Origin of the sequence: Marisediminitalea alba (genome assembly GCF_002993365.1) — a bacterium.
GTDB classification, from domain to species: domain Bacteria; phylum Pseudomonadota; class Gammaproteobacteria; order Enterobacterales; family Alteromonadaceae; genus Alteromonas; species Alteromonas alba.
In genome coordinates, this window is the sequence record NZ_PVNP01000186.1 from 1 (window position 1) to 42278 (window position 42278).

At 49.0% G+C, this 42278-nt stretch carries 45 protein-coding genes, 5 tRNA genes and 1 pseudogene; 31 read left to right on the forward strand and 20 right to left on the reverse strand.

From position 1 onward, the window contains the following. Nucleotides 1-287: 287 nt before the first annotated feature. The 10 genes from C6Y40_RS16320 to C6Y40_RS16365 form a co-directional block, all read right to left on the reverse strand. Nucleotides 288-1322, reverse strand: coding sequence for an IS110 family RNA-guided transposase (locus C6Y40_RS16320; protein ID WP_105933601.1), 1035 nt, complete (start codon nt 1320-1322; stop codon nt 288-290). A gap of 418 nt (nt 1323-1740) precedes the next feature. Continuing rightward, nucleotides 1741-2553, reverse strand: coding sequence for a CE1 family esterase (locus C6Y40_RS16325; protein ID WP_170308519.1), 813 nt, complete (start codon nt 2551-2553; stop codon nt 1741-1743). 197 nt (nt 2554-2750) lie between these two features. Next, a tRNA-Gln gene (locus C6Y40_RS16330) sits at nt 2751-2826 on the reverse strand. A gap of 44 nt (nt 2827-2870) precedes the next feature. Next, nucleotides 2871-2946: transfer RNA gene (locus C6Y40_RS16335), tRNA-Gln, on the reverse strand. 2 nt (nt 2947-2948) lie between these two features. Further along, nucleotides 2949-3033: transfer RNA gene (locus C6Y40_RS16340), tRNA-Leu, on the reverse strand. Nucleotides 3034-3079: 46 nt separating this feature from the next. Beyond that, nucleotides 3080-3156, reverse strand: a tRNA-Met gene (locus C6Y40_RS16345). Between the two features lie 262 nt (nt 3157-3418). After that, the gene (ychF, locus tag C6Y40_RS16350; RefSeq protein ID WP_105935485.1) at nt 3419-4510 is read right to left on the reverse strand and encodes a redox-regulated ATPase YchF; all 1092 of its coding nucleotides are present in this window, start codon (nt 4508-4510) and stop codon (nt 3419-3421) included. 24 nt (nt 4511-4534) lie between these two features. Then, on the reverse strand, nt 4535-5122 hold the full coding sequence (pth, locus tag C6Y40_RS16355) for an aminoacyl-tRNA hydrolase (RefSeq protein WP_105935486.1): 588 nt from the start codon (nt 5120-5122) through the stop codon (nt 4535-4537). Nucleotides 5123-5127: 5 nt separating this feature from the next. Then, the gene (locus tag C6Y40_RS16360; protein ID WP_105935487.1) at nt 5128-5766 is read right to left on the reverse strand and encodes a 50S ribosomal protein L25/general stress protein Ctc; all 639 of its coding nucleotides are present in this window, start codon (nt 5764-5766) and stop codon (nt 5128-5130) included. 155 nt (nt 5767-5921) lie between these two features. Beyond that, a complete protein-coding gene (locus C6Y40_RS16365; protein WP_105935488.1) occupies nt 5922-6329 on the reverse strand; it encodes a hypothetical protein in 408 nt (135 codons plus the stop codon). Between the two features lie 291 nt (nt 6330-6620). Between C6Y40_RS16365 and C6Y40_RS16370 the strand changes: the two genes are divergently transcribed. Both C6Y40_RS16370 and C6Y40_RS25045 read left to right on the forward strand, forming a co-directional pair. Then, a complete protein-coding gene (locus C6Y40_RS16370) occupies nt 6621-7352 on the forward strand; it encodes an alpha/beta fold hydrolase (protein WP_205664792.1) in 732 nt (243 codons plus the stop codon). A 3-nt stretch (nt 7353-7355) separates the two neighbouring features. After that, nucleotides 7356-7598: an alpha/beta fold hydrolase gene (locus C6Y40_RS25045; protein ID WP_205664793.1), complete on the forward strand. Its 243-nt coding sequence runs from the start codon at nt 7356-7358 to the stop codon at nt 7596-7598. On the opposite strand, the gene C6Y40_RS16375 is transcribed toward C6Y40_RS25045, so the two are convergent. The 6 genes and pseudogenes from C6Y40_RS16375 to lolB all read right to left on the reverse strand — a co-directional run bounded on the left by C6Y40_RS16375 (nt 7584) and on the right by lolB (nt 11811). Next, entirely contained in the window at nt 7584-8654 is a 1071-nt protein-coding gene (locus C6Y40_RS16375; RefSeq protein WP_240621988.1) for a mechanosensitive ion channel family protein, read from the reverse strand. The two genes, C6Y40_RS25045 and C6Y40_RS16375, sit on opposite strands and share 15 nt — an antisense overlap. Before the next feature lie 63 nt (nt 8655-8717). Then, nucleotides 8718-9125: pseudogene (locus C6Y40_RS25275) on the reverse strand (GGDEF domain-containing protein). 165 nt (nt 9126-9290) lie between these two features. Continuing rightward, nucleotides 9291-10238, reverse strand: a complete 948-nt coding sequence (locus C6Y40_RS16390) for a ribose-phosphate pyrophosphokinase (protein WP_105935492.1) — start codon at nt 10236-10238, stop codon at nt 9291-9293. Between the two features lie 32 nt (nt 10239-10270). Next, nucleotides 10271-10346: transfer RNA gene (locus C6Y40_RS16395), tRNA-Gln, on the reverse strand. A 20-nt stretch (nt 10347-10366) separates the two neighbouring features. Further along, entirely contained in the window at nt 10367-11224 is an 858-nt protein-coding gene (gene ispE, locus C6Y40_RS16400; protein ID WP_105935493.1) for a 4-(cytidine 5'-diphospho)-2-C-methyl-D-erythritol kinase, read from the reverse strand. Continuing rightward, entirely contained in the window at nt 11209-11811 is a 603-nt protein-coding gene (gene lolB / locus C6Y40_RS16405) for a lipoprotein insertase outer membrane protein LolB (RefSeq protein ID WP_105935494.1), read from the reverse strand. Before lolB ends, ispE begins: the two co-directional genes overlap by 16 nt. Before the next feature lie 113 nt (nt 11812-11924). Between lolB and hemA the strand changes: the two genes are divergently transcribed. Genes hemA through kdsA form a run of 6 tightly spaced genes read left to right on the forward strand, consistent with a single transcriptional unit; the run spans nt 11925 to nt 18050 of the window. Further along, entirely contained in the window at nt 11925-13190 is a 1266-nt protein-coding gene (gene hemA, locus C6Y40_RS16410) for a glutamyl-tRNA reductase (RefSeq protein WP_105935495.1), read from the forward strand. A 24-nt stretch (nt 13191-13214) separates the two neighbouring features. Next, nucleotides 13215-14300 carry a peptide chain release factor 1 gene (gene prfA / locus C6Y40_RS16415; RefSeq protein WP_105935496.1) on the forward strand — a complete coding sequence of 362 codons (1086 nt, stop codon included), beginning with the start codon at nt 13215-13217 and terminating at the stop codon, nt 14298-14300. 3 nt (nt 14301-14303) lie between these two features. Continuing rightward, nucleotides 14304-15167, forward strand: a complete 864-nt coding sequence (prmC, locus tag C6Y40_RS16420) for a peptide chain release factor N(5)-glutamine methyltransferase (protein WP_105935497.1) — start codon at nt 14304-14306, stop codon at nt 15165-15167. A 53-nt stretch (nt 15168-15220) separates the two neighbouring features. After that, nucleotides 15221-16762: a DUF3369 domain-containing protein gene (locus tag C6Y40_RS16425; protein ID WP_105935498.1), complete on the forward strand. Its 1542-nt coding sequence runs from the start codon at nt 15221-15223 to the stop codon at nt 16760-16762. A 48-nt stretch (nt 16763-16810) separates the two neighbouring features. After that, entirely contained in the window at nt 16811-17185 is a 375-nt protein-coding gene (locus C6Y40_RS16430) for a SirB2 family protein (protein WP_105935499.1), read from the forward strand. A 13-nt stretch (nt 17186-17198) separates the two neighbouring features. After that, nucleotides 17199-18050 (forward strand): 3-deoxy-8-phosphooctulonate synthase, encoded by an 852-nt coding sequence (gene kdsA, locus C6Y40_RS16435; RefSeq protein ID WP_105935500.1) that lies wholly within the window; start codon nt 17199-17201, stop codon nt 18048-18050. A 72-nt stretch (nt 18051-18122) separates the two neighbouring features. Here the strand turns inward: kdsA and C6Y40_RS16440 are convergent, their stop codons facing one another. Continuing rightward, complete coding sequence (locus C6Y40_RS16440) at nt 18123-18401, reverse strand: hypothetical protein (protein ID WP_105935501.1); 279 nt, start codon at nt 18399-18401, stop codon at nt 18123-18125. Between the two features lie 219 nt (nt 18402-18620). Here C6Y40_RS16440 and C6Y40_RS16445 point away from each other — a divergent pair, with 219 nt between their 5' ends. The 5 genes from C6Y40_RS16445 to fusA all read left to right on the forward strand — a co-directional run bounded on the left by C6Y40_RS16445 (nt 18621) and on the right by fusA (nt 23869). Further along, on the forward strand, nt 18621-19520 hold the full coding sequence (locus C6Y40_RS16445) for a transcriptional regulator GcvA (RefSeq protein ID WP_105935502.1): 900 nt from the start codon (nt 18621-18623) through the stop codon (nt 19518-19520). After that, nucleotides 19513-20142 carry an alpha/beta family hydrolase gene (locus C6Y40_RS16450; RefSeq protein ID WP_105935503.1) on the forward strand — a complete coding sequence of 210 codons (630 nt, stop codon included), beginning with the start codon at nt 19513-19515 and terminating at the stop codon, nt 20140-20142. Before C6Y40_RS16445 ends, C6Y40_RS16450 begins: the two co-directional genes overlap by 8 nt. Next, nucleotides 20139-20543: a DUF423 domain-containing protein gene (locus C6Y40_RS16455; protein ID WP_105935504.1), complete on the forward strand. Its 405-nt coding sequence runs from the start codon at nt 20139-20141 to the stop codon at nt 20541-20543. The genes C6Y40_RS16450 and C6Y40_RS16455 overlap by 4 nt, the downstream gene beginning before the upstream one ends. Continuing rightward, nucleotides 20543-21628 carry a 23S rRNA (cytidine(2498)-2'-O)-methyltransferase RlmM gene (gene rlmM / locus C6Y40_RS16460; protein WP_105935505.1) on the forward strand — a complete coding sequence of 362 codons (1086 nt, stop codon included), beginning with the start codon at nt 20543-20545 and terminating at the stop codon, nt 21626-21628. The genes C6Y40_RS16455 and rlmM overlap by 1 nt, the downstream gene beginning before the upstream one ends. Nucleotides 21629-21781: 153 nt before the next feature. After that, nucleotides 21782-23869: an elongation factor G gene (fusA, locus tag C6Y40_RS16465; protein ID WP_105935506.1), complete on the forward strand. Its 2088-nt coding sequence runs from the start codon at nt 21782-21784 to the stop codon at nt 23867-23869. Nucleotides 23870-23973: 104 nt separating this feature from the next. Here fusA and C6Y40_RS16470 read toward each other — a convergent pair whose 3' ends face one another. Beyond that, nucleotides 23974-24780 (reverse strand): EAL domain-containing protein, encoded by an 807-nt coding sequence (locus C6Y40_RS16470; RefSeq protein ID WP_105935507.1) that lies wholly within the window; start codon nt 24778-24780, stop codon nt 23974-23976. A gap of 130 nt (nt 24781-24910) precedes the next feature. Between C6Y40_RS16470 and C6Y40_RS16475 the strand changes: the two genes are divergently transcribed. From C6Y40_RS16475 to C6Y40_RS16485, 3 genes are all read left to right on the forward strand, one after another. Beyond that, nucleotides 24911-25147, forward strand: coding sequence for a hypothetical protein (locus C6Y40_RS16475; protein WP_105935508.1), 237 nt, complete (start codon nt 24911-24913; stop codon nt 25145-25147). Between the two features lie 237 nt (nt 25148-25384). After that, complete coding sequence (locus C6Y40_RS16480) at nt 25385-25912, forward strand: methanogen output domain 1-containing protein (RefSeq protein WP_105935509.1); 528 nt, start codon at nt 25385-25387, stop codon at nt 25910-25912. Beyond that, complete coding sequence (locus C6Y40_RS16485; protein ID WP_170308520.1) at nt 25905-26849, forward strand: GGDEF domain-containing protein; 945 nt, start codon at nt 25905-25907, stop codon at nt 26847-26849. The genes C6Y40_RS16480 and C6Y40_RS16485 overlap by 8 nt, the downstream gene beginning before the upstream one ends. Before the next feature lie 9 nt (nt 26850-26858). Here C6Y40_RS16485 and C6Y40_RS16490 read toward each other — a convergent pair whose 3' ends face one another. Together C6Y40_RS16490 and C6Y40_RS16495 are read right to left on the reverse strand one after the other, a co-directional pair. Further along, nucleotides 26859-27710, reverse strand: coding sequence for a TraB/GumN family protein (locus C6Y40_RS16490; protein WP_105935511.1), 852 nt, complete (start codon nt 27708-27710; stop codon nt 26859-26861). A gap of 104 nt (nt 27711-27814) precedes the next feature. Further along, complete coding sequence (locus C6Y40_RS16495; protein WP_105935512.1) at nt 27815-28309, reverse strand: DUF2244 domain-containing protein; 495 nt, start codon at nt 28307-28309, stop codon at nt 27815-27817. A 139-nt stretch (nt 28310-28448) separates the two neighbouring features. Between C6Y40_RS16495 and C6Y40_RS16500 the strand changes: the two genes are divergently transcribed. The 15 genes from C6Y40_RS16500 to C6Y40_RS16570 all read left to right on the forward strand — a co-directional run. Further along, nucleotides 28449-29348 carry a sulfite exporter TauE/SafE family protein gene (locus C6Y40_RS16500; protein WP_240621989.1) on the forward strand — a complete coding sequence of 300 codons (900 nt, stop codon included), beginning with the start codon at nt 28449-28451 and terminating at the stop codon, nt 29346-29348. Between the two features lie 134 nt (nt 29349-29482). Continuing rightward, nucleotides 29483-30799 carry an alpha-amylase family glycosyl hydrolase gene (locus C6Y40_RS16505; protein ID WP_105935513.1) on the forward strand — a complete coding sequence of 439 codons (1317 nt, stop codon included), beginning with the start codon at nt 29483-29485 and terminating at the stop codon, nt 30797-30799. Between the two features lie 65 nt (nt 30800-30864). Next, nucleotides 30865-32802, forward strand: a complete 1938-nt coding sequence (locus C6Y40_RS16510; RefSeq protein WP_105935514.1) for a DNA repair helicase YoaA — start codon at nt 30865-30867, stop codon at nt 32800-32802. A 3-nt stretch (nt 32803-32805) separates the two neighbouring features. Further along, nucleotides 32806-33483: a tRNA (adenosine(37)-N6)-threonylcarbamoyltransferase complex dimerization subunit type 1 TsaB gene (tsaB, locus tag C6Y40_RS16515; protein WP_105935515.1), complete on the forward strand. Its 678-nt coding sequence runs from the start codon at nt 32806-32808 to the stop codon at nt 33481-33483. A 102-nt stretch (nt 33484-33585) separates the two neighbouring features. Further along, on the forward strand, nt 33586-33888 hold the full coding sequence (locus tag C6Y40_RS16520) for a hypothetical protein (protein WP_105935516.1): 303 nt from the start codon (nt 33586-33588) through the stop codon (nt 33886-33888). Between the two features lie 279 nt (nt 33889-34167). After that, nucleotides 34168-34863 (forward strand): Slp family lipoprotein, encoded by a 696-nt coding sequence (locus C6Y40_RS16525; RefSeq protein ID WP_105935517.1) that lies wholly within the window; start codon nt 34168-34170, stop codon nt 34861-34863. Between the two features lie 162 nt (nt 34864-35025). Continuing rightward, complete coding sequence (locus C6Y40_RS16530; protein WP_105935518.1) at nt 35026-35871, forward strand: alpha/beta fold hydrolase; 846 nt, start codon at nt 35026-35028, stop codon at nt 35869-35871. Between the two features lie 121 nt (nt 35872-35992). After that, nucleotides 35993-37645, forward strand: a complete 1653-nt coding sequence (gene fadD, locus C6Y40_RS16535; RefSeq protein ID WP_105935519.1) for a long-chain-fatty-acid--CoA ligase FadD — start codon at nt 35993-35995, stop codon at nt 37643-37645. 60 nt (nt 37646-37705) lie between these two features. Continuing rightward, on the forward strand, nt 37706-38860 hold the full coding sequence (rnd, locus tag C6Y40_RS16540; protein WP_105935520.1) for a ribonuclease D: 1155 nt from the start codon (nt 37706-37708) through the stop codon (nt 38858-38860). A gap of 8 nt (nt 38861-38868) precedes the next feature. Continuing rightward, the gene (locus tag C6Y40_RS16545; RefSeq protein WP_105935521.1) at nt 38869-39159 is read left to right on the forward strand and encodes a YcgL domain-containing protein; all 291 of its coding nucleotides are present in this window, start codon (nt 38869-38871) and stop codon (nt 39157-39159) included. A 10-nt stretch (nt 39160-39169) separates the two neighbouring features. Beyond that, complete coding sequence (locus C6Y40_RS16550) at nt 39170-40156, forward strand: lytic murein transglycosylase (protein WP_105935522.1); 987 nt, start codon at nt 39170-39172, stop codon at nt 40154-40156. Nucleotide 40157: 1 nt separating this feature from the next. After that, nucleotides 40158-40823, forward strand: coding sequence for a fumarylacetoacetate hydrolase family protein (locus tag C6Y40_RS16555; protein ID WP_105935523.1), 666 nt, complete (start codon nt 40158-40160; stop codon nt 40821-40823). A 1-nt stretch (nt 40824) separates the two neighbouring features. After that, the gene (locus C6Y40_RS16560) at nt 40825-41319 is read left to right on the forward strand and encodes a YcgN family cysteine cluster protein (RefSeq protein ID WP_105935524.1); all 495 of its coding nucleotides are present in this window, start codon (nt 40825-40827) and stop codon (nt 41317-41319) included. An 82-nt stretch (nt 41320-41401) separates the two neighbouring features. Beyond that, nucleotides 41402-41635 carry a hypothetical protein gene (locus C6Y40_RS16565; protein ID WP_105935525.1) on the forward strand — a complete coding sequence of 78 codons (234 nt, stop codon included), beginning with the start codon at nt 41402-41404 and terminating at the stop codon, nt 41633-41635. Between the two features lie 188 nt (nt 41636-41823). Then, the coding region (locus C6Y40_RS16570; RefSeq protein WP_146129595.1) for an IS5 family transposase at nt 41824-42278 on the forward strand (455 nt) is incomplete at its 3' end.

Sequence of the window (42278 nt, forward strand, 5' to 3'; positions counted from 1 at the left end):
TATACCATATATGGACCCTCTCCGATTGCAAGACACCGTGTTGACTAATTAACGTGATTCATTGCTGCCATATATTCGGCTTTTTAGTGAAGTCATGTGGCTTCTAGCCTTGATGGTTGTTCGCATCTTGTTGTCTCATCAATCCGGCGGCCTCGAAGGCCCTTGGTATAATCTGATTTGAACAAGATGGTTATGAACCGTTAATCATCAGTACGTTGTCTTTTGCAATGCGTTGATAGGCTTCCTGTTTTCGTTTACGTGCTTACTACTGGTTTGGGTTTGACCGGCTAAACCGCAGCTTTATTTATCTGCCCTGGCAGATAATCCTGTTGATGGTGCAGCATGGCCCAGGCCATTCTCGCCATCTTATTGGCCAGCGCGACGCAAGCTTTGTTAAAGCTCATTCGCGCTAAGCAAGCCCGACACCACTGGCTCACTTTATCGGTTTTATCACCGATATGGCGCAAGGCGGCTCTGGCACCGTTAATCATCTGGGTGCGTAAATACGTATTCCCGCGTTTGCTGATACCCAGCAATCTCGGGTTATCTCCCGTTGTATGTTGTTTGGGGACGATACCCAACCAAGCGGCTAAATGTCGACCACTATTAAAAGCCTGTCCTTGTCCAATACCTGCATATAAAGCAGTAGCAATCAGTGGCCCAATACCGGTCATGCTCATTAAGCGCTCGCATACAGGGTGGTTTTGTGCAAATGCTTTCAACTCCTTATCCATTTCCTTAATGCGCTCCCGTAACACCAACAAATCGTTGAATAAACCTTGAAACAGTTGGCGAGCTAGCATACTCAATCCATTATCAGCCTCTTCCAAGGTGAAAGGTAATTCTTTCACCACGGTCGCTACGCCCCGTGCATACACAATACCGTATTCAGCCAACGAGCCTCTTATCTGATTACTCAACGCTGTTTGCTGCGCTATCATACGCTCTCGAATACGATGCATGAGCTGAATATCTTGTTGTTCCTGAGACTTAAACGGCACAAATCGCATCCCTTCACGCTGTGAGGCCTCGGCTATCGCCTCTGCATCATTGTAATCGTGTTTATTGCCTTTTCGGTATGCCACAACATATTGCGGCGCGATGGCTTTGACTTCATGCCCCGCTTTTGTCAGCTCACGACACCAATAATGGCAACTGCCACAGGCTTCCATCACCACGATACTTGGCTCCAGTTGGCTAAAATAGGACAGCACCTGATAACGCTTTAACTTCTTCTTTTTGAGTACTCTGCCGGACTGATTCATAACAACTAAATGAAAAACAGACTTGGCGATATCTAAACCTATTGTTACCTTATTCATGTGACCTTCTCCTTCTTGATAGTGATTCAACAACTCTATCTTGGCTCATTTGAAGCCTTTATGGGAGGAGAGGGTCCATACCATTAATCCGCATAGAAGTTTGCCCTCTCAGAGTGAGACAAAACGACTTAGATCACGACGCGTTCTCTGTGGCATAGTTATTCTATGTCCAGAGGGCGCAACACAGATGTAAGTCGTTTTGGCCACTCCCTTTGGGCACGGCTGTCAGGCTTTCTGGCGTTGTTACGCTTGCTTGATTTGCAACCACCAAACCTGTGCAACCAAGCCTAGCCAGAAAGCCTGACAGTCATGCTGAGTGGGCAAACTTCTATGCGGATTGGTATTAGTGTGCCGGTCTGAGTTGGGACTGTAAAGCAAAAAACACAGTTTGCCCGGCACAATAGCATTTTTGAGTTTATTACTGGCGCTGATATTGCTTTAAAAATGCCCAGATGATATCGGACATGGGCAGGTCATCGGTACTGCCAAGACCATACTTTGCCAGGAGGTCCGCTTTAGGGCTGCCGGGCCAGGTATGACCTGCCTGTTCAGAGCGATAAAAAATCACCGCGACGTCGTCACGGCAGTCAGACCAGACGGTTTTGGTAACGCCTGGGCGAATAGCGGAGGTCGTGCGGTTCTCACAGCCATTAAACGCAACCCAATCCTGAATGGCTGGCTCTACCCCTTCGTGCCAGTACCGCGGTGAATCGGCCTGATGCTGATAATGATTCACCGGATCCTGAGTGCCGTGGTAAGTGAGTACCGGCATGGCCTTAGCCGGCGCACAGTTATCCGCAAAGCGTACACCTGCAATGGGGGCGATGGCGGCAAAGGTGTCTGCCAGATCGCAGGCCAGGCGGCTGCTCATGCGCGCGCCACCAGAAAAGCCGGTAGCATAAATACGAGCGGTATCGATAGGGTAGTGCTGCGCCAGATGAGCAAAAAGCCCTTTAATGAACGCCACGTCATTATACGGGCTATCAAGTTGCTCAACATTCCAGGTGTGACGACCACCAGTCTCATAGCTGAATTCTGCCTTGGGCGCGACAACGATAAACTTATGCTGTTCTGCCAAGCTTTCCAGTTCATTCAGCTCGGTAATCTGCTCTGGAGTGGAACCGGTGCCGTGAAAATTAAACACTAAAGGGTATTCAACACCCTCCTTAATGCCATCTGGCAAAAACAGGCGCCAGCTACGTGACTGTCCATCGAGCTCTGCGGTTTGCATTACAGGCGCTGAAATAACCTCAGAGGCAATTAAAAACAGCAGGGGGGATAGTAGTTTAATAAGTTTTGCAGACAGGTTGTCAGGCATTGCAAAAGACATCGTAATGAGGTGATGACAAAAATGTACCACAAGCAAGTGGCAAATCGTGAGAAGTCTGAAAACAAAAACGCCAGTCGTAAGACTGGCGTTCTGTAATATGGCTGGGGTAGCAGGACTCGAACCTACGGATGGCGGGATCAAAACCCGCTGCCTTACCAACTTGGCTATACCCCAATCAACTGGGTGTTAGCTGATATTGCATCAACTTAACGAAATAATGGCTGGGGTAGCAGGACTCGAACCTACGGATGGCGGGATCAAAACCCGCTGCCTTACCAACTTGGCTATACCCCAAATGGTGCGGAAGGAGAGACTTGAACTCTCACGCCGTGAAGCACTGGAACCTAAATCCAGCGTGTCTACCAATTCCACCACTTCCGCGCAGTGTCTCGCACAATAAAAAACCCATGGACTGGGTTTGCGAGAATGGTGGCTACGGCGAGATTCGAACTTGCGACCCCATCATTATGAGTGATGTGCTCTAACCAACTGAGCTACGTAGCCTCCGATTGTTTACTTCCCTCTCAGGAAGAGGCGCGTATTATGCGTATATGGCGTTGGGTCGTCAACCCCTTTTTTAACACATTTGTTCAACTGCCTAATATCTGTGCGCCAGCGCTTGAAATTCAGTCAAAACCGGCTCAGAAGGCGCTATTTTAACCTTATTCAGGAGAATTCAAAGCGCATTATTTCTTTTAATCAGGCAATAAAAAAGCCCTCGTCAGTGAGAGCTTTTTAAAATTTTCTGGCTTAAGACCGCTAATTTTTACACATTGAAGCGGAAGTGGATAACATCGCCGTCTTTAACGATGTAGTCTTTGCCTTCCAAACGCCATTTACCAGCGTCTTTGGCTCCTTGTTCACCGTTAAACTCCACAAAGTGGTCGTAGCCAACGATTTCAGCGCGGATAAAGCCTTTTTCGAAGTCGGTGTGGATCTTACCGGCTGCCTGCGGTGCCGTTGAGCCTTCAGGGAAGGTCCAGGCACGCACTTCTTTTACCCCGGCGGTAAAATAGGTTTGCAGCGTCAGCAGGTTGTAACCAGCTCGGATAACGCGGTTAAGTCCTGGCTCTTCCAGGCCCATGTCGGCCATAAACTCTTCGCGGTCTTCATCGTCCAACTCGGCGATGTCAGACTCAATCGCCGCACATACGGCAACTACCACGGCATTCTCGCCTACTGCAATGGCGCGCACTTCATCGAGGTACGGATTGTTTTCAAAGCCGTCTTCGTTGACGTTAGCGATGTACATGGTTGGCTTTAGGGTAAGCATGTTCATGTAGCTGATGGCAGCCAGCTCTTCCTTGCTAAGCTCCAGTGAGCGTAACAGGTTGCCTTCGTCCAGTGTGGGTTTAATTTTTTCCAGCACTTTCAATTCGAACTTGGCATCCGCATCACCGCCTTTGGCGCGTTTGGCTACACGGTGAATGGCTTTCTCGGTGGTTTCCAGGTCAGCCAGTGCCAGTTCGGTATTAATGATATCAATATCGTCTTTAGGGCTCACTTTGCCAGCAACGTGAACAATGTTTTCATTGTCAAAACAGCGTACTACGTGGCCGATAGCGTCGGTTTCACGGATATTCGCCAGGAATTTGTTACCCAGACCTTCCCCCTTGGAAGCACCTTCTACCAGTCCTGCAATGTCCACGAATTCCATGGTGGTAGGGATCACGCGCTGAGGATTAACGATTTCTGCCAGCTTGTCTAAGCGCAGATCCGGCACCGGTACCACACCGGTATTGGGTTCAATGGTACAGAACGGAAAGTTTGCAGCCTCGATACCCGCTTTGGTTAATGCATTGAATAGCGTTGACTTACCGACGTTCGGCAGGCCGACAATGCCACATTTAAATCCCATAATGGAGCCCTTGAAAATTTGAAGTTAATTATCTGCTTTAAAACTATGAAGGCGATTTTGCGCCATTTTCAAATCGTTTTTAAGTAAAATTTCGGTGCAGCGTACTGCTTCATCGATCGCTTGTTCTATTGCTTCTCTTTCCTGCTGCGCGGGCTTACCCAGTACATGGCCGGTGACCTTGCTTTTATGGCCCGGATGGCCAATGCCAATACGCAAGCGTAAAAAGTCACGGTTGTTACCCATCCTCGAGACAATATCGCGAATACCGTTCTGGCTTGAGCTGCCGCCTATTTTAAACTTGGCAACACCAGGAGGTAAATCCAGCTCATCGAAAGCAACCAGCATTTGTGAGGGCTCAATACGATAAAAATTAGCCAGTGCGGCAACAGATTGCCCGCTTTTGTTCATAAATGTGGTGGGGTAGAGCAAACGGATGTCCTGACCAGCAATGGTAATTCGGGCGGTTTTGCCAAAGAATTTGCTTTCAGGAGAAAGAGAGGTGTTAAACGTCGATGCGAGTTCTTGTAAAAACCACGCTCCCGCATTGTGGCGTGTTTGTTCGTATTCGGGGCCTGGATTACCCAGGCCCACAATAAGACGAATGTCTTCCAAGGGAATTATTCCTCAGTAGCGTCGTCTTCTTCACCTTCTGCTTCGTCAGCGGCTGGCGCTTTTGGCGCTGGCTTGATAGTTACCACAGCAAGGTCATGTGCTTCGTCTTCTTTAGCCAGTTCAACAGAAGAAACGCCTGCTGGCAGAGTCAGATCTGACAGGTGCAGGGTTTGCTCCATTTCAACGTTAGCCATGTCTACTTCGATAAACTCAGGCAGGTCTTTAGGCAGACAAGTAATTTCAACTTCGTTTACAAGGTGTTCAGCAATACCACCGTCTTTAATGGCCTGGCATTTCTCTTCGTTGATGAAGTGGATTGGAACAGACGTGTGTACTTCCTGACCAGCGATTACACGTTGGAAATCCAGGTGAGTAATCTTAGGCTTGAACGGGTGACGTTGTACGTCTTTCAGCAGCGCTTCAACTTTCTTACCACCGATGTTCAGGGTCAGAACGTGTGAGTAGAACGCTTCGAAATCAGCCGCGTTGATCACTTTGTTGTGGTCAAGCGTTAAAGAAACAGGCGCTTCTTCGCCACCGTAAAGGATCGCAGGCACTTTGTCAGCATGACGAAGGCGGCGGCTCGCACCTTTCCCCAGGTCAGTACGGACTTCTGCATCCAGATTAAAAATTGCATCAGACATCAGATGTCTCCAAATAAAAATAATTGATGTTTACAGATTTTTGCGACCAAAATCTGCCATGAGTAGGGTAAATCAGCCAGATTTGGCTTAAATAATACCCGGCCCTAAATTAAAAGGCGGCGAATTCTACCACCCGATGCCTGAAGATACAAACCTCAAAGGGATTTTAATTTGCGCGGGCCGGACTCGGGCGGCCTGGCATGGCGATCATCCAGCACCTTCACGGCATCTACCTCGAGTAAGTCACCAAACTGGGTGGTGGTAATGATATCCTTATTCACACTACCGGTGATTTCTACTACCAGTCCGTCGAGGCGATAGGCCTCGGGTAAATGGCGCAGAGTGTAGCGTTTATTATCGGTACTGATAAACGCAAAAAAGCCGCCTTCAAAAGTTTTGTACACGATGGTGCCGGTATATACCGCTGAAGCCGCGCTGGTCGCGGGCTTATTATTCTGGCTCACTGGGTCCTGGTTCACTGGCGAAGACTCCTTACTGTCGGCACAGGCAGTCAGCCCGCATATCATGGCTATGGTTAAGATTAATGCACGGAAAGTGCCCATTGATTATTTCCTTCTCAAGTTAACGCCTGATAATACCAGTATGCAAGCCATAGTCTGAACGGGCAATGAATTCCTGGGTAAAGACCGCCGCTTGCGGCTGAGCCTGGCAAATCCGCAATATACAGCAGAATTCAGGCCCTGTTCGCGACCATTATGTTAGAACAGGTTACTCATTGGGCTGCGCAGCGATGAGCGGTTTACTCTGGCTGCCAGCACCGATTTGCAATTGTCAGACACAATAAGGAAGACAAGATGCACTTTTCTTATTAGCTTATTGTACTATTTACCCTAGTGGCTAGCCTGCTTTCCCCGGTTCATGCGGCAGTCAGGAGCGACGCTATTGAACCTTACAATGCCACGCTCGACAATTTTGATTACCCTTTTGATGTAGGTAGGTTTACCTTCGAAAGCCAGGACCAAACGCTTTCGTTGGCTTATATGGATGTCAAACCACAAGGCGCTCCAAAAGCTACGGTAGTGCTGTTACACGGCAAGAATTTTTCAGGGTTTTATTGGGAGCGTGTTGCCAGCGAATTAGTGGATATGTCATTCCGGGTGATCATTCCCGATCAAATCGGCTTTGGTAAGTCAGGCAGACCTGAACATTACCAGTATACGTTTGCCGGGTTAGCCAATAACACCAGACAGTTGCTTGAGCACCTTGAGGTTGAGCAAGCGACAATGGTTGGTCACTCCATGGGTGGGATGCTGGCGGTAAAGTTCGCTAAGTATGTAAAAGATAAAACCGCGCGGCTTATTTTAATTAACCCCATCGGGCTGGAAGATTATTTAAATTGGGTGGATTACCAGGACCCGCAGGTGTTTCTGGCCAATGAACTTAACAAAACGCCTGAGAGCATTCGCCGCTATCAACAGAAAAATTATTACGATGGCAAGTGGCGGCCAGCTTATCAGGCGTTGCTTGAACCCCATATTGGCCAGTTAAAACACCCAGATTACCCGCGCGTTGCGAAGAATAATGCGCTGACATATAACCCCATTTTCAGCGAGTCTATTGTGTAAGATTTGCCGCAGCTAACGGTACCGGTGACCCTTATTATTGGTACCCGCGATCGCACCGGCCCTGGCCGTGCCTTTAAGAAGCCAGGCGGGACGTACAAACTCGGGCAGTATCAGGTTTTGGGCAAAGAGGTTGCCGATACCCTGCAACAAGGCAACCTTATCGAACTGGATGGGTTAGGACACATGCCTCAGTTTGAGAACTGGCAACGGTTTAAGGCGGTCTTTTTTCCATTATTTGCTGGCTAGTTTTTGCTCGGCAGGAGCCGGGCTTCCTTCTTGTTTGGGCTGAGTGTTATTCAGCTCGTCAAGTTTCATTCTGGTAAACTCTAACTGTTCTTTTAACAGATTTTTGTCTTCACCATTGGCATCCTTTAATGCTGCTTGCAGTGCAGCCAGTTGTTCTTCCAGAGCAACTCTATCCTGATGAACGGCTTCTGCTTCTTCTGCTTTATCAAAAATAACCGCTTCAGGGCGATTGTCTTCATGATTGGCGAACTTTGTTTTACGCGGTGCAGCGGGGATCATCACGCTACCCGGTTCCTGTGGTCGGGTATTGGTGAAGGCCGGGGAGACTATTTCGATACCAGCCTGATGTAAACTGTCTAATACTGCTTTATGCAATTTTGAACGCGCGCTGAGCATGCTTTTTACATCTGTTAGCAACCCGGCGATGCGATACGACACGGAATAGTCGCCCAATCCGATGACCTGGACAAAACTGTCTTCCAAACCGCAGTTACTGGCTGCTGATAACAAGTGTTTTTCTATTTTAGAATGGTGAATCTCATAGCCCAGACTTAGTTCAACAGAGATAATCGCGCCTGACGAGCGAACGACAGTTAGCGGACTATTAACCAGTACAGAATTAGCAAAGGAAATGAGTTCTCGGGTTTCCGTTTGAATTTCGGTGTCCAGCAAGCCCATTTCGGCAACCCGGCCAGAGAATCCATTGACCCTGACAAAGTCACCAATTCTAAAGGGTTTATTGAAACGTAACACCAGTCCCGCCATGACGTTGGTCATAATAGAAGTGGAAGAGAATGCCACCATACCTGAGAGTAATATACCGATCAGGGCGAGGATTTGATTCTGAATGGCTTCACTGACTGGTAATGTTAGTACGATTGCTATAATGCCAACAATGTTGGCTACCAGCATGGTGAGTTGGCGGGGGAGCTTTTTTTCACCGCTCAGATGTGAATGGCGCTTTAATAACAGCCAGTTTAGTAAAGATAGAAAAAGCGTTACTAAAACCAGGCTGACCAACAGAGGCCAGAACAGGGTGAATAAATTGGGCTGCAAACAAATGTCTCTTTTACGGTGGGTGTTTGCACCACATTAGCGGTTTATAATCTGCTGTGCAACTCAGCGGACGCTGGGAACAGCACTGATGATGACTACCCGGTTTCGGCCATCATGTTTGGCCTTATAAAGGGCGTCATCAGCTTCTTTGAGAATCATTGCCGGGTCAGTGTCTGGTGTTGGAATAACGCAATAAGCACCAATGCTGATGGTGTAGCGTATTTGTTAGTCACGGTATTTCACCACCTCGGCCTCAGCACTGGTAAGAATAGACTCGGCAAGGCTGGCTATATGGCCTGCGGTTTCATTGCAAACCAACAAACAAAATTCTTCACCGCCTACCCGGGCTGGCAGGTCGCTGGCGCGTCCACTGACTCGCTGGATCAGTGCAGAAAGTGACCGGATCACACGATCGCCTGCCTGATGCCCCAGGCTATCATTGACTTTTTTGAAGTGATCAATATCCATCATTAGTCAGCCAATTAGTGAATGACTACGTAAATGCCATGTAAGAAAGAGAGCGGTTAACCACCATACCTTAACTATAGCAATCGCTCACAGTTTTGCCTGAACGGGGCAAAATTCAGCCAATAAAAAAGCCAGCATAGCTGGCTTTCAGAGGATAAATGGTGATGCTTAGTATTCGAACATTGCCGAGATCGACTCTTCATTGCTGATCCGACGAATGGTTTCAGCAAGCATCTCAGAAAGGGTAAGTTGTTTTACCTTACCAATTGAAGCCATGTCAGCACTCAGTGGAATACTGTCAGTGACAATAATCTCATCAATTACAGACTCTTTAAGATTATTGGCCGCATTACCAGAGAAAATAGCATGGGTGGCATAAGCATACACTTTACGGGCACCGTGGGCTTTCAGCGCTTCCGCCGCTTTGGCCAGGGTACCGCCGGTGTCAATCATGTCATCAACGATAATACAGTCGCGGTCTTTTACATCACCGATAATGTTCATTACCTGGGCAACGTTGGCTTTCGGACGACGTTTGTCGATGATAGCCAGATCGGTATCGTTAAGTAATTTTGCCGTAGCGCGCGCCCTTACTACACCACCAATGTCTGGCGACACTACAATAGGCTCTACGAAGTCGCGCTGAAACATATCGTTCAGCAGGATTGGCGTACCAAATGCGTTGTCTACCGGGACATCGAAGAATCCCTGGATTTGCTCGGCGTGCAGGTCGATGGTCAGTACCCGGTCAACGCCCACGTTTGACAGAAAATCTGCAACCACTTTAGCCGTAATCGGTACACGAGCTGAACGCACACGGCGATCCTGACGGGCATAACCAAAGTACGGGATAACCGCAGTGATGCGGCCGGCGGATGCGCGACGCAGGGCGTCAATCATCACGATCAGTTCCATCAGGTTATCATTAGTGGGTGCACAGGTAGACTGGACAATAAAAACGTCCGAGCCACGGACGTTTTCATGAATTTCTACTGCGATCTCGCCGTCGCTAAAACGGCCGACGGTGGCATTTCCAAGCTTGGTGTAGAGGCGATTGGCAACTTTCTGGGCTAGTTCAGGAACAGCGTTACCTGCAAAGAGCTTCATGTCTGGCACAAGTGTTTCCTCAGTGCATTTTAAGTAGGAGGTGGCTGGGGTAGCAGGACTCGAACCTACGGATGGCGGGATCAAAACCCGCTGCCTTACCAACTTGGCTATACCCCATCAATGTAAGTCGTTCTGGCTCAGGACATCTCTTGTAATTTTAATTGTAACGGTGAGGTATTTACGCCTTTGGCAACAAATCCGTGCCAGTTTTCAGGAAGCGCTTGCTGCACTGCCTTTGCCTGATCCGGGTCACTAAATGTAGCAAATACGCACGCGCCTGTGCCTGTCATCCTCGACGGTGCGTAGTGTAACAACCACTGTAATAATTTTGCAACTTCCGGTTGGCTTTTACAGACAATTTTCTGACAATCATTTTGCGTTGCATCAAAAGTATAATGTTGCCAGTCAATGGGGGTTGTATTACGTGGTAAGTCAGGGTGTGAAAACACCTCTGCAGTACTGATGTTTACCCCGGGGAACACCACCAGATACCAGCTTTCATCGAGGCTGACAGGGTGGATCTGCTCGCCGACACCTTCAGCAAAGGCGGTTTTGCCGTGTACAAAAATCGGTACATCTGCGCCCAGTTCTAACCCGAGTTGCGCCAGCGTCTCGGTGGACAGACCACACTGCCAGTAATAATTTAACGCCACTAATGTGGTGGCCGCATTCGACGAACCGCCGCCAATCCCACCGCCCATAGGTAACTGTTTTTCAATATAAATGTCGCAGCCTTGCGGGGTGTTTACGTGGCTTTGCAATAACCTGGCAGCCCGGTAGATCAAATTATCTTCGGTATTAACTCCGGAAATGGCGGTAGCCAGGCGGATGTCACCACTATCATTGGGAATAAAAGCCAGAGAGTCACCTACATCGAGCATTTGAAACAACGACTGCAACAGGTGATAGCCTTTATCATTGCGCCCAGTGATGTGCAAAAACAGGTTTAGTTTGGCCGGGCTCGGCCACCAGTCGAGACTTACTTGAGTGTCCATTGCGATATTCTTATCTTTATCCACTGCTCAGGCTGAGCTGTGTTAGTCAGTTTGATATTGTGCGGCAGGAAAACATCGTCTACCTGCCCGTACTGAGCGTAATCCACCTGCCAGCCAGCACACTGTCGACAGCCTGGCATGAGCTGTTTGAGCAAACCGTTATCGTTCAGGGTGTAGTCGTCACCGGCTCGGGGCACGCCCTTCACCCAACTCAGCAGCTGATCAAGCGGTATGTCCCAGCCGGTAGTCTGATAGAGCAGGGCCGTGGCCGATGGGTCGGTATACACTTCGTCGTCTGCTTCCAGGCGTGCGCCGTCTACTGTTTGTTCCATATCCACCAGGGTAACGCCAAGAAAGTTACTTAGCCTGAAGGTAAACAGCGGATCGCTGACCTGCCAGCGAAGATTGGCACTCACGGATTTTTCCGGCTCTCTGAGCGCCAGTTTACCGTTAATATTCCACTTTTTAATGGCGTCGAGTTTTATCAGCTGAGCCGGTAAATTTATCTGGCCTTGTGGCGCCTGAGGTCGTGTGGCACAGGCACTGAGGAAGAGGACGAACAGAACAATGAATACCTGACGAAACACGGGCTAACCTATAAAATCTATTAAGGCGATAGTTGAACATAGAACTATCGACACTTTCAATCATTTTGGCTTTTTCGTACAATGCCGCTCCATTGTAGCCGTAAACGAACCCCATGACCCTGATTGCCCTCGGAATTAACCACAAAACTGCTCCGGTAGAGTTGCGCGAAAAAGTTGCGTTTACGCCGGATTCGCTGGTTGAGGCGTTGTCGTCATTAAAGCACCTGAACGGCGTGGATGAGTCGGTAATTGTTTCTACCTGTAATCGTACTGAAGTCTACGTATCCAGTGAGACCAGCTGTGCAGATCAACTGATTGAATGGCTGGCTGAGTTCCATAATGTCGATGCCAGGCAGCTAAGTGCCAACGCGTACATTTACGAGCAGGCCGCAGCCATTGAACATGTGATGAAAGTGGCCAGCGGCCTGGATTCACTGGTGCTCGGCGAACCGCAAATTCTGGGGCAAATCAAACAGGCTTATAATAATGCCAAGCATTCCGGCATGGTAAACACCCAGTTTGATAAGCTGTTTCAGCATACCTTTGCTGTGGCCAAGCGGGTAAGAACCGATACTGAGATTGGTGCCAATGCGGTGTCGGTAGCTTTTGCTGCCGTGCAACTGGCAAAGCACATATTTGCCCGTTTACCTGAGCGCTCGGTATTACTGGTGGGGGCCGGAGAAACCATCGAACTGGTAGCTCAGCATCTTAAGGAACAAGGGGTACAAAAACTCGCCGTAGCAAACCGTACCCGTGCTCGCGCAGAAACACTTGCGGCCAGCTTGGGAGCTGATGTGATGACCCTTAGCCAGTTGCCACAAACCCTGCACCGATTTGATATTGTTATCAGTTCTACTGCCAGTCAGCTCCCTCTTATCGGTAAAGGCATGGTGGAAGACGCGCTTAAACAAAGGCGCAACCTGCCCATGTTTATGGTCGACCTTGCTGTACCTAGGGATATCGAAGCCCAGGTCAACGAATTGGGCGACGCCTACTTATATACGGTGGATGATTTGCAGCACATAGTGCAACAAAACATGGCATCCCGTGAGCAGGCTGCCGAAGAAGCTGTTAAAATCATCCAGCAGCAGGTTATGAGCTATCTGCAATGGCAGCAGTCGCGTCAGACCGTAGATTTGGTAAAGCAGTACCGCGATCGTGGCAACCTGCAGCGTCAGGAACTGGTCGATAAAGCCCTTAAGCAGTTGCAGGAAGGCAAAGCGGCCGAAGCCGTGGTGGAAGAGCTGGCCTACAAATTAACCAATAATTTATTACATGCGCCCACTCGCGCGTTGCGTGATGCATCAACACAGGTTGATCAACGCACCACTAAGTGGTTGAGCCGCGTGTTTGAACTGGACAGTGACGAGTCCAGGTAATCTGTATTTTATTTCAGGAAAAGTATGAAAGAATCCGTTGTCATTAAGTTGGAAAATCTGGTTGAACGTTTTGCCGAGGTGCAGGCGCTGTTGAGCGATCCCGGCGTCATCGGCGATCAGGACAAATTCCGCGCTTTGTCGAAAGAATTTAGCCAGTTAGAAGACGTGGTAGCGGGTTTCAACGCTTATAAACAGGCAGAAGAGGATTTAGCCTCCGCCGAAGAAATGATGGCTGAAGACGACGCAGAAATGCGCGAAATGGCGCAGGAAGAGATGAAAACAGCCAAGCAGGAAATCGAACGCCTTGAGGCGGAGCTGCAAATCCTGCTGTTACCGCGCGATCCTAACGACGATCGCAATTGCTTTCTGGAAATCCGCGCCGGAGCGGGTGGTGATGAAGCGGCCATTTTTGCCGGCGACCTATTCCGTATGTACAGTCGCTATGCAGAAGCCAAAGGCTGGCGCCTTGAGATGATCAGTGCTAACGAAGGTGAGCATGGTGGTTTTAAAGAAGTGATTGCCAACGTAACCGGCGATGGCGCATACGGCGTGATGAAGTTTGAGTCTGGCGGCCACCGTGTTCAGCGTGTGCCGGAAACCGAATCTCAGGGCAGGGTGCATACCTCAGCCTGTACTGTCGCGGTATTACCTGAAATCCCTGAATCTGAAGCCATCGAAATTAACCCGGCAGACCTGCGTATTGATACCTTCCGCGCCTCAGGTGCTGGTGGTCAGCACGTTAACAAAACCGACTCTGCCATTCGAATCACTCACTTGCCTTCAGGCGTAGTGGTAGAGTGCCAGGATGAGCGCTCGCAGCATAAAAACCGCGCCAAGGCGATGTCGGTATTGTCGGCCCGCTTAAACCAGATTGAAGAAGATAAACGAGCGGCAGAAGAAGCCTCTACCCGCCGTAATCTGGTAGGTAGTGGCGACCGCTCAGAGCGGATCCGCACTTATAACTTTCCTCAGGGCAGGGTAACAGATCACCGGATTAACCTTACGCTTTATCGTCTTGATGAAGTGATTGAAGGCAATCTTGGCCTGCTGCTAGAACCTATTCGTCAGGAACATCAGGCTGATCTGCTGGCCTCGCTGGCCGACGATTAACCCGTGGATTGTGAGGATAGCGATGCTGTAACAATTGCTCAGGCGCTGGCCTGGGCATCGGCAGAGCTGCAAGATGGTGAGTCACCTGCGGTAGATAGCCGGGTTTTGCTTTGTGCTGTGCTCGATTGTGAGCGTACTTACCTGTTCACCTGGCCTGATAAAGCCCTGTCAGAGGCACAATATACACGTTTCAAAAACCTTATTGCTAAGCGCCGTGAAGGATATCCTGTGGCTTACCTTACCGGCACCCGGGATTTCTGGTCTCTGACCCTCAATGTTAATGAAAGTACGCTGATCCCGCGCCCTGAAACTGAACTGTTGGTTGAAACCGCACTGGCGCTTGAGCTGCCCGAATCTGCCTGCGTGTGCGATCTTGGCACCGGTACCGGTGCGATCGCGCTGGCACTAAAAACGGAGCAACCTGCCTGGCAGGTTACCGGGGTAGACCGCATCGCCGAAGCTCTCGAGCTGGCGGCGGCTAATGCACAGCTTAACGGACAACTTGAGGTGAACTGGCTGCTCAGTCACTGGTTTGCCGAGCTTCCGACAGACAGTCGGTTTGACCTGATTGTTACCAATCCTCCGTATGTAGAGTCGGACAGTGAGTACCTGCAACAGGGTGATGTGCGTTTTGAGCCGGTTTCCGCTCTTACCGCCGGTGCGGACGGCCTGGAAGATATCCGCGAGATTATTCAGTCTGCCCCCGATTTTTTAAGCCCGGATAGTTGGTTGTTAATAGAACACGGGTATACTCAGCATGAATCGATAAAAACGCTCTTTGCAGAGAGAGGATTTAGCGCTTGCCGGGGCATCAACGATCTTAACGGGTTGCCAAGAATTACCCTGGCTCAGTGGCATAAATCCTAGCTTGTACATAAGCTTAAGGGAAACGTAATTCTCACACAGGATGGAAATGCAGAATGAACGATGACGAGTTTTTATTTGTCGCCGATGATGACGAACCTGAGTCGAACGAAATAGGCTATTGGAAAGTTCTGATTGTTGATGATGAACCTGAAGTTCATGCCATCACTAAGCTGGCACTTAATGACTTTACGCTAAACGGCCGCGCACTGACCTTTATGAGTGCCTTTGATGGCGAAGAAGCCAAGCGTGTTTTGCGTGAGCACAGCGATATTGCGGTGGTGCTGCTCGATGTGGTGATGGAGTCTGACGACGCAGGTCTGAAAGTTGCTGATTATATTCGCAATGATCTGGAAAACCATTTTACCCGAATCATTTTGCGTACCGGCCAGCCAGGCCAGGCACCGGAAAAAGATGTCATTATTAATTACGACATCAACGATTATAAGTCAAAAACAGAACTCACTGCGCAGAAGCTGTTTACCGTGATCATTGCCGCGCTGCGTTCTTACCGCGACATTATTGTGATTGAAGAGGCCCGTGCCGGCCTCGAGAAAATTATTGACGCCTCAGCCGATTTATTCTCGTCACGTTCTTTGGAAGGTTTTATGCGCGGCCTTATCCAGCAATTAGCCTCCATCCTGGGTGGGGCAAAAAACGCTGCTTACATTACCTCTGCCGTGGCATTGCCTAAACCGGTCAGTCAGGCCGGCGAAATGTATATTTTTGCCGGTAACGGCGAATACGCAGGTAAAGAGGGTTATCGCCTGAAAGATTCCCTTAACGAATTTGAATACCGGCTGTGTCAGGATGCACTTCGGGAGCAACAGGTGGTTTATGCCGAGGAACTTTTGGTAGCTTACTGTCGCAGTGAAAAAAATCACGGCTCATTGCTGTTTTTAACCGGCTTACCCCGCCCGGTGAACGATATTGATAAGCGCCTGGTGCAAAAATTTACCGAGAATGTGCAACTGGCGTTTGATAATCTGCTCGACAGCGCCGAGATGAATGAAACCCACCACGAGATCGTTCAGCGCTTAGGCGATGCCATGGATAGCCGAGAAACTGATGAGTACCATGCCCAGCGCTTAAATCACATGAGCGAGCTGTTTGCCCGCCTGGCAGGTATGCCCGAAGCGGAAATTCAGCAATATCTCACCGCCTTGCCGCTGCATAACGTAGGAAATTCTTTCGTACCGTATTCGTTGTTGAATAAAGACGCACCGCTAACGGATGAAGAGTTTCACCAAATCCAGAAACATGCTGAATTTGGCTACCGGATTTTTAAAGATTCCAAACGGCCGGTGATCAGACTGGCTGCACAACTGGCCCGTCATCACCACGAACGCTGGGATGGCAAGGGCTACCCTGACGGACTCGCAGGTAATGACATCAGTTTGCAAAGTCGCATGTTGGCTATTCTCGACGCCTATGATGCGTTGCGTAATAAACGCAGTTATAAGCCAGCGTGGTCGCTGGAGGAAACAGTGGAAACCCTTAAAAACGCTGCGGGCAAACAATTTGACCCGGCGTTAATCGATCTGTTCTTAAAGCATGTCGACAGGTTTGAGGGGATTCAGAATCAATACGCCGGTTAATTGCTATTTGCCGGTAATAACAACAATAAATCAAGGAGTGCTAGTTATATGTACATGATGGCAAAACACCTGCATTTAACCGCAGTGGGCTTAAGTATTTTGTTATTTGTTATCCGCTTTTTATATGGTCAGATGAATCCCGGATTTCTGCAAAAGAAATGGGTTAAGATCGTCCCCCACATTATCGATACCGTTTTATTACTGAGTGCGATTTGGCTATGCGTTATTCTCGCTCAGTATCCTTTTGTTAATGGTTGGCTGACATTCAAGGTTATTGGCGTTATTGCCTATATTGGCCTTGGCATGATGGCATTGAAGCGGGCAAAGACGCCACCACTAAAATGGGGCGCATTTCTAGCGGCGCTTGTTGTGCTGGGATTAACAGCCAAAGTCGCTGTCACCAAACAGGTGTTTTTCTTATAACCGGAAATTGTTTATGACTAAAATTAATCAGGTAACCGTGGCTGACATCCCTGTTGCCAATGACAAGCCTTTCGTTCTGTTTGGCGGAATGAACGTACTCGAATCACGTGATCTGGCGATGCAGATTGCTGAACACTACGTAGAAGTGTGCAGCAAGCTTAATATTCCTTATGTCTTTAAGGCGTCTTTCGACAAAGCCAACCGCTCGTCGGTGCACTCATATCGTGGCCCTGGCATGGAAGAAGGCCTTAAAATCTTTGAAGAAATTAAGCGTACCTTCAATGTGCCAATCATTACTGATGTGCATGAACCTTATCAGGCAGCCCCGGTGGCCGAGGTGGTGGATGTGATCCAACTTCCTGCGTTTCTTGCCCGGCAAACCGATCTGGTAGTTGCTATGGCAGAGACCGGCGCTGTTGTTAATGTTAAGAAACCACAGTTTCTTGCGCCCCATGAAATGCGTCATATCATTAAGAAATTTGGCGAAGCAGGTAACGATAAGATTATCCTCTGCGAACGTGGTAGTTGCTATGGTTATAACAACCTGGTGGTTGATATGCTGGGTATGGATGCCATGAAAGAGTATGCACCGGTTATCTTTGATGCGACCCATGCGTTGCAGAAGCCGGGCGGCAGAGAGACTTCGGCAGATGGCAGACGGGCTCAGGCAGCGCAATTAGCGCGCAGTGGTATGGCTTTGGGTCTGGCCGGACTGTTCATTGAAGCACACCCGAATCCGGATGAGGCCAAATGTGACGGCCCTTGTGCGTTGCCGTTATCGAAATTAGAGGGATATCTTGAGCAAATGAAAGCGGTAGATGAGCTGGTTAAACAGTTTGCGCCGTTGGATACCAGTGCTCAGTAAGCAATGAATGAAGACCTGAAATGCCGCGCAGAGAAACTCTGCGCGGCATTTGCCAGGTGTGAAGGCCAGGAGTTACTCAGTGCGAGTATTTGCTTCCTGGTTGGGCAGCAGATTGCTTTCGCGAGCGATAAGCAGAGCGCCGTTAGTTTTTGAGTGTTGTTGAAGGGTTTTGTTAACCTGATTAATAATGCTCGATTCTATGTTGAGCACGGGTTGATCAATACTGATCTCAACCGACACCATGGCAGTGTTAACAGGCTGTAATTGAGTTGCCTGAAGTTCGTTTGCTAAAGTGGTAACTGACCAGCCCATAGTGGCCAGCATAAAGACTGCTGTAAGTTGTTTTTTCATATTCACACCTAAATAAATTAATAAAGTTGGTTGTAGTAAAAATGTTAAAAATTAACATTTGAGAATTATCTTAACCTTCTGCGTTAAAAGAAGATTTTTTAAATTCCGGGTGAATAATAGACAGTTTATTCAATCCTGAAAAATGAAAAAAATTACCTTGTTTGGATTAGAAAAACTTATGAGTATTTCATTGTCCCGTCATAATAGCCGTGGTGACTGATGCAACGCCGTTTACCTCCCTTAAATGCGCTCAAAGCCTTTGAAGCCGCGGCGCGCCATTTGAGCTTTACCCGCGCGGCTGATGAGTTGTTTGTTACCCAGGCCGCTGTGAGCCATCAAATTAAGGCATTAGAAGATTTCTTATCGCTTAAATTATTCATCCGGCGCAATCGCACGTTGTTGCTTACCGAAGAAGGGCAGGCATACTTTTTAGAATTGAAAGATATTTTTAAAAACCTCCAGGATGCTACCGAGCGGCTGCTGGCCCGGGGCAGTAAAGGGGCTATCACTGTTGCCACACCACCGAGTTTTGCCAGTCAATGGCTGGTTCCCAGGATCAGTCAGTTCAGTCAGCTATTCCCGGATATCGATGTTCGTCTTAAAGCTATCGATTTTGACGAAGGCTTCCTGACAGACGATATCGATGTTGCCATTTATTATGGCCGCGGGCGTTGGAACGGTATTCAGGCAGATAAACTGCACACCGAATTTTTAACTCCGCTGTGTTCGCCGAGTTTGTTTCAGGGCAGTAAACCGCTCAAAACACTTTCGGATCTGAAGCATCATGTGCTGTTACACGATTCCAGCCGTGCTATCTGGAAAATGTGGTTACAGCACTTCAAGGTAGCTGGGGTTAACGTTAATCAGGGGCCGGTTTTCAGTCATTCCATGATGGTGATGCAGGCCGCTGCACTGGGCCAGGGGATTGCCCTGGGTAATTCTGTATTAGCCAAGCCGGAACTCGACGCCGGGCGCCTTATAATGCCCTTCGAGGAAAAACTCGAAAGCCGGGACGCCTATTATCTGGTGTATCATGAAGGGCAGGGCGACATGGGTAAGATTGCCGCATTTCGTGAATGGGTAGTGAATTTAGTCAAAGAGGAACAAGCTTTTGTCTGAGTGGTATGTCGACACGCCGGCTAAACCGGTAGCCACCGTTATTTTAGCCCACGGGGCCGGTGCAGGAGCAGAGTCAGAGTTTATGGTCGATATGGCTGCGCAACTGGCTGCACAGAATATTAATGTGGTGCGTTTTAATTTTCCGTATATGGAAATCATCAAGGAAACCGGTAAAAAGCGACCACCGGATAAAATGCCTAAGCTGGAAACCTGTTTTCATAGCGTGATCGAAAATGTGCAGGCTAAATGGGCGGATTTGCCCCTGTTTATTGGTGGCAAAAGTATGGGCGGACGGGTCGCTACTCTGATCCTGGAGCAATCTAAAGCGCTGGGTGCCATTGCACTTGGCTATCCTTTCCACCCACCGGGCAAACCAGAAAAACTGCGCACCGGACATTTACTGGCGTTAGAAAAGCCGCTGCTGATCATTCAGGGGGAACGGGATACTTTTGGCCGTCGTGATGAAGTGGAAGACTATGGTTTGTCTTCTGCGGTACAAACCGAGTTTCTGGCTGATGGCGACCACAGTTTTAAGCCGCGCAAGTCCAGCGGCCTGACTCAGGATGAGCATATTCAGAATGCCGCGAGGCTGACGGTGTCTTTTATTGAGGCGCAAAAATGAGAATGTATTTATTGATTGGTGCCTTATTAGCGTTACTCGGCGTTATGCTTGGCGCGTTTGGTGCTCATGGCCTGAAAAATATTCTGGACGCCAGCGCTCTGGCCACTTTTGAGGTAGGCGTGCGTTATCAGATGTACCATGCCCTGGCGATTTTACTGGTGGGTGGTCTGGCCGCTCAGGCCAGCCTGGTATGGCGTAAGCGCGCCGCGTTATTGTTTATCATTGGCAGTGTGTTGTTTAGCGGCAGTATTTATTTGTTGGTATTAACCGGCCAGAAATGGCTGGGGCCGGTCACGCCGCTTGGCGGTCTGTGCCTGATGCTGGGTTGGGTAGCCCTGGCGATTAGCGTGATGAAAGGCGCTGACAACAGTGCCGATACCAGGCCTGGGAGTAATGATTAATGAATGACGCACAACAAAGTATTATTGCCTATTGCCGCCCGGGTTACGAAGTGGACACCGGTAATGAGTTAACAGAGCTGGCCACGCAAAAGGCGTTATATGGTTACCCGGTATTTAAAGCCGGTGAGGGCTATATTCGCTTTCAGTTCCATGAGCCGGAACACGCTGAGCAATTTATCAATGAAGTGGCGGTCAGTGATACTATTTTCCCCCGCCAAATGTTTCTGGTTCTGGCCAGTATTGCCATTGAAGATAAATCAGATCGCATCGGGCCGGTAGTACATGCCTTGGCGCAAAGCGATATCAGCCGTTGCGGTACCTTGTTTGTGGACTATCCGGATACCGAAGAGGGCAAAGCGCTGGCTAAGTTATGCCGTAAGTTTGCGGTGCCTTTACGCCAGGCATTACGGGCCAGAGACTACCTGACCCGCAAAGAACAACTTAATTTAGCGGCATTGCACGTCTTTTTTACCTCTGGCGAGGCCTGTTACGTGGGCGTAAGTCAGGCCAAAATGCGCAGTCCTTTTGAGAACGGTATATGCCGTTTAAAGTTTCCGCCTAAAGCACCAAGCCGTTCTACTCTTAAGCTGGAAGAGGCGCTGTTAACTATGCTCAGCGCCCGTCAGCGTGAGGCAATCTGTCGTGCTGGTGCCAGAGCCGTGGATCTTGGTGCATGTCCTGGTGGCTGGACTTATCAGTTAGTATCGCGCGATATGCACGTCGAAGCAGTCGATAATGGTAAAATGGCAGATGACCTGATGGCCACTGGTCTGGTAGACTATCGCGCCGAAGACGGTTTTAAGTATCGTCCGCAGATGGGCCATGTAGAATTGCTGGTCTGCGATATGATTGAAAAACCCGACAGGGTGGCGGCGCTGATGGCGAACTGGTTAACCCGAAATTGGGCAACCCACGCAATTTTTAATTTAAAATTGCCAATGAAACGTCGCTATGAGACCGTACGCGCCGCAATAGAAGCGGTGGGATCACAATTAGCGTCAGCGAATATTAAAGCAACCATGGTTATTCGTCATCTCTATCACAACCGGGATGAAGTCACGGTTGCAGTGATCCGCGAAATTTGATTTATATTTTATTTAAAACAGTAAGTTAGGTGAAAATGGCCGAGTTTTCGCTGGATAAGTTTTAGTCTTTTTTCATAAAGGACTATAAATCCGGTATGGAAATCTTATATAATCGCGCCGTTTTTTTTACTCTGAACCAACGAAAGTGAACTAATGGCAGACTTATCTCATTACAGAAACATTGGTATTTTCGCCCACGTAGACGCGGGTAAAACGACCACTACAGAACGTATTTTGAAACTTACCGGTAAAATCCATAAGACCGGTGAAGTGCACGACGGTGAGTCAACGACTGACTTTATGGAACAGGAAGCTGAGCGTGGTATTACTATCCAGTCTGCTGCGACCACCTGTTTCTGGAAAGATCACCGCATGAACATCATCGATACTCCAGGGCACGTTGACTTCACCGTTGAAGTTTATCGTTCACTGAAAGTACTCGACGGCGGTATCGGTGTATTCTGTGGTTCAGGCGGTGTTGAGCCTCAGTCTGAAACCAACTGGCGTTATGCTAACGAATCAGAAGTTGCACGTGTTATCTTCGTAAACAAACTAGACCGTATGGGTGCAGACTTCTACCGTGTTGTTGGTCAGGTTAAGAAAGTACTGGCGGCTAACCCGTTAGTAATGACCCTGCCAATCGGTATCGAAGACGAGTTTAAAGGTGTTGTTAACCTGCTCGATATGAAAGCCTACATCTGGGATGACTCTGGCCTGCCAGAAAACTACGAAATCGTAGACATTCCTGAAGACATGGTTGAGAAAGCCAACGAATATCGTGAGCAAATGGTTGAAACAGCTGTTGAGCAGGACGACGACCTGATGATGGCTTACATGGATGGCGAAGAGCCGTCTTTAGAAGACCTGAAGCGTTGTATCCGTAAAGGTACCCGCGATATGTCTTTCTTCCCGACTTACTGTGGTTCGGCGTTCAAAAACAAAGGTATTCAGTTAGTACTGGATGCGGTTATTGACTTCCTGCCTTCACCTACAGAAGTTGATCCACAGGATCTGACTGACCCTGAAACGGGTGAGCCTACTGGTGAAGTAGCGACGGTTTCTACAGACGAGCCGTTTCGCGCGCTGGCGTTTAAGATCATGGATGACCGTTTTGGTGCCCTGACCTTTATCCGTATTTACTCTGGTGTACTGAACAAGGGTGACACTATCCTTAACTCAGCAACCGGTAAAACAGAGCGTATCGGCCGTATGGTTGAAATGCACGCCGACGAACGTACTGAACTTACTTCAGCGCACGCGGGTGACATTCTGGCCGTGGTAGGTATGAAGAACGTTCAGACTGGTCACACTCTGTGTGATCCGAAGAACGAGTGTACACTTGAGCCAATGATCTTCCCTGAGCCGGTAATCTCAATTGCTGTTAAGCCTAAAGATAAAGGCGCTAACGAGAAGATGTCTATCGCTATCGGTAAACTGGTAGCAGAAGATCCATCGTTCCAGGTTGAAACCGATGAAGATTCTGGCGAAACCATCCTGAAAGGTATGGGTGAGCTGCACTTAGACATCAAAGTAGACATCCTGAAGCGTACTTACGGTGTTGAGCTGGAAGTAGGTCAACCACAGGTTGCTTATCGTGAAACTATCACTACTCCGGTAGAAGACAGCTACACGCACAAGAAACAGTCTGGTGGGTCTGGTCAGTTCGGTAAGATCGATTACCGCATCAAGCCAGGCGAGCAAAACTCAGGCTTCACGTTCACCTCTACCGTTGTTGGTGGTAACGTACCTAAAGAATTCTTCCCGGCCATCGAAAAAGGCTTTAAGTCTATGATGGATCAAGGTGTTCTGGCTGGTTATCCGGTTCTGGACGTTGAAGTTGAACTGTTCGACGGTGGTTTCCACGCAGTTGACTCATCAGCTATCGCGTTCGAAATCGCAGCGAAAGGTGCATTCCGTCAGTCTATTCCAAAGGCCGGTCCTCAGCTTCTTGAACCAATCATGAAAGTTGACGTGTTCAGCCCGGAAGACAACGTTGGTGATGTAATCGGTGACCTTAACCGTCGTCGTGGTATGATCAAAGATCAGGAAGCTGGCGCAACAGGTGTACGCATTAAGGCAGACGTTCCTCTGTCAGAAATGTTCGGTTACATCGGTCACCTGCGTACTATTACTTCAGGTCGTGGTCAGTTCTCTATGGAATTCAGCCACTACTCGTCTTGTCCGCAAAACGTTGCTGACAAGGTTATCGAAGAAGCTAAAGCGCGTAAAGCGGCCAAATAATTTGGTATCAGCTGATTCGATACTCACTGAGTAAAGCGTACGAAAAAACCCGCCGGATGGCGGGTTTTTTCTGTTCTGTTACCAGCTAAACAAGCACTTATGCTTTAACGGTACTTTTCCTGACTTACGCGAGGGAATACTTCGAACTGTGGTGGTGAAAAGTAATAGCCCTGCTGGTGAGTGATGCCAAGTTCAGCCAGCGTATCCCGTTCTGCTTTGGTTTCTACTCCTTCAGCGAGGATGCCAATATTTAAATCACCGCAAAGTGCAGTTAAAGCGGCCAGGATTTGTTTTTTACGTGAATTGGTATCGATACTTCGAATTAAATTCATATCAACCTTTATGCTGTCTGGCTCTAGTTCGGCCAGCCAGTCGAGGTTAGCGTAACCCGATCCAAAATCGTCCAGCGCAACGTTAAAACCAATTTCTTTATAATACTCGATGATTTTTTGCAGATGGGACGTGTCCCGAATATGTTCAGATTCGACTACCTCAAAGGTGATATTTTCACAAGGGAACTGGTATTTTTCTGCCGCAGCCAGTGTAGTGCGAATGCATATATCGGGTTTATAAACGGCCCCGGGTAAAAAGTTGATATTTAACCGCTCCCGCAGGTTTGCTTTGGCGGCCAGCGCGATGGCCTTCACCCGGCATACCTGGTCAAACCGGTATATATTGCGCGCCGTGATCTGACTGATAATCATACCGGCAGGCTCGTTTTTAAGGCCGCGCACTAAACCCTCATAACCAAAGACCCTTTTACCCGCTAAATCGACCAATGGCTGAAATGCCATGCTGAAATCAAATTCAAGCGCTTCGCCATTTCGACAACCCTCACAGGGCAGTGCTCTGGCGTTTTCTTCAGTAATAAATAAAGGTAGCTCTGTTGTTGTCAGGTTTTTAAAAGTCATCACTTAATTTGTTTCTTAATCTCTTTATCCATGCTAGACGTTTTAGTGGTGCAGTACAAATTCGGTGACTCAGATCAATACCGCTAACGGAAGTTTATATTAGATTTAATCTATATTCCGGAGGTGACCTGTGACCGACCAAAAGCTAATCCTGCTGCTCAAAATCATCATGAGCATTGGCATCAGCCTTATTCTGGCTGGCGTTTACTGCCACATGTACAGCGAAACCATTGAAAAAATGGGTGTCACCGGAATTGTAATCAGTGCCTGTCTGGTGGCAATTGGGATGATTTTATCGTTGCCAACCAAAATGTACCTCACTTTTATCCTGGTTAAGCGGGAAGAGGACAGCAAAAAAGCCCTTTAAGGATGATGTACCAACGCCGCGCAGTGCAGTTAATCAACTAAACAGCTTGAAATTACCCGTCGTTTGGCAACCTTATGAACCGAAGCTGTATTGTTTTTATCCGCTAGTTGGTTGTGCTGACTGGTATTCCCGAGGATTTTGTTCTACACCTTTAGTATAGTTTTCACTCAAAGATATTAATCGTTGCGAAGCTAATTAACTAACGTTTGGAGTGAAGTTGTTTAAAGGGAAAATGTCATGGGTCAGAGTAACGTCATCGAGTTTGTTGAACTCGATATCGATATACAACAAAAGCACTTTTACCGTAAATGCCTGCTGGATCTCAATGATGTGTTAGAACAGATAATCGGTACCGAAGAAAGTGCTGCATTTGTCGGTCTGGTCGCTAGTCGTCTGGCTGATTTTTTCATGGATGCCTATCGCGCATCTTCAGGTCACAGGCGTTATTCAACCACTCAACTGGCAAATCTGCTGGTAGATTTGAAGCGCCGTATTGGCGGCGACTTTTATGTTGAATCTGTTTGCGCAAGCAAAATTGTGTTGCGCAATCGCCGTTGTCCTTTTGGAAATGAAGTCGTTGGTAACACCGCAATGTGCAATATGACTGCTGGTGTATTTGGAAAGATCGTTGCCGATAGTCAAAATTATGCAGCGGTATCGATAGATGAAGCAATCGCCCGCGGTGACAAGCAATGTCAGATCACCATCTTACTTGACATTGATGAGAATTTACCGACGAACTATAAGGAGTTTTTCAATGTCTGATAACGCCATTGAATTACTCAATAAACATATTAACACTGAGACAATCCTGAGTAACATTAAGAATCCGGCCCTCGTAGTGGGGATTTCAGGCAAGGTTGCCAGGGTTAATAACCGCTGTTCTAAGTTACTGCCAGAACTGGTTGAAGGTATGAACCTGTCGGATGTATTTAGTGAAAAAGGCGTATTTGGGTCCTTTACGCAAATGATACGTCATGGTTTATCTGTCTCGGGTTTACACCCTTGTAATATAACCCGGAAATCGCCCGAGAAATCTAATCAGAGCCGCTTTCTGGGCTACTTTGCCATGTTGCGTTCGCAGATCACTCACAGGCCTATCGCGATTTTAGTACACGTAGATGAGCAAAACAGTAAGCGCGAACGTTTTATACGTTTACAACAAGCCTTATCACAACGCGTTTCTGTGCTGCGGCAACTGCATAAAGACGGTTTACACGACCCGCTGACAAAGCTGAAAAACCGCCGGTTTATGGATAGTTTTTTAGCTATGGAGTGTGATCTCAACAAGCGTCAGTTACAGCAAGGTTCTTTGGCAGTAATAGATATCGATTATTTTAAGCATGTTAACGACACTTTTGGGCATACCACAGGTGACAGAGTGATTAAAATAGTGGCCGATGTTATTCGGGAGCGACTGCGAGAGAGTGACGTGTCTTGTCGCTGGGGCGGTGAAGAATTCGCCGTCTATTTGCATAATACCACCGGTGTTGATGCGATTACCCTGGCTGAAGAATTACGCATCTTAGTGCAAAGCAAGAAAATCGTTGAGCAGGGGAAAACCATACGCATCACGGTCAGCCTTGGCATTACAACTATTACTCACAATGATACCCCTACGAGTTTGTTCAGTCGCGCCGATAGCGCTTTGTACAAAGCCAAGCAACAGGGGCGTAATCAGGTATATATCGAATTTTCTTAATAAACCAGGCTAGAGTTTTTGTACCGAATAGCCGCGCTTTATTAACATATCCAAAACGCTGTCCGGCCCCGACAGATGCATGGTGCCAACCAGCACAAACTCAGTTTGCGCCGAAGTCAGCATTTCCTCTATGGCAGGCAGCCAGTTTTCGTTTCGTTGTACCAGCAACTGTTGGTATATTTCAGGAAAATCGTCATTAAAGCTTTTTCCCTGGCTTTGATATAAGGCTTCCATATCGCCGCTCTGCCAGTACTTTTTGAGCTCACCAAGCGCCTGAGGGAGTTGTTTTACATCATCCAGCGCGTAGCGGATCATCTGATCTTCGTCTGCGCCACCCAGCGCGGCAATAAATTCCAGCTGTTGCTGAGGCGACTCAAACCAGTCTAGTGCCTTACCGTCGGTCATGGCTTTAAAATAATAAAATTCATCTACTCCCTGACTGGTTAATCCCAATAATCGCAGTTCGGCGAAGCTCAGGGTAATGCTAATCAGGGCCGGTGTATAATTGGCCATGCTCGTTATGTCCATCTGCCGGGCCGTTAAGTGAGCCTTGAGTGCCTGGTAGGTTTCGTTCGATAAAACGTCTTTTAGTTGTGTACCGTCACCGTAGGTCAGTCTGGCACGGGAGTCTTGCTGGAAGCGAGGGCTGTTGAGCCCGGCGATATCGGTTTCAAATACCAGCTTGTCGGCCTGATTGTAGGCGATGCCATAGGCATTGGGCAGCGGAAAGTCTTCGGGACTTAAAATATGCAGCGTGCCGCCAATATAGACAGTATTGCCTGCTTTGCTTACTTGCCAGACCGACGCAGCATAGGCCCAGCTGCAGGTGAATAAAAATAGCCAGCACAAATGCTTCAGCATGCTCGGATGTCCCTGAACAAAACCATTAATCTACCTGCTAAGTACTTATCCGGCAATGATTAATGGCTTTAAACTGGCGAGGTGAGCGGGTGTAATAACAATAGTTAGTGTTTCCACCAGTGATGACGCCAGGCCGGGATGCCAATTTTCTTGATTTCCTCATAAAGGCGGTGACGGTCAGCCTGATTTAAAAACTCGCCAACCCTTACACTGTGTTCCGGGGTGACCAGAGCAAGCTGCGGTAAATACCAGTCGTGAGGGCTTTCTGACATTTCGAGGTGAGTGTCACGGCGGCTAAGCGTCACAGTTTGTGATGATTTCTGGTTGCTTTGGATATGCACGTAGTCTTTCTCAAATGACAGGGTTTGCGTGCGGTAAGTATTATGACTGACCCGGTAAAGCAAGTAACACAACAAGCCAACTTCAATACCGGCAAAGGGAAAGACGATCCAAATACCAAAAAATGCCCACATGGTTGCAATGATCAGGGCAACGCCTGCCATGCCAGCCATTAGCCATTTATTATGGACCCAGTCGGCGGAACGATTGGGTTGTAAACTGATAAGGCTAAAATGTGGCTGATGCTTTACTGAAACCATAGGCGCTGTTTACCTAAACTTAATCCGTTTTAGTATAGCGGGTAAATGTTGTAAAAATGTAGGTTTTAATAAAAGGGTGTTCGACTTCAACGGGAGATTCTGGCAAAGTGCTGCCGGTCAAAATCAATTGATTGTAAAAGTGAAGAAGACGTTTATTGCCCATCCCTGGCTGAGCCTGCTGGCGGTGTTGTGGTTATCCCTGATAATTATTGTAGGTGGCACAGAGCTACCAGTACTGCTGACTCAGTATGGCGGGTTTTTATTGCTGGGGATCGTTGGCGCTGTTTTTGCCAATGCCACGGGGGCCGGAGGCGGCGTAGTGTTCGTGCCGTTTTTTCAGCAACTGGCATTTTCTCCGGAGGCGGTCATCGCCACCAGTTTTGCCATCCAGTGCTGCGGTATGACCGCCGGTGCCATCAACTGGCTGCAGTTTTACCGGCATATTAAGAGTCAGCAGCCCGACTGGCTGTTGCTACCGGCTGTCCTGAGCCGCTGCATTCCTTTTGGTCTGGCAGGATTATGGCTGGCGCAGTATGGGTTTGATTACCTGGTGCCTCACCTTAGTTTCTCGGCCGTGTCATCACAGTTACACATTGGCTTCGGCGCGTTTTCTATTTTGTTGGCGCTGGCGATTATGGCCTCGTCGAAACGATTAAGCAGTCCTCAGGGGCGCAGTCAGATAACCGCAGCAGATAAAAACTGGCTTGCCGTGATCAGCTTTGTGGGTGGCATCATTACGGCATATTTGTCGGTAGGGATAGGTGAACTGGTTGCCGTGTACCTGATTGTCAGACGCTTTGATGTCACACTGGCCATTGGTGCAGCGGTGATTATTTCGGCGGTCACGGTTTGGGGAGCGGTTGGTTATGGCGCCTTGGTGAGTGCTGCCGTAAACTGGTATGTTGTGTTGTTTGCCGGCGCTGGTGCAGTGATTGGCGGTCGCCTTGCAAGGTATGTGGTGCTGTTCTTTTCGCCCAGACAGGTGAAACTGTTTTTTGCGCTCTGGGTGCTGTTACTGGGCATACTGAGCATTGTATAAACAGCCTGACTGTTATCTGTACTGTACACTCCCCATTGGCTAAATAATTCAGACTTTGGTCTTGCCCTTTAAGATAAGCTGGCAACTCTGCTATGGTGACTTTATCTATTTACTGGTGAACGGATCCTCACTACATGGCTTATTCTCCGGCTAATCTCTACACCCTCACGCAGCCCGACTGGAGCAAAGACGCGGTTATTTACCAGGTCAATACCCGTCAGTTCAGTCAGGCGGGTACCTTCGATGGTGTCACCGAAAAACTGTCTCATATCGCCGGATTGGGCGCCACAATCATGTGGCTGATGCCTATCCATCCGATTGGCGAGAAACATCGCAAAGGTGAGCTCGGCAGTCCTTACGCCGTGAAAGATTATTTTGCTGTAAATCCGGAGTTTGGTGACGAGAGCAGTCTTCGGCGACTCATTAAAGAAGCCCATGCGCTGGGGCTGAAAGTCATCCTCGACTGGGTGCCTAATCACAGTGCCTGGGATAACCATCTGGTGACGCAACATCCCGAGTGGTATGCACGCGATTACAAAGGCGATTTTCGCCCTTCACCCTGGTGGGACTGGAGCGATATCATCGAGTTTGATTACGAACAGCCGGGCCTGCGTGATTATATGATAAAGGCCATGGCTTACTGGGTTGAAGAGTTTGATATCGACGGTTACCGGTGTGATGTAGCAGGCTATGTACCCAATGATTTTTGGCGCCAGCTTCGCGTAGCGCTGGATGACATTAAGCCGGTCTTTCTTCTTGCTGAATGGGAAGATCGCGATCTCCATCGTGACGGCTTTAATATGAGCTATGCGTGGAGCTGGAATGAAGCCATGCATGAAATCGCTCAGGGGCAGGCGCCTGTGGACCGATTACGAAAATATTATTCATGGAACGAACGGGCCTGGCCCCGTTCAGCCTACCGCATGACTTTCGTCAGCAACCATGACAAAAATGCCTGGGACGGCACCCAGCAGGAGCAGTTTGGTGAATGTTTAGAGGCAGCGATAGTATTGTCGGTGCTCGGCGAGGGAATGCCGCTCATTCACAATGGTCAAGAAGCGGGTGAGAGCAAACGGCTGGCCTTTTTTGAGCGCGATCCTATCGAGTGGCAGGCCCATCCGATTGGCGAGTTGTACCGTAAACTTATTCATCTGAAAAAACGGGTACCGGCACTCTGGAACGGCAAGTATGGTGCGCGCATGATACAAGTGCCTAACTCTTTGCCCGGGCAGGTGCTCAGCTTTGTTCGCAGGCAAGACGATGTAAAGGTATTTGTGGTACTGAATCTTTCGGCAGATACTGCTGACGTGGATTTTCATGAAAATCTGTATCGCGATGAATACATTGACCTGTTTGAAGCATCATGTACGGCGGTAGCGCAAACCGATACTCTGAGCCTGCCACCCTGGGCTTACAGGGTGTTTGTGTCGGCAAACTTTCCCCTGATCTAACAGACCCACAGACGAGCTGTAAAAACTTTGGCATAATAGCGCTTTTGCACTCACTCAGGAACAACATGCCCAGTTTAGATGATGTATTTTCGGGCTCGGGATTGCTGGCTAAGGCGATTCAGGGGTTTAACCCCCGTCAGGCGCAAACAGACATGGCAAAAGCCGTCGCCAGCGCCATTAACGATGCCGACAGTTTAATTGTTGAGGCCGGCACCGGCACCGGAAAAACCTTTGCCTATCTGGCTCCTGTGTTGCTGTCGAAGGGAAAATCCATTGTTTCCACGGGCACCAAAAACCTCCAGGAACAGTTATTTCACCGCGACCTGCCGGTGATTAAAAAAGCTCTCGCCAGCAATCGTAAAACAGCGTTGCTAAAAGGCCGGGCTAACTATCTTTGCCTGCATCGTCTTGCTCAGCATGGCGGTAATTCTACTCTGGTGGAATCGGATGTACTGAACGAATTATCAACCGTAAGAGCCTGGGCAAACACCACCAAAACCGGAGATATGGGCGAGGTGAAAACCCTGCCTGAGGATGCTCGGGTGATCCCTCTGGTAACCTCCACGGTGGATAACTGCCTGGGGCGTGATTGTCCCGATTATGAAGACTGCTATCTGGTAAAAGCGCGCAAGAATGCCATGGAAGCTGATATCGTAGTGGTAAATCATCACCTTTTCTTTGCTGATATGGCACTGCGCGACACCGGCTTTGGTGAGCTTATTCCCGAAGCCGACTGCATAATCTTCGACGAAGCCCACCAGATCCCGGAAATCGCCAGTGAATACTTTGGCGAGGCTATCTCAACCCGTCAGCTAACCGAAATAAGCAAAGAGATCACCTTGTTGTATCGTACGGTGTTAAAGGATGCCGATCAGTTGGAAAAAGCCGGTGAGAAGGTACGCATGCAGGCCGCAGACCTGCGTTTGTTGTTTGCCGATAAGCCCCAGCGTGGCCACTGGCTGGAGGCCATGGAACGCGAAGAAGTAGCAACCCAGGTGAGCCGCCTCGAAGATGCAGTGGGCGTACTGTACGATATTTGTAAACTGCACATTGGGCGCGATAAAGACCTTGATAACCTGTTTGATCGTATTGTGCAGAGCCGTGAAAAACTGGCCCTGTTTACCACCAAAGAGCATGACGGAATGAGTTTGTGGTATGAAACCACGCCGCGCCATATTGTAATGCATATGACACCTCTGTCGATTGCCGCGAAATTTCGCCGTTTTGTTGAGTCTGACGATCGCGGCTGGGTATTTACCTCGGCTACACTGGTGGTTGATAACGACTTTACTCACTTTCAACGGCGCATGGGGCTGGAAAAAGCCAGAACCATGATGCTCGACAGCCCGTTTGATTATGAAAGCCAGGCCATGTTATGCGTGCCACGTTATTTACCCGAACCGCACATGCCGACCATGCGCAAGCAACTGGTTACCATAGCCAAGAAGCTCATTAAAGCCAGCGGCGGGCGTTGCTTTTTGCTGTTTACCAGCCATGCTGCGTTGCAAGAAGTCGCTGCAGCATTACAGGAACAAATTGATAATCCGGTACTGGTGCAGGGCAGCACGTCAAAACAGGCTCTGTTAAGTGCTTATCTGTCTGACCCTTCGGCTGTACTGCTTGGTACTGGCGCCTTCTGGGAAGGCGTAGACGTGCGTGGCAATGATCTGGTGTGCGTAATGATCGATAAATTGCCGTTTGCGGCGCCGGATGATCCGCTGCTGCAGGCCCGGCTGGAGGAATGCCGTAAAAAAGGCGGTAACCCGTTTGGTAGTATCCAGATCCCGCAGGCGGTTATTACTCTGAAACAGGGCGCAGGCAGACTGATCCGCGACCCGGCTGATGCCGGAGTGCTGGTAATTTGCGATAATCGCCTGGTTACCAAACCCTATGCCCAAACCTTCCTTGGCAGTTTACCGCCAATGAAGCGGACCCGGGATGTCAGTGAAGTCGAAAAATTTCTGGCCAATATCGAGCAAACAGAACACGTTACAGAAGAATAATCCATGAACATTTTAACTATTGACACTGCCACCGAAGCTTGTTCGGTTGCCTTACAGTTTAATCAGGCACTGTTTACCCGTTACGAGGTTTGTCCGCAACAACACAGCCAGAAGATTCTGCCCATGGTGGATGCGGTGATGAAAGAAGCCGGTGCTTCTTTAGCGGCACTCGACGGCCTGGGTTTTGGCCGTGGCCCCGGCAGTTTTACCGGTGTGCGTATTGCCACCGGCATTATTCAGGGGCTTGCTTTGGGCAGTCAGCTTCCTGTTGCCGGCGTCAGTACTCTGGCCGCTATGGCACAGCAGGTGATCAACTCCGGTGACGTTAATGACGTTGCCGTAGCCATCGATGCTCGTATGGGCGAAGTGTATTTTGCTCATTATCAAAATCAGCAGGGCATAGCGACGCTGGTAGGCGAAGAGCAGGTGACTTCACCTGAGGCCGTCGCTGAACAACTTGATGTCTCTTCAATGGCGGTAGCTGGCACCGGCTGGCAGGCATACCCGGTGTTAAGTGAATTGCTTAAAGTGCAATCAGTAAATGTGTCTTATCCTTACGCAAGGTTCATGCTGCCGCTGACAGAACAAACGCTGAATGCGGGGCAGGGCATGGCGGTGGACGCCATTACTCCAGAGTATTTACGGAATACGGTTACCTGGAAAAAGTTGCCTGGCCGCTAAGTGCCGGCCAGGACTGGCGTGATATTTGCTGTACTTTGAGTTTAACTAACGACGGCTCACTGGCTGTCAGTACTTTGGCAATCGACAGGCGTTATCGGCTTCATGGAAATTCGTCAGCAATTAATCACACCCAATGTAGAGCGCAATGCTCCGCAGCCCAAACCTGCGACAAAATCCGCAGCGGTGGAGCGTGTTGATAAAGCGCCAGCAAGCCAGTTAGATGCTATTCAACCTCGCACCGGCGATGATAATACCCGTGCCCAGGCGGAGTCGTTTCGCCGGACGTCAGGCTACGATCAGCCTCAGGGCCCGGCCATTCTCGCCCTGGAAGCTTACGCCAGTCACGAACGTGAAACCAAGCGCGCAGCCATACGTGAAATGATGGGTGTCGACCTTTACGCCTAATTCGGCTATTGCCAGATTAAACTATCCTTGATTAGCATTGTCATAATCAGTAACTTGTTGATTCATTATAATGAACCACACTGAATTCAGTTTCTATTCAGTTTAATCTTCTACACTAAATAAGAGTATTTCAGGATTGAACCCGAGCATACTGATCCGTTGATAAGATGTGAGCAGTATGATTGATAGGTCAGGCACGGAGCCGCAGGCTTTTGGTTCAGTTGAAATGAACCGTGGGCCGGATGGCTCTTACATGTTTAGCTAAAGCAAGGAACCCATATGTTAGTTCGTGCATTCGTCGTTATCTTTGCATTAAGCCTGTCGGCTTGTGCAGTTGTTCCCGAACCGCTACAGGTACCAGAAAATACGCCGTTGGTGGGATATAACAAGGCAGTGGTTGCTGGTGACGATATTCTGGGTAAAAGCGCTCGTTGGGGCGGCATAATTACTAACGTCGAGAATAAACCCGACCAAACCCTTATTGAAGTGGTGTATTTCCCGCTTAATCACTATGGCAAGCCGAACGCCAGTGAAGAAACACCGGGGCGGTTTAAAGCGGTTATCAATAAATTTGTGGATCCTATCATGTTTGAAGAAGGGCGCACTGTGACTTTTCTGGGCAAGGTGGGTAAACCACTGGCAGGTATGGTAGGCGAACAACCCTATATGTTTCCGTCACTTACGGTCGACAATTACTACAAATGGCGTCGCCAGAGGCTGTACGATACATCTACGGTTTTCTTTGATTTCTACTCAGGCTGGTATTCACCGTTCTACCATCCGTACTGGAGTCCGTGGCGATTTGGCCCGAGTGTACGTATGATCCGCACTTACAAGGATCCTGCTTATTGGTCGGGGAGTAAGAATAACTATCGGCCGCCTTCTAACAGCCGTCCGAGTATGAGTGCGCGCCCACAACCAAGGCAGCAACCGCCGAGTTCCAGAAGTAAAGCTCAGCGCCGCCTGGATCCTTAGGTAATAAGTTGCCGCTTGCGGCAACTTTTAGCCCGGTGCGCGGCAATGTCATGCCTCGGGCTGCGCTACTGTTATCAACAAAGGTTCAACATTTACTCTCGTCGCTGCTAAACTGCTGCTCAATGTCTATGAGTCACAGGGCAATGCCCTCAGGGAGTAGTAATGCAAGCGTGTGAGTTTTCAATATCGTCGGGCACCATCAGAGGCATGACCAATGGCCAGCAAGGCCAGGTCGTGTTGGCGTTACACGGTTTTTTAGATAACGCCGCCAGTATGGCTTGCCTGGCGCCGTCGATGAGCAGGTATCAGTATATTGCTATCGATCTGCCCGGCCATGGACTGAGCGATCACCGCCCCACCGGCGCTCATTACAACCAGATGGATTACATCCAGGACCTGCATGAGCTGGTAGTATCTGAAGACTGGCAGGATGTTGTGATTGTCGGTCATTCCATGGGCGGTATACTGGCCAGTATTTACGCCGCCGTATTCCCCGAGCGGGTAAGCGCTATTGCTATGATTGACGCCTGCGGGCCGCTAACATTGCCTCCTGAAACCAGTTCAGAACAATTAAGAACCTCAATACTTTCTCGTATGCCCAAGCCTGGCCGCACCGGCAGCCCCCGCGAGGTAGATCTGGATGCTGCGGTGGCCGCACGCTGTAAAATGAGCGACATTACTGCTGAGCACGCCGCCACTATTCTGCGCAGAAATATAACCATTCGTGAAGACGGCCTGAGCGGTTGGCGCAGCGATCCGCGTTTACGCACCAAATCATCGTTACGGTTAACCGAATCACAGGCGCAAAATCTAATGGAAGCTATCGAATGTCCGGTCTGGATCGGTGGTGCAACAGACAGCTTTAAGGAAATGGACACAACCTATGAGAAGCGCAAAAGCTGGTTGAAAAACAGTCGGTTTGAACTATTCTCAGGGGGTCATCACTTCCATATGGTTAATCCGTCAGCAGTTAGCAATGCGATTTGTCGGTTTGTTGAAGAAATGTAAACAACGGCGTTTATCTTTTGCTGATCATCCTATACTATATGCAACATGTCAGACCAGTGGCTGACCCAGCAATGACACACAACAAGAACAATCGAGAGACTTAAGGTGACAGGAGAGCTTGGTGGAAAAAATCTGGCTTAATCATTATGACTCGAGAGTAGCACCGGAAATCGACCCGGACCGTTACGCCTCCATTATCGACATACTCGACGAGTCTGTAGCAAAATATGGCGACAAAACAGCCTATATTAATATGGGCCAGACAATCAGCTTCAGTGAGCTCGACAGCCTGTCCCGGCAATTCGCCGCGTACCTGATGAACAATGGCTTTAAGCCTGGTGATGCCATCGCGATCATGATGCCTAACCTGCTGCAGTATCCGGTTGCTCTGTTTGGCATCCTGCGTGCTGGCATGACCGTGGTAAACGTAAACCCGCTTTATACGGCGCGAGAATTAAAACACCAGCTTAACGACAGCCAGGCCAAAGCAATCGTTATCGTTGAAAACTTTGCGCATACGCTGGACAAAGTGGTGGCCGACACCGGTATTCAGGAAGTATTGCTGACATCCCTGGCAGACATGCTCCCGGCGCCAAAGCGTTGGGTAGTTAACTTTGTGGTGAAGCACGTTAAAAAGATGGTGCCTGCTTACAGCCTGTCCGGGGCCAAGTCGTTTATGTCGGCACTGAAAGCCGGCGAGAAACTCACCTATACACGGCCTGAAGTCACTAATGAAGACCTTGCTTTTCTGCAGTATACCGGCGGTACAACAGGGGTCTCAAAGGGTGCCATGCTCACGCACCGCAATATGATAGCTAACCTGGAACAGGTTTCAGGGATATTATCGACGGTCATTACACCGGGCAAAGATTTGGTGGTCACCGCATTGCCGCTCTATCATATCTTTGCATTACTGGCTAACTGCCTGTTATTTCTTAAATTTGGCTGTCCTAACTTACTAATCACTAACCCTAAGGATATGCCTGGCTTTGTTAAAGAACTGGAAAAATATCCTTTTGCCATCTTGCCGGGCGTGAATACTTTGTTTAACGGCTTGCTCAATACACCAGGATTCAGCGACCTGGACTTTTCTAACTTTAAATTTGGTCTCGGCGGCGGCATGGCGGTGCAACGCCCGGTGGCTGAAAAGTGGCAAAAGGTGACCGGTACGGTGCTGCTGGAAGGCTATGGCCTTACAGAATGTTCACCAGTGGTGGCGGTAAATCCGCCACAGCTAGAAGCTTACAAAGGGGCCATTGGATTGCCGGTACCTTCAACAGATATTATGTTGATTGACGACAACGGTAATGAAGTGGCGGCCGGTGAATCCGGTGAGCTATGGGTCAAAGGCCCACAGGTAATGAAAGGCTATTACAACCGTTCGGAAGCCAGTGATGAAATTCTCAAAGACGGCTGGCTGGCCACCGGCGATATCGCCCGTTGCGATGAAGAAGGATATTTCTACATTGTTGACCGGAAAAAGGATATGATTCTGGTATCCGGGTTTAACGTATTCCCGAATGAAATTGAAGAAGTGGCAGCAATGCATGATGCTGTACTTGAAGTCGCCGCCATTGGTGTTCCCCACGATGTAAGTGGAGAGGTGGTTAAACTCTTTATTGTCAGAAAAGATGATTCACTCACCGCTGAAGCCGTGATATCACACTGCCGTACGCATCTGACGGGGTATAAAGTCCCTAAACACGTAGAGTTTAAAGAAGAGCTACCGAAAACCAATGTCGGTAAAATTTTACGACGTGAACTACGAGACTAGGGCGCGTCGTCAGGCCCGAATTTTAAGAGTATAACCGGCCTTAGGCCGGTTTTTTATTTTATGGATTATATTTACATACAGGATCAGGAAACCCTCGATGAGGTGTGTGCCAGAGCGGCACGCCAGCCGGCAATAGCGCTGGACACGGAGTTTGTCAGAACCCGCACGCTGACCCCCGAGCTTGGCCTGGTGCAGCTCTATGACGGACATCAACTGGTGCTAATCGATCCGCTCGCGATCGACGATATGTCGTCGCTGGTCAGCCTGCTGACTAACCCGGATGTGATTAAGGTACTGCATTCCTGCTCAGAAGATTTAGAAGCCTTTCTGGCCACCTATAACGAGGTACCTACGCCCATTTTCGACACCCAGTTTGCAGCCAGCCTGCTGGGCCTTGGCGCAACCATGGGCTATGCCCGGTTAATCGAAATGCTGCTGGAAACCGAACTGGAAAAAGGGGAGTCGCGCACTGACTGGCTGGCCCGCCCGTTAACTGACAAGCAATGCCGGTACGCCGCTGACGACGTGTTATACCTGCTACCCGCATTCCATCAACTCTACGATATGGTGAAAGCGAAGGGCAAGACAGACTGGGTGTTATCTGAATCGGCCTGTCTGGTCGACAAGAAAAAAGCCAGCCTGCCGCCTGAGTTTGCCTATTTGCAAATTAACAATGCCTGGCGTTTATCCAGCCAGCAACTCACGGTGCTGAAACACCTGGCCGCCTGGCGGGTGCGCCGGGCAAGAGAGCGCAATATGGCACTAAACTTTGTGTTTAAAGAGCCACACTTATATGAACTTGCGCTGCGGATGCCGCAATCAAAATCGGCGCTTGCCCGTATACAGAGTTTAACGCCTCAGGAGCGGCGCCTGAATCCTGATATTATTCTCAACGTAGTGAATGCCGGTTTACAGGAATTCGACAATACGCCATCGGGAGAACATATTGAGCGTATATCGCGCCTGATAGACTTTCCCGCGTATAAACAAACGCTTGCCAAGTTTAAGCACGCTGTAAGTGAAATGGCCGTGGAGCACGGCGTGACAGAAGAAGTGCTGGCCTCTAAAAAACAGCTCAATCAGCTGTTAAAATACAAATGGTTTAACGTTGATGAATGTCGCCTGATGGGCCTCAAACCCGACGTACTGACCGGATGGCGTGAACCCTTGTTCGCACCCGTAGTTAACGCGATATTACACGAAGAAAATAACTGAAAAACACCATGTTGATTGCCGTTTATAAAACCGCTAAGAAAGAAGGGATGTACCTTTATGTTCCTAAAAAAGATGATTTTTCTGCCGTCCCTGAAGCGCTGATGAACCACTTTGGTCATCCACAGCTGGTGATGATGCTGCCAGTTCACAAACGTAAGGCGCTGGGCGTAGACAAACAGAAATTACTGGAAGCCATGGAGGAGCCAGGCTTTTATCTGCAAATGCCGCCTAAGGAAGAAAACTGGCTCGAGACTCATCGCACTGAGCTTGGCCTGTCACCCACATCACCTAAGTCTTAAGGGGCGATGTATGCGTAAATTATGCACCGTATTGTTGTGTGCGGGGCTGTTTTTCAGCCCTGTTTTTGCTCAGCAAGCCGATGAACAGCAAGAATTTGAACAGTACAAATCCCAGCTTAAAACCGACGCCATCGACGCCGGCTTTGGCCGCCAGTTCGTTGAGAATGTGTTTGCCACTATTTATTACCGGGCTACGGTGGTTAAGGCCGATAAAAACCAGCCGGAAACTAAGATTACCCTGGATAAATACCTCAAAACCCGGGTGCCGGACTGGAAAGTAAAACAGGCCGTCACCTTGATGGAAGAGCATCAGGCGTTACTTAATCAGGTCGCTAAGGAATACGGCGTACAGCCACGATTTATTGTCGCGCTGTGGGGCAATGAGTCAAACTTCGGGCGTATTCAGGGCAGTTATCCGGTGCTTTCTGCGCTTGCCTCGCTGGCGTTTGAAGGCCGGCGGGAAGCGTTATTTAAAAAGCAGTTTATGGCGGCACTGACGATTTTACAGGAAGGTCATAGTACGCTGAAAGATTTCAACGGCTCATGGGCTGGAGCCATGGGCCAGAGCCAGTTTATACCGACATCCTTTTTGCAATATGCGGTAGATTACGATGGCGATGGTCGCAAGGATATCTGGGGCACGCCGGCAGACGTTTTTGCCTCCATTGCTAACTTTCTGGCTGCCGAAGGCTGGCAGGATGATCAGACCTGGGGACGCCAGGTAAGTGTGAGTAGCAATTTTGATTACACCCTGGCCGGGCTTGATAGGGCTAAGTTTAAGCCCCTGCCTTTCTGGCAGGAGCAAGGCGTACGCCGTTTCAATGGAAACGATTTGCCGCAGGTTGACATCAATGCATCGCTTATTATGCCGGACGGTAAAAATGGCCGTATCTACCTGGTTTATCAAAACTTTCATACACTGATGAAGTGGAACCGGTCGAGCTATTTTGGTGTGTCTGTAAGTTACCTTTCGGAGCGCATCAAGCAGGGGAAATAATATGTATCAACATACCACTTTAACGGGCGAGCGCATCGACCTGCCGGTAGGCAAAGTTGTTTGCGTGGGGCGTAACTACCTCGACCATATTCAGGAACTCAACAACGAAATCCCGGCTGAACCCTTGTTATTTATGAAGCCTGCAACAGCGTTGTGTGAGATCAGCAAACCACTGGTTATCCCTGCTGACTTGGGCGAGTGTCACAACGAGCTGGAAGTAGCGCTGTTAATCGCTCAGCCTTTGCGTGATTGCAGCAGCGAGCAAACCGCAGCTGATGCACTATATGGTGTTGGCCTGGCGCTCGATTTAACGCTGCGGGACGTGCAGCAAAAACTGAAAGACAAAGGTCAGCCCTGGGAGCGCGCCAAGGCTTTTGACGGGGCATGCCCGGTAAGTAGCTTTACGCCGCTGGATGCTTCTGCCGATCTCGGTAACCTCGATTTTTCTCTGACAATAAACGGCGAAGTCCGCCAGCAGGGCAACACCAAAATGATGATGCGGGGCGCCTTAGCATTGCTCTGCGCTATCTCTGAGGTATTTACACTGCAACCCGGCGATATCGTGCTTACCGGCACACCTAAAGGTGTAGGAGCTTTGCACCCGGGAGATAGTCTGCAACTTAAGATGGCACCGTGGTTTGACATTCACACGCAGGTAGGGGAATAAGGTGGAAGACCGTTTTTGGGAAACCAAGTCACTCGATGACATGAGCCGTGAAGAATGGGAAGCGATTTGCGATGGCTGCGCCAAGTGTTGCCTGCACAAATTCATCGACGACGATGATGCCGTGGAAGCAGCGCCTACTGATTACATGGAACATAACGAAACCATTCATTACACCAGTATCGCCTGTGATTTGCTTAATACCAAAACCTGCAGCTGTACCCGCTACGCTGAGCGCCAGCAATTGGTGCCGGATTGCGTAAAACTGACCAAAGAAAACCTTAAAGATATTTTCTTTATGCCCACCAGCTGCGCTTACCGGCGCCTGCACGAGGGCCGCGGTTTACCGTTCTGGCACCCACTGCTCAATCGTGGCAAGAAGACAGCAATGCACCGCGAAGGGATGTCGGTGCGCGGTAAAACGGTGCCTGAATCAGACGCTGATTTGGACAACTTCGAAGAGTATATCGCTATCTGGCCATTGGAAGACCTCGATTAGGCCTTTAATGGTGTTCATCGATTAAACTGGTCAGTACGGGCAGATTTTGCTATCACTGGTATTAACACAAAGGAGTGTCGTTATGCCCTATAAAATTAATTTCTTCGCCCGCCCCATCGATTCGGACTATCGGTTGAACTGGGAAAGTCTGCTCATCGAGTTATCGCTGGCTGTTATCTGCACCACCATGGCTTTGTATGGCTGGGACAAAGGGATGCTATTGATGGCATACCCGGCAGGCTTTGTTGCCCTGATGTGTTATGGCCTGGTTATTTATACCCTGGTCAGCTTTATACGCTCCAGGCTTCAGAAATAAATTCCTGTTCCAATCCCTTTCTATCTACTTGATTAGCTTTACAGCAAGCAGTTTCATTTATTGGTCAAAAGCAGACAAGATCTTGTATGTGGCTTCACGGCTAGTTTGAATCCCAAACCTAGGGAGGATGCGAAAAAGTCCCCGATGTGAGATCATAGCTGCATAGTAAATCACAGCCATTACCGCCCATGAGCCAACAGTTAACTTTTGCCGGTAGTGAGTTTTCCAGCAAGCGCCGCCAGACCCGTAAAGAGCTATTCTTATCCAGAATGGATAACCTGCTGCCGTGGCCTCAACTGCTGGAAGTGATTGACCCCTTTTATCCTAAGGCAGGCAATGGCAGACGCCCGTATGCGCTTGAGACCATGTTTCGCATACACTGTATGCAGCAATGGTATAGCCTCGGTGATGAAGCCATGGAAGATGCGTTATATGAAATTGCCTCGATGCGTCAGTTTGTGCAACTGTCATTGGATAAAGCCATTCCAGACCGCACTACCATTATGAACTTTCGGCACTTGCTGGAAAAGCACAAGCTGACTCGCAAATTATTCAAAACGGTCAACCAATGGCTGTCTGACTGCGGTGTGATGATGACGCAGGGTACACTGGTGGATGCGACGATTATTGAAGCACCCAGCTC

Bases quoted from the DNA above. Each gene is read 5' to 3' on its own strand.
- C6Y40_RS16320 (WP_105933601.1), bottom strand. From the start codon at position 1,322: ATGAATAAGGTAACAATAGGTTTAGATATCGCCAAGTCTGTTTTTCAT.
- C6Y40_RS16325 (WP_170308519.1), bottom strand. From the start codon at position 2,553: ATGCAAACCGCAGAGCTCGATGGACAGTCACGTAGCTGGCGCCTGTTT.
- ychF (WP_105935485.1), bottom strand. From the start codon at position 4,510: ATGGGATTTAAATGTGGCATTGTCGGCCTGCCGAACGTCGGTAAGTCA.
- C6Y40_RS16360 (WP_105935487.1), bottom strand. From the start codon at position 5,766: ATGTCTGATGCAATTTTTAATCTGGATGCAGAAGTCCGTACTGACCTG.
- C6Y40_RS16365 (WP_105935488.1), bottom strand. From the start codon at position 6,329: ATGGGCACTTTCCGTGCATTAATCTTAACCATAGCCATGATATGCGGG.
- ispE (WP_105935493.1), bottom strand. From the start codon at position 11,224: ATGGACACTCAAGTAAGTCTCGACTGGTGGCCGAGCCCGGCCAAACTA.
- hemA (WP_105935495.1), top strand. From the start codon at position 11,925: ATGACCCTGATTGCCCTCGGAATTAACCACAAAACTGCTCCGGTAGAG.
- prfA (WP_105935496.1), top strand. From the start codon at position 13,215: ATGAAAGAATCCGTTGTCATTAAGTTGGAAAATCTGGTTGAACGTTTT.
- C6Y40_RS16425 (WP_105935498.1), top strand. From the start codon at position 15,221: ATGAACGATGACGAGTTTTTATTTGTCGCCGATGATGACGAACCTGAG.
- C6Y40_RS16430 (WP_105935499.1), top strand. From the start codon at position 16,811: ATGTACATGATGGCAAAACACCTGCATTTAACCGCAGTGGGCTTAAGT.
- kdsA (WP_105935500.1), top strand. From the start codon at position 17,199: ATGACTAAAATTAATCAGGTAACCGTGGCTGACATCCCTGTTGCCAAT.
- C6Y40_RS16440 (WP_105935501.1), bottom strand. From the start codon at position 18,401: ATGAAAAAACAACTTACAGCAGTCTTTATGCTGGCCACTATGGGCTGG.
- C6Y40_RS16445 (WP_105935502.1), top strand. From the start codon at position 18,621: ATGCAACGCCGTTTACCTCCCTTAAATGCGCTCAAAGCCTTTGAAGCC.
- C6Y40_RS16455 (WP_105935504.1), top strand. From the start codon at position 20,139: ATGAGAATGTATTTATTGATTGGTGCCTTATTAGCGTTACTCGGCGTT.
- rlmM (WP_105935505.1), top strand. From the start codon at position 20,543: ATGAATGACGCACAACAAAGTATTATTGCCTATTGCCGCCCGGGTTAC.
- fusA (WP_105935506.1), top strand. From the start codon at position 21,782: ATGGCAGACTTATCTCATTACAGAAACATTGGTATTTTCGCCCACGTA.
- C6Y40_RS16470 (WP_105935507.1), bottom strand. From the start codon at position 24,780: ATGACTTTTAAAAACCTGACAACAACAGAGCTACCTTTATTTATTACT.
- C6Y40_RS16480 (WP_105935509.1), top strand. From the start codon at position 25,385: ATGGGTCAGAGTAACGTCATCGAGTTTGTTGAACTCGATATCGATATA.
- C6Y40_RS16485 (WP_170308520.1), top strand. From the start codon at position 25,905: ATGTCTGATAACGCCATTGAATTACTCAATAAACATATTAACACTGAG.
- C6Y40_RS16490 (WP_105935511.1), bottom strand. From the start codon at position 27,710: ATGCTGAAGCATTTGTGCTGGCTATTTTTATTCACCTGCAGCTGGGCC.
- C6Y40_RS16495 (WP_105935512.1), bottom strand. From the start codon at position 28,309: ATGGTTTCAGTAAAGCATCAGCCACATTTTAGCCTTATCAGTTTACAA.
- C6Y40_RS16505 (WP_105935513.1), top strand. From the start codon at position 29,483: ATGGCTTATTCTCCGGCTAATCTCTACACCCTCACGCAGCCCGACTGG.
- C6Y40_RS16510 (WP_105935514.1), top strand. From the start codon at position 30,865: ATGCCCAGTTTAGATGATGTATTTTCGGGCTCGGGATTGCTGGCTAAG.
- tsaB (WP_105935515.1), top strand. From the start codon at position 32,806: ATGAACATTTTAACTATTGACACTGCCACCGAAGCTTGTTCGGTTGCC.
- C6Y40_RS16520 (WP_105935516.1), top strand. From the start codon at position 33,586: ATGGAAATTCGTCAGCAATTAATCACACCCAATGTAGAGCGCAATGCT.
- C6Y40_RS16525 (WP_105935517.1), top strand. From the start codon at position 34,168: ATGTTAGTTCGTGCATTCGTCGTTATCTTTGCATTAAGCCTGTCGGCT.
- C6Y40_RS16530 (WP_105935518.1), top strand. From the start codon at position 35,026: ATGCAAGCGTGTGAGTTTTCAATATCGTCGGGCACCATCAGAGGCATG.
- rnd (WP_105935520.1), top strand. From the start codon at position 37,706: ATGGATTATATTTACATACAGGATCAGGAAACCCTCGATGAGGTGTGT.
- C6Y40_RS16545 (WP_105935521.1), top strand. From the start codon at position 38,869: ATGTTGATTGCCGTTTATAAAACCGCTAAGAAAGAAGGGATGTACCTT.
- C6Y40_RS16550 (WP_105935522.1), top strand. From the start codon at position 39,170: ATGCGTAAATTATGCACCGTATTGTTGTGTGCGGGGCTGTTTTTCAGC.
- C6Y40_RS16555 (WP_105935523.1), top strand. From the start codon at position 40,158: ATGTATCAACATACCACTTTAACGGGCGAGCGCATCGACCTGCCGGTA.
- C6Y40_RS16565 (WP_105935525.1), top strand. From the start codon at position 41,402: ATGCCCTATAAAATTAATTTCTTCGCCCGCCCCATCGATTCGGACTAT.